This window comes from Bradyrhizobium sp. Leo170 (assembly GCF_004296405.1).
In the GTDB taxonomy this organism is placed as follows: Bacteria; Pseudomonadota; Alphaproteobacteria; order Rhizobiales; family Xanthobacteraceae; genus Bradyrhizobium.
Window position 1 is genome coordinate 1 of the sequence record NZ_PSRR01000026.1, and the last position, 42,869, is coordinate 42,869.

Sequence of the window (42,869 nt, forward strand, 5' to 3'; positions counted from 1 at the left end):
CTCCGCGGCGCGGGCCGAGCCGAAATGGCCGCCCTCGAGACTGTCGAAGGCGCGCTCGGAGGAGAAGAACCTGAAGCCACGCTCGTCACTCACGACGATGCCGGCGGTCCGGTTGGAAACTTCGATGACATAGGCTTTGGACATGCGTGCTCATTCGCCGCTGCTGCGGCGCTCCCGTCTGATGCATGGTTGAGGTCGGTAATTAGGCGGGAATCAGCAACAGGCTCCGGTCGCCGCCGAGACGCAGCGACGGGTCATGCGCTTGCGCATATCGCCCACCACTTTCCTGTCTCTTGCTCTCATGCGGCAACCCCGAGCAGCACAACCTGCTACATCGAATATCCGGCGAAAGCCCGTGTTGGTCAATGAAATGGCTGTCCAAATTTGCGGCCGTGACGCCGCTGCTCTTCCATGCGCAGGACCGGAAACGAGCAGAACGGTCTCGTCGGCAGACCGGATCGCAACGTCATCGGTCCCCGCCAGGAGAGCAAGAGTGGAAACCAAGCGTTTCGGCGCATGGCCTTGCCAGCCACTGGCCAGTCACTATGTCGCAGTGAAGCCAACTGCCTGCCCGTCCGGGCCGGCCCTCCCCTTTTCTAAAGATTGGAAGCTCGCGGCGCGCTGCGCCAGGCCGTGCCAAACCGGAATATGACAATGACCACATCGCTGGAATTTGGGCTCGATACCTTTGGCGACGTCACCCGTGATGCCGCCGGCGCACCGCTGTCGCATGCGCAGGTGATCCGCAATGTCATTGACGAGGCGGTCCTGGCCGACGAGCTCGGGATCGATTTCATCGGCCTTGGCGAGCACCATCGCGCTGATTTCGCGATCTCCGCGCCCGAAGTGGTGCTGGCGGCGATCGCGGCGCGCACCAGGCGAATCCGGCTCGGCTCCGCCGTGACGGTGCTGAGCTCGGATGATCCGATCCGCGTCTTCCAGCGCTTCGCGACCGTCGATGCGGCCTCGAACGGCCGCGCCGAGGTGATCCTTGGCCGCGGCTCGTTCACCGAGTCCTTTCCCCTGTTCGGCTTCGATCTCAACCAGTACGAGGCACTGTTCGAGGAGAAGCTCGACCTGTTCGTCGAATTGTTGAAGCAGGAGCCGGTGACCTGGCAGGGCAAGCTGCGCGCCCCGCTGAACAACCAGCTCGTGTTTCCACCGATCGAGCATGGCCGGCTGAAAACCTGGATCGGCGTCGGCGGCAGCCCGGAGTCCGTTGTGCGCGCCGCGCGTTACGACCTGCCGCTGATGCTCGCGATCATCGGCGGCGATCCCAAGCGGTTCGCGCCCTATGTCGAACTCTACCACCGCGCCTTCAAGCAGCTCGGCCGCCCGGTCAAGCCGATCGGGGTGCATTCGCCGGGCTATGTCGCCGACAGCGATGAGCAGGCGCGCGAGGAGCTGTTCGCCGACTACAAGGCCATGCGCGACCGCATCGGCAGGGAACGCGGCTGGCCGCCGATGGGCCGCGACGAGTTCGTGCGCGAGGCCGACCACGGATCGCTTTATGTCGGTTCGCCGGAGACGGTCGCACGCAAGATCGCCGCCACCGTCAAGGCGCTCGGCATCGCGCGCTTCCAGCTCAAATACTCGGCCGGCCCGTTGCCGCACGAAAGGCTGATGCGCAGCATCGAGCTCTACGGTCGCAAGGTGGTGCCGCTGGTCCGCGATATGGTGGCTTAAAGCGGGATGATTATTCTTCGAATCATCATCCCGCTCTATCTTTTTGTTTGAGCATGATCTTCTCGGAAAACCGGTATCCACTTTTCCGGATCATGCTCTAGGGATTAAGACTTGGCATAAGGCTGCCGCCGCGGGCCGATCGGACGCCGTAGCCGCGACGACAGCGATGGCGAGCCCGTGCCCGCGTCCGTGGGTTCGGGACGCGACGCACGCAATGAGCGGACCTGCGGTTTTGCTTCCGGCTCCCTGCGTGCCGCGCAATTGCTGAGCGCAGCCGCGACTTCCGAAGTGACAAGCGGCCAATGCACGACGTCGCTGATGCCGGCGGCCACCAAAGTGTCGGCGCCGATCTCCTCGGTCGATCTCGCCGCCAACACGATTGGAAGCTGTGGCGCCGCCGCATGCAGCGCCGCCGCCGCTTCCAGCGACGCCGCCGCCGATCCGAAATAGCCGACGATCGCCGCATCGAACCGGTCGGGCTTGGCGCTGCATGCGGCGCACGCCGCGGCAGCCGTGCCGAATCCAACCGGCTCGTAGCCGATCGCCGCCAGCGTTTCCTCGTCCCGCAGCAATCGCGCCTGATCGCTGGTGACCATCATCACGGTCTCGCCCTTTCCCACCGGCAGCATCGCCGGCTTGATGTCCGAAATCGGCGCGGCCATCGCCACGCAAGGCAGCCAAACCTCGAAGCGGCTGCCCTTGCCGGGAACGCTCTGCACGTTCATCGCCCCGCCATGCTCATGTACGATCTCGCGCACCGTCGCCAGTCCCAATCCGTTTCCGGAGGAACGGGTGGTGAAAAACGGCTCGAAGATCCGCGCCAGTGTCGCATCGTCCATGCCGCGGCCGGCATCCGTGACCACGATACAGACATAGCGGCCCGGCTGAAGCGTGTCGTGACTGAGCGAGCGAAGCTCGGTGATTTCGCGGATATCCATCGCTATTTCGACACGGCCGTGATCGCCGATCGCCTGCGCGGCGTTGTTGCAGAGATTGAGAATCACCTGCTGCAACTGCGCAGGCTCGCCGGACACGATGGCGGTCGCCAGCGGCTCGCGGATCGCGAGATCGACGTTGCCGGGCAGCGAGACATTCAGCAGCGAAACCGCTTCCGTCACGAGGCTATGCGCGCTGAGCGGCCTGCGCCGCGCGTCGCGGTGCCGTCCGAACAGCAGGATCTGCTCGACCAGGTCGCGCGCCCGCTCTGCGCCGCGGCGGATCGCACGGAGATTCTGCGCGAAGCGGTTGTTCTGGCCGAGCTGTTCCTCGATCACTTCGGAATGGCCGAGGATCCCGCCCAGGATGTTGTTGAAGTTATGGGCGATGCCGCTGGTGAACGTACCGATCCGCTCCATGCGGCGGGCCTGCTGTAGGCGCTCCTCGAGGCGCCATCGTTCCCGTTCCATCGCGTGCCGCCCAACGGCGTACATGATGATATCGAGCGCCATGCGCAAAAGACTGAGTTCGACCGTATCCGTGACCCGGCAGGGGCGACCGATCGTATCGAACCCCAGCGCAACGCTGGTGCCCTCCTGGTCGACGCCCGTCACGCAGGCCCATGCACCGAGGCCAACATCCATCAACGCCCTTCTGTCTGCGCCGACCGGCAACGCATTGACGTTTGGGATGTGGACCACGCCATCCACGGTGGGCGCGAACCGAGCCGCAAGTGCCGGCGCGCCTTCCGGCCAGCCGGGTGGAAAGTCCCTGCCCGCCCTCGACCAGCCGTACAGCCGGGGGGTCGCCCCGGACCACACCACATACGTACGGTCGCAGCCGGTGCACAGCATCAAGTCGGCGAGCGCCCGTTCGATCTCGCCATCCAGGTTCTCCGGCAGCACGTCGATGAAGCGCATCGAAATGCCCGCGATCACGTGCTCAAACGTGGCGCGGCGTTCAAGCGCCCTGGCATGCGAACGCACGCGAAGGCCGAGGTGCACCAGGAACGCGACAAGGACCAGCGATGTCACGTAGAGCAGCCAGCGAAACTCCCGCGCCGTGGTTCTCGACTCGTTTTGCCGCACAAGGAGCAGGTTGCGGAGCTGATCCTGCTCGAACCTCGGCTGGATCGCCCGCATCTCCTTCAGCACGCCATCGACCGCGGGCAGCAGGCCCTGGAGCAGCCGTCCATGCGCCAGCAATGGGCCGATGACATCGCCGTCGAACGGGCGTGCCTGATCAGCGAGGCTGTCCAGTCGATCCTTGACCTCGCGCACCGCGCTGTCCGACGTGTCGAGGGTGAGCTGCAGCATCGCCGCCGCGGCGGCGCTGATCGAAGGCCCGAGATCGGCCGCCGTCGCGTGAAGGCTGAAGCGTTCGAAGAACGTCAGCGAATTGTGCAGGAGCGCATTGTCGCTCTTGAATCGTTCGACGAGTTCCTCCTGCCGCGCAAGCGACGCCTCGAGGAGGCCCACCGCCTCGCTCGTATCGGCATCGATCGCCGCTGACTGTCGCAAACGGTCGAGCGATTTGTGCAGCGCATTGATCTCACGGACCAGCGGATCGTAATTGCGCAAGGTGCCGGCACGTGCGGTGAAGACGTCGCGATAGAGCGAGCTGTCCAGCGCCGCAAAACGATCAAGCTCGGCGAGCGCGCGATCGAACTGCTCGGCCTCCGGATTGATCGCGCGCAGCGACAGCCAGGTCAGCAGCAGGACGAGCGCGAATACGATCGCCAGGGCGCGAAGCGGCGTCACGGCGGCGTTCCCTTGACGGGTATGCCACGATAGTTTCCGGTCAGCGTCTGCAGGAACGCGACGAGCGCGGTTACCTGGTCATCCGTCAAGCTGCGGTCGAGCTGCGCTGCCGCCATCTTGCGCACCGCCTCCTCGAGCGTGGCCGCGCTGCCGTCATGAAAATAGGGCGCCGTCGTCGCCACATTGCGCAGGCTCGGCACGCGGACGACATCGGGCTTCGCGTGGACCAGCGGACGGAATATGCCCTGGCGCTGGAACAGATTGCCGCCGACATTGACTCCCTGGTGGCAGGAGATGCAGCCAAACGACTTGAATATCTCGTAACCGCCGAGCTCCGCGGCCGACAATGCGGACGTATCTCCGGCAAGCCAGCGATCAAAACGGCTTCCCGGCGTAATCAGCGATTTCTCAAAGGTCGCCAATGCGTCGAGGACGCACGCGCGGTCCGGCGCGCGGCCATAGGCGGCGCGAAATTGCCGTACGATGTTGGGATCGGCATTCAGCCTGGCGACGACGTCCTCCAGGCTGGTGGCCATATTGGCCGGATTCTCCAGGGACGATTCGGCCTGCGACTCGAGCGTGCGGTAATTGCCTTCCCAGTTCAGGCGGAAGCTGAGCGCCGCGTTGAAGATCGTCAATGTATCAAATGGAGCATTTGAACCGTCATGTCTCACCCTCGCGGAATCGCGGCTGGCGCCATTGGTATTGATGTCATGGCAAGAGGAGCACGCCAGCTTCCCGTCTTTCGACAGACGGGTGTCCGCAAACAACCGCTCTCCGAGGGCAAGCTTGAGCGGATCGGTCGCGGTAGGCTCTGGAATGGGCGTGATCGGTTCCTGATCGGCGATGGGAATTGGGCGCGAGGCGGGAGCGGTCGGAATGGTTTGCGTAGCTGCGCCGGTGGCGATCAGCAGGAGCGCTGCGCAAGCCCATGGCGGCCAGCGGCGCGCGCGCAGCATTTCCGGCATGGCGGACGCCTGCGCAGCCCCAAGATTCGCTCGGCTTCGCCGATATCCGGCCAGCGACCATAACCGCATCATTGCCGACGATTCCCGCGGCTTTCCAGATATGCGATGTTGCTATTCTCGGCGTCGCCGCGGCTCTCGAGGCTTCGCAACTCGATGACGGCAGGCGGATGGTGGCCGCGCAGCTCGTCGGGCTCCAGCACGTAAGGATACATACCTTGCGCATAGGCGGCGCAGCCCTCCAACACCTGGGCAACCGTCCAGGACATCACCGAGAGAATGACGCTGTGGAATGCAACGTCGCTGCAGACGGCGAACGTCCCGACGACTTTCAGCATCAGCCTTGAGGGCCACCACAAGGCATCAGTCGCGGACGGCCTCTCGCTGGCGGGACCTGCGTGCGTCGTCACCGCGCGCATCGGATACCGGCGGACGGCGCTCGTGCGCCGGTCGGCCCGCCATCGGCTGGCGGGCAGTCTCTTCCTGTCCAATTTCATTGACATCTCCCGAGGATTTTTCACCCTCGAGAGACTGCCGCTTGCATGTTGCGACAGCATTCCAGCCCCGGAATTAAGGGCTACCATTGTAATGGAACCCGCTGCGCCTGCGGCCCTGACTGTGAGACGCGTCGAAGCAGGACTTGCGACCATCCGCCGCACGGCGCAATTGGCCATCGTCAGAGCCGCTCGACCGACAGCGCGAACACATAGCCGACGCCGCGCTCGGTCAGGATGACCTTCGGTGTGCTCGGATCGCCTTCCAGCTTTCGGCGCAGACGCAACACCTGCACGTCGATGCTGCGGTCGAAGACATCCTCATGCACGCGGGTGGCCTGCAAAAGCTGCTCGCGCGAGAGCGGCCGTTGCGGCGCGTCTAGGAAGGCAACCAGCAGCGCGTATTCGCCCTTCGTCAGCGCGACCTGCGTGCCGCTCGGATCGGAAAGACGCCGGCTGCGCCGATCGAGTTGCCAGCCGCCGAATCGATAACGGCCTTTCTCCGGATCGCGCGGCGCGGTCTGTCCGGTTTCGCGCCGGCGCAGCACCGCGCGGATCCGCGCCAAGAGCTCCCTCAGGCCAAATGGCTTCGTGATGTAATCGTCGGCGCCGAGCTCCAGGCCGACCAGCGATCGATCTCGTCGCGGCGATGGCCGGTAGTGATGATCACGGGCACGTCGGAGTGTGAACGGATTTCGCGCAGCAGATCGAGACCGTCTTCCTGGCCAAGCCGCAGGTCGAGGATGACGAGATTAGGTTCGCGCGTAACCAAGAGGCCAGTGACCTCGTCCCGCCCCGACGCGGACAGCGCACGAATGTCGTGCTCCTCGAGATAGTTCATCACGAGGTGTCGCATGGTGCGATCGTCCTCAACCACGAGGCAGGTCGGCTGGCCGCGCTCCGCACTCGGGTTCTGATCGGACCGCACGTTCGGATCGGATCCGTTTCCGCCGGCTCCGTTTGCTTCACTACGTTCGGGCCGACCATTACGGTTAGCCGCGGCAATTGCGGCATTCAAATTCATTTGCGTCACTCCCGACGCCCCCTGGCCGCGGGGTATAGAGCACAGTATTGCACGCTACAGCACACATTTCAGCGAGCGCATCCGGCATCAAATATCGTTGAACGCGTCGGTGCCGACGCGGTCCTTCACGATGTTGTGGCCGCATTGAACCGGAGCATGATTCGGCGACACTCAACGCATCGACGCTCTTCGGGCCGTTCTATCTTACAGTCTTAGAATCGTTCAAATCAGCCAAGCCCCATGGTGTGGTTCGCTCCGATTGAGCGAAGCATGTTTCTCTGAAGCCCAGCTTTCCGCTGTCCCACAACTCGAACGGTCCGCGGGCGATTGCGTCGTTCGTCGACGAGCGTTTTAGCCAAAATGCTTCCGCACGAAATCACCGCTCGAATTTTCCAATGACCGTATAATTGACTGTTGCGGCCCGGGCACCCGTAGGTCTTCATGAAAACCTCGCCGGCAATCGAGCATTCGTGAGCGCCACGCTGGCTTGCCGTTTGAATCCGCTTCCTCCTCTCCCTACATGAACGTTTCGGCTCTCTCCAAGAGTAAGCCCCGGTGCCTTGTTTTCGAGGCTTCGGGAGGCTCGGCCGCGCCGTGAAAATGTCGTGAGCACCTTCGGATCCTCGATTGATCGGTGGTGGCGCACGTGGTTGCAGCGACCATCGAGCAGGCGACCTCGCGGGCATCGGCGCTCGCCGAGGCTTCTCTAGTAACGTGGTGATCGCGGTGCACCGCGCGCTTCCGCCTTTGCACCTCTCAGCAGCCGGCCTCCACTGCCATAGTGCGACCTCGGCGCTTCGACCGCATGTGACAGGCTTAGGGGACATTGGGTTTGACGGGGATGCTGAGACGTGTCGGCAGCGCAAACGGTGCGATCAATACCAAAACCGGCAGCGACGTCGACGCCCTGATCGGTACATACAGCGGCAGGCTGATGCCCCGCGATCACCTGCAGACCTTCCAGAACTTCGGCACCACCTTCGACACCCGGATCATTCGCGCCGGCGCACCGGTGCGGTCGTTGATCCATGCCCGTACGACGCTGCCGGAATTCCCCATCATCTCGGGCGGCGTGACCTACGACATCTACGACTATGTCGCGCGCAACCGCATCGCCGGCCTGCTGGTGATGCAGAACGATGAGGTGCTGCTCGAGCATTACGATCTCGGCATCGGTGCAGGCACCAAATGGCTGTCGATGTCGGTCGCGAAATCCGTCAGCACCACGCTGGTCGGCGCCGCGATCCAGGACGGCTACATCGCCGGCGTCGAAGATCCCGTCACCAAATATCTGCCGGAACTCGCCGGCAGCGCCTATGAGGGCGTGACGATCAGGATGCTGATGCAGATGACTTCGGGCCTGCGCTGGGACGACACCCAGACCAATCCAGCCTCCGAGCGGCGTCACATGCTCGAGCTGCAGATCGCCCAGCAACCCGGCGCGATCATGCGCTATATGGCGGAGCGCCCGCGCGTCGCCGCGCCCGGCACGGTCTGGACCTACAGCACCGGCGACACCCATGTGGTCGGCGCGTTGGTGCGTGCCGCCACCGGCAGGTGGCTCAGCGACTATCTCTCCGAAAAGATCTGGTCGAAACTCGGCATGGAAGCCGACGGCGCATGGTGGCTGGAATCGAGGGATGGCCTCGAAATCGCCGGCAGCGGCCTGTTCGCGACCATGCGCGACTATGCGCGCTTCGGCCGCTTCATCCTCGATGACGGCGTCATCGACGGCGTGCGCGTGCTGCCGGAAGGCTGGGTGCGCGAAGCCGGTGCATCACGGCAGATCGGCGGCCAGCGCGTCGACTACGGATACATGTGGTGGCCGACGCCGGCGATCGATGGCTCGCTTGCGGACGGCGCGTTCAGTGCGCGCGGCATCTTCGGCCAGTTCATTTACATCAATCCGAAGCACCGCATCATCTGCGTGGTGCTGAGCGCGCGGCCCAAACCGACCGGTTCCGCCACCGTGCTCGACAATGATTTCTGGAATGCGATGGTCAAGGCCCTGCGCTAGCAGCCTGATGGGTTGATTGGATCAGAACCGGGCTCCAGCTTTTTTCGATGCGTTTTCTTCGCGCCAACCGCTGTCCACTTCGCCCGAAAACGCTATGAACGCCGCGCGTCGCAGCGCCCGCCTAGCCCGCCCTGCTTCGCTGCTTCTGTGCCGCGACACCGAGCTCCGGCCAGTCGGCCGCAATGGCGTTGATCAGCCAGTTGCGATAGCGGCGGATCAGCGGCGAATCCCAACGGTCGGCGCGGGTGATGAAATAATAGATGCCATCGGAATAGGGCTGGAAGCTCGTATCGCCCTTGCCGATCTCCACCAGCCGGCCGGACGCCAATTCATGGGAAACGACCATGTGATTGGAGAGCGTCACGCCACGTCCGTGGATCGCGGCGTCGAGCGTCATATGGCCTTGCCAGAGCCGCGGCCCCCCGAGATCGAGCTCGTCATAGATGCCGTGAGCGGCGAGCCAATGCGCCCAGCCGTCGAAATCCTCTTCGTGCAGCAGACGCTGGCCCAACAGGTCGCGCGGCGTCTCGATCGGCGGCATCGAGGCCAGATAGGCCGGGCTTGCGACCGCGACGATCGGCACGCGCGCGAGCTCGGTGCAGCGCAACCCGGGCGCAAGCTGCAGCGGATTGCCATAGACCGACTCGAAGCGGATATCGATATCGGTCTCGTGCGAGGCGAAATCCGGCCGGCGATCGGTCGGGCGCAATTCGATCTCGAGGTCGCGATTTGCCTTCTCGAACAGCCCGATCTTGCTCGACATCCAGTGCAGTGCAAAACCCGGCGCGCACCAGATCAGGAGCCGGCGGTTGTCGCCACGGCGCATCACGTCGATGGTGGCATTGGCGATGGCATCCATCGCGGCGGCGATCTGTTTGTGATAGCGGACGCCCTCCTCGGTGAGCGAAATGCTCGATGACGTTCGATCGATCAGCTTGATCCCGGTCCAGGCTTCGAGCGTGCGCAAGTGGCGGCTGATCACGGCATGATCGCGCCCGAGGCTCTGTGCCGCGCGCCGCACGCCGCGCAATCGCGCCACCGCATCGAAGGCGCGCAGCGCTTCGAACGGCGGGATCGATTTGCGGGAGGGCGGATTGAGCGCCGGTGCGGGCGCCGATCCCTTGTCGTCATGCATGAATATCGGATTAGTCATCTATTATCTGCATTCGGTTAAGTGGCCGCCCGCCGGGCGGACCTGACGGCACAGGAAAAGAAACGTTTCGCGAAGCAAGACCCATGCCGCAGTTGTACGACCTGCAGGTTCGCGCGGCTGCGGCAATATGACAGCCTATCACGGTGCGCGCTGTGCACCACCATGCCCCTCATTGGCATCTTCCGGCACCTCTCGATCGCGGTACGCTCGGGCTGTCTTACGATGGCACAGCGCCCGCGGCCTGCGCGGCCGGGAGCATGTTGCCGCCTTACGAGGATCACGCCCTGCCCGACCTGTTCCAACGGCCGAGATACCGCGACCCGCTCAATCCCGGAGCCCCGCTGCTGCCGCGCAGCGGCTGGAGCCGGCCGCCGATGCATCGCTGGACCTTCCAGCATATCCGCGAGATGACCCCGACCGCGCAGGTGTGGCGCGGGCCCGGCCCGGTGATGCCCTTGAGCGAAAACAGGCAGGAACTCGGGTCTGTCGCGTTCACCTTCGACGGGCGCGCGCTGACCTTCGACGGCTTCCTCGCCGACACCGCGACCGACGGCATGCTTGTGCTGCATCGCGGCGCGATCGTCTATGAGCGCTACTTCAACGATATGAAGCCGCACAGCCAGCACCTCTCGATGTCGATGGCTAAATCGATGGTCGGGATGGTGGCCGGCATCCTCGTCAGAAGAGGCGTGCTCGATCCGGCCGCGCCGGTTACGCGATATCTTCCGGAACTCGCGCGCACGGCCTATAGCGGCGCCACGCTGCAGCATGTGCTCGACATGACCACCGGCGTGGTGTTCGACGAATCCTACACGACACCAGGCTCGCACATGGTGAAGCTCGGCTATGCCTGCGGCTGGCGCGTGAACGACAATCCCGACTGGCCGCGCACCCTATGGGAATTGATCCTCACGTTGACCGAGCAGGAGCGTCCGCACGGCTCCCTGTTTCAATATCGCTCGATCGAAACCGATGTGCTCGGCTTCGTCCTCGAGCGCGTCACGGCGACACCGCTGTCGGAACTGGTGAGCCGCGAATTGTGGGGCCCGATGGGCGCGCAGGAAGACGGCTACTTCACGGTCGATCACGGCGGCTTCGCGCTCGCCGACGGTGGCTTCTGCGCCAGCTTGCGCGACTATGGCCGCTTCGCCCAGCTCATCATCAATGGCGGGCGCCACGGAGATCGTCAGGTGATCCCGTCCTCCTGGATCGAAGAGACCCGCAACAACGGCAATACCGAACTGTTCCAGGGCTTCTTCCGCGAGACGCTGCCGGTCGGCGCCTATCACAACAAGTGGTGGATCGAGGATCCGAAGGGACGGGCAATGCTGGCACGCGGCATCTTCGGACAGTTGATTTACATCGATCCGGAATCCGAATACGCCTTCGTCAAACTGTCGACCTGGCCCGAAGTCACCAGCGTGCCGCGCGCCCGCGAGGCGATCGCCGCCGCGCATGCGATCCGCCGTGCACTTTGCGGGTAAGCCAGACGTGACACGGGCGCCGCAGATCGGCCGAGGGGCCCTTTCATGATTCGCTTCCTGCTCGGACGACTGCTGCAGGCAGTGCCGACGATGATCATCGTCTCCGTCGCCATCTTCTTCCTGATGCGCCTGATCCCCGGCGATCCCGCCGCGGTGATGCTGGGCGATCTCGCGACGTCAGAGCAAGTCGAGGCGCTGCGCCGCGAGATGGGCCTGTCGGGATCGCTGCCGACACAATACGTCACCTGGCTCAGCCATATCCTGGCCGGCGATTTCGGGAAGTCGATCACCTCGGGCGATCCCGTGCTTCCGTTGATGCTCGACCGCTTCGCGGTCTCTGCCACGATCGTCGTCGCCGCGGTGCTGCTCGCCACGTTGATCGCGGTGCCGGCCGGCATGTTCGCCGCCTGGCGGCAAGGCAGCCTCGCCGACTACGGCCTCGTGGCGGCATCAACGCTATTGCTGTCGATCCCGAGCTTCTGGCTTGGCCTGATGATCCTCCTGGTGTTCGGCATGTGGCTCGAATGGTTCCCGGTGATCGGCTACGTGTCGCTGCATGACGACTTCCGCCAAGGCCTGATGTTCATCTTCATGCCTGCGCTTACGCTGATCCTGGTTGAGATCGGACCGATCGTTCGCATGGCGCGCGCCAGCACCATCGAGGTTTCGCGGCTGGAATACATCACCCATGCCCGCGCCAAGGGGCTGTCCGAGGCGGAGGTGATGTGGCGCCACGCGTTCCGAAATGCCTTCGCGCCGACCTGGACGCTGATCGGCCTGATCCTCGGCGGCCTGCTCGGCGGCATCGCCGTCACCGAGACGGTCTTCACCATTCCCGGCCTCGGCCGGCTGCTGGTCGAGGCGATCTATGCGCGCGACTATCCTGTCGTGCAAGGCTGCATCCTGTTCATCAGCGTGATCTACGTCGTGGTCAATCTGATCGTCGATATGCTGTACCCGCTATTCGATCCCAAGATCGCGCAATGACACGATTCCTTCCCCGGCTCGCGCGCGGACGCGCCAACTTGCTGATCGGTGGCGGCATCGTTGCCGTTCTGATGTTGCTGGCGGTGTTCGGTCCGTCGCTGGCGCCTTACGATCCGCTCAAGCTGCATCTGCGCTCGGTATTGAAGGCGCCATCGGCTGCGCATCTGCTCGGCGCCGACGAGTTCGGCCGCGACGTGCTGAGCCGGCTGATGTACGGCGCCCGCACCACGGGCTGGATTGCGCTGGCGACGGTCGCGCTCGCGATCTTCTTCGGGCTATTGTTCGGCATCATCGCCGGCTTCCTGCGCGGCTGGACCGATCGCGTTCTCATGATCCTCAACGACTCGCTGCTGGCCTTCCCCGGCCTGCTGCTGGCGCTGTTCATCATGGCGATTGCCGGCGCCAGCCGCGAGGCGCTGATCGTCGCGCTGAGCATCGCCTATATGCCCGCCGTGGTGCGTGTCGCCCGCGGCACCGTTCTGTCGGTGCGCGAGCGCGAATATATCGAGGCGTCGCGGGTGATGGGCAACTCGGAACTGGTGACGGTGGTCCGTCACGTGCTGCCGAACTGCATGGCGCCGATCACTGTGCTCGCCACCACGATGTTCGGCTGGGTGATCCTGTCGGAGAGCGCGCTGAGCTTCCTCGGCCTCGGCGTCCCGCCGCCGGCGCCGAGCTGGGGCAACATGCTGGCCTCCGGCCGTCCGTTCATCACGCAGGCGCCGTACCTGATCGTGCTGCCGGGCCTGTGCATCTCGCTGACGCTGCTGGGCATCAACATGCTGGGCGATGCGCTGCGCGACTGGCTCGATCCGAAGATGCAGGCCTGAAATCGATGACGTCACAGTCGAATCCGGAGCAAGCCGTCGTCGCAGCCGACCATCTGACGGTCACCGTCGGGCCTGGCGGCACCAGGATCGTCGACGATGCGAGCTTTGCGATCATGCCGGGGAGCATGCTGGCGCTGGTCGGCGAATCCGGCTCCGGCAAGACCATGGCCGCGCGCGCCGTGCTCGGGCTATTGCCGACACCGCTGATCGCAGCACCCGGCAGCAGCATCAAGTTCCGTCATACCGAACTGGTCGGCATTTCGCCTCCTGCATTGCGCAAGATCCGCGGCGAACATATCGGCATGGTGTTTCAGGAACCGATGGTTTCGCTCAATCCGTCGATGACGATCGGCCGGCAGATGGCCGAAGGGCTCGCGCTGCACCACCGTCGTCTCGGCCGCAACGAGATCCGCGAGCGCTGCCTGGAGATGCTGAAGCGCGTCAGCATTCCGAATCCGGTGCATTGCCTCGGCGCCTATCCGCACGAATTCTCCGGCGGCATGCGCCAGCGCATCATGCTGGCGTCGGTGATGCTGCTGAAGCCGGATCTTTTGATCGCCGACGAGCCGACAACCGCACTGGATACGCTGGTTCAGCGCGACGTGCTCGACCTCATGGTGGAGCTGACGCAAGAAAACGGCACCGCGGTGCTTCTGATCAGCCATGATCTCGGCATGGTCTCGCATTACGTGCGCGATGTGGCTGTCATGCTCAAGGGCAGGATCGTTGAACAGGGCCGCAGCGCGGACGTGCTGTCCACGCCGAAGCACGAGTATACGCAGCGGCTGGTCGACGCACTGCCGCGGCGGAGCGCCGGCGGCATCCGCCTTGCACGCGACGCCAAACCGTTGGTGGAGCTGCGCGACGTCGTGATCGACTATCCCGGCCGCGCGCGACTGTTCGGCCGCGGTGAGGCGAAGCGCGCCGTTGACGGCGTCAATCTCACAATCGGACATGGCGAGACGCTGGCACTGGTCGGCGGTTCCGGCTCCGGCAAGACCACGCTCGGCCGCGCCACCGTTGGCCTCATCGACCCGACGGCCGGTAGCATCTCGTTCCGCGGCGGACAGATCGTGACCTGGCGCGGCCGCGCCGCGCGGCTGCAGCGCGAGGAGATGCAGATCATCTTCCAGGATCCGTATTCCTCGCTCGATCCGCGGCAGCGCGTCGGCGATATCGTGGCCGAACCGCTGCGGCTCGACACCACGATGGACCGCAAGGCTCGCTACATCAGGGTGCGCGAGGTGCTTGACGAGGTCGGCCTGTCCGCGGATTTTCTGCGGCGCCTGCCGCACCAGCTCTCGGGCGGCCAGCGTCAGCGCGTGGCCATCGCCCGCGCCATTGCCAGACGTCCCGCCTTCGTCGTCGCCGATGAGCCGGTGTCCGCGCTCGACATGACCGTGCAGAAGCAAATCCTGACGCTGATCCGAGCGCTGCAGGACCGCTACGGATTCGCCTGCCTGTTCGTCTCGCACGATCTCGGCGCGGTCGAGCAGGTCGCGGATCGCGTCGCGGTGATGCAGAACGGCAAGATCGTCGAAGTCGGCAGCCGGGACGACATCTTCGATCGCCCTCAGCACGACTACACGAAGCGCCTGCTCAATGCGGCCATGCTGCTGGACCGCAGGTTCGACGGCGTGGCTGCGGCATCAGCAATCTAACCGACACCCAATCGCAAAAGAAAAGCCCGGCGCCGCCGCAAGGCACCGGGCTTTCGGCCCGCCGTATCGGGGAGACGTTACGGCTTCTTCCACACGCCCCAGGCGCGCGGCTTCTCGAGCGGCCAGGACTCGTAGTTGACGAGCTTGGGCGAGACCGCCTCGATCACGGGATAGTAGTAGAGCCCGAGCATCGGCACGTCGTCCGCCATCCTGGCATGGAGCTGCTTCAACAGGCTCTTGCGCTCATCGAAATCCGCCGTCGCCAACGCCTTGAAGTAGAGCGCCTGCGCGTCCGGACTGTCCCACTGCGACGTAGCCGTGACCGATTTCCTGCCGATCAGCGAGCCATAGATGATCATCGGGTCGGCGCGCGAGGAATAGCCGAACGACTGCAACTGGAACTTGCCGCTCATGTAATTGTCGAGCTGGGCCGCCCAGTCGATGACGTCGAGCTGCACGTTGAAGCCCGCCGCCACCAGCATCGCCTGCACCATGACGGCGTTGTCATACATGCCGATATAGCGCTTGTTGGCCTGCAGCTTGATCGGCTCGCCCTTGTAGCCGGCCTCGGCCAGCAGCTTCTTGGCCTTGGCGGGATCGTAGGCAGGCCAGGTCTGGAAGGACTTGTCGAAATAGGCGCTCGACTCCGGCACGCCGGAAGGATTGAACTCGGTGAGACCTGCGAGCTTGGTCTCGGCCATCTCCTTGAAGTCGATCGCGTGGGCCAGAGCGCGGCGGATCTTCACATTGGAGAGCAGCGGATCGTTGGTCTGGACCAGGATGGCCGAGAGCGAAAGTCCGGGCGCCGTCTTGACGACCGCACCGCGCTTCTTCATGTCCTCCATGTGCGAGACCTGCAGATAGGTCACGACATCGACCTGCCCCGCGATCAACGCGGTTTCGGCAGCCGTCTTGTCCGGGATGACGACGAAGCGCACCTCATCAAGGTAGGTGGTGCGGTCACCGCTATAGCCGTCGCGCTTTGCTTTGAGCGGCACGTAATTGGCGAAGCGCTCGAGCGAGACATACTGCTCCTTGCGCCACTCCTTGAGCTGGAACGGACCGCTGCCGATCGCCGAACCGGCAATCCAGTTGCCGTCGGCATCGACATTTTTCGGGCTCGCAATCCAGAAGTTGCAGACGATGTCGGCGAGGCGGATAAGGAACAGGGTGTTGGGCTTGTCGAGATTGAACACCACGGTGCGGTCATCCGGCGCCTCGACCGAGTCCACCTTCAGCCCGCGCGAACCGTCGAAACTGGCATTGCAGAGCCATGGCGTGCCGGTCTTGGCCGCGCCCATGCGGCGTTCCCACAGCCATTTGACGTCGGAGGCCAGCACCTTGTCACCGTTGTGATAGGTCGCGCCTTCCTTGAGCTTGAACGTGTACGACTTGCCGTCCGGCGACACCTGCCAGCTTTCGGCGGCCGCAGGTCCGATCGTCATGTCGTCCTTGTGCGCGACCAGTTGCTCATAGATGTGGTTCAGGACCAGATCCGTGATGTTGTCGCTGCGGCTGGCGTCGAGGCTGCGGATATCGGCCGTCAGGACCACGCGCATGGTGCCGCCGCGGATCGGCTCCTCGGCAGCGGCCGCCCCACCAAAAGTGAACGCTGCAAGCAGGGCGGCAAGGGCAGTTCTCTTCCTCATGCGGTTCTCCAAATCACGTTGCAACAATCATAACAGGCGGAAATGACGCACCATCTCCTCGAGTGCGTCAGCCAGCTTCTCGGCAAGCTCGTCGATTTCGGCATGGGTGATGACCAGCGATGGGCTCAGCACGATGGATTGGCCAACGGCGCGGACGATGAGGCCGCGGGCATAGCAGGCCTCGCGGCAGAAGATGCCGGCGCCTTCTTCGACCGTGAATGGTTCCCGTGTCGCCTTGTTCTTGATCAGTTGCAAGGCCGCCAGCGCGCCGATACCGCGTTTCTCGCCGACGATCGGGCTGTCGGTGAGCCTCGCCAAGGTCTCGTGAAGATAGGGGCCGATGTCCTCGCGGACCCGATCGACCAGGCCTTCGCGGGCGATGATGTCGATATTCGCAAGCGCCACCGCGCTGGCGACGGGATGGCCGGAATAGGTGTAGCCGTGCGCGAGATGCCCGCCGCCGCTGATGGTCTCGAACACGCGACGGTTCATCGCGACCGCGGCGATCGGCAGATAGCCCGACGACAGTCCCTTGGCCATCGTCATCACGTCCGGCGTGATGCCGAAGGTCTGCGCTCCGAACCAGGAGCCGGTGCGCCCGAAGCCGCAGATCACCTCATCGGCGACCAGCAGCACATCGTATTTGCGGCAAATCCACTGGATTTCCGGCCAATAGGTCGATGGCGGGTCGATCACGCCACCTGCACCCTGCACCGGCTCTCCGATGAAGGCCGCGACATTCTCTGGGCCGAGCTCGAGGATGCGCTGCTCCAGGGCCTGCGCCGCCTGCAAACCGAATTCGTCCTTTCCCAGGGTGCCGCCGAGGCCGTACCAGTGCGGATGCACGATATGCGCGAAATCCGGCAGCGTGCCACCATCCATGGCGTGCATATGCGGCAGTCCGCACAGGCTGGCGGCGGCCAGCGTGCTGCCATGATAGGCCATCGTCCGGCTGATGAAGATGCGCTTGCGGGGAGCGCCCTGCAGCTTCCAGAAATAGCGCACCATGCGGACGACGGTATCGTTGGCTTCGGAGCCGGAGCTGGTGAAGAGAAAATGATCGAGCCCCTCAGGGGTCAGCGTCGACAGCCGATGCGCGAGCGCCGTCATGGCCGGCGTCGTGCTCTGGAAATGGTTGCTGTAGAATGGCAGCTCGGCCATCTGCCGGGTTACGGCATCGATCAGCTCCTGCCGGCCGTAACCGACATTCACGCACCACAGGCCGGCCATGCCGTCCAGGAAGCGGCGGCCGTCGCTGTCCCAGATCTGACAGCCTTCGCCACGCACCACGACACGGGTCTTGCCGCTGGCGATCAGCGCGGGATCGGTGAAGGAATGGACGTGATGCGCCCCATCGAGGGCCTGCCAATCGTCGGTCGTTCCTGTATCCAGCATTTTTCTCTCCGACGCCGCCGGCGGAGCCAAACTGGGCGGCATCATCGGGCTCGATCATTCAACCGCTGATGCAGATGCGGGAGATGCCAAAATGAGTGGCGCTGGTGACCAACAGGCACCAGACGGCAAAGCCGCGGGGTGCACGGCCGCGATCGATGCCGCAACGATCGCGGCGTTTGCGATATCTCGGAAGTAGCGTTCAACGTCCCGATAGGTCGAACGATGCGCTCGTGATTGCGGCGGCGGCGTCGCGCGTTTTGCTAAAATGCTTCCGTATGACATCGCCGCTCGAATTTTCGAATTGCCGTATTGCAATTGATGACCGGGACGATGACGTCCGTCAGATCTTCGTGAAGACCCTGCCGATTACGTACTCGTTACTTCTGATGATCCATACCAATGTATGACACCATCAACAGGCAAAGCGGTCCATATTGTTAGCCATCCGATAGTCGACGCCAGTCGAGCTTGAGATTTCAGGAGGCCAGATATGTCGTGCCATCCCGCCCTGCTCCTCCGAGAGCGATCCGTATCGATGTCTGCTGCCGAACTTCTGGATAACCGTTCGCCAAGTGCAGCACGGCCGGATACTCCGGTCATTGGCATCGATCTCAAGCATCTCGGCGTTTCTGTACGCGTTGTGCCGAATGCAGGAGCGCCTGAGACCGAGCGCGCTCTGCATATCGCGGCAGTGGGAGGGGATGTGGAGGCGTCACCGAGCTTCGACAGTCTCCTTGGCAAGGCAATCCGGGAGATCCCGGAAGCGCAAATGGACCAGGATCCCGTGGTGCGCAGGCTCTCCGAGGCGCTCGCCGCGGCGGAGCGGGATCAGTCAGAGTTCGGAGGAATCTACGCGGACGCCATCAGGCTCGTCACGGTGGCGAGGATGATCAGCGCCGATACGAAACCGGCCTCGCCTGCGCAGACCCATCAGGACGGCGGGTTGTCAAAGTGGCGCCTCAAGCGCGTCGTCGAGTACGTGGCCGCGCATCTCGATGAGAAAGTGACGTTGGCAGACATGGCCGGGGCAGCCCGGCTGAGCCGGATGCATTTTGCCGCGCTGTTCTTCCGCGCAACCGGACTGACGCCGCATCAATATCTGCTGAAGCAGCGTGTCTCGGCTGCGCAGGACATGCTGCGAACGACCGACAAGTCGATCGTCGACATCGCACTGAGCGTCGGGTTCAGCACCCAGGCGCACTTCACCACCGTCTTCAAGCGTATCGTAGGACAAACACCCTTGAAGTGGAGGGAAGGCAGGCCGGCAGAGCCGCTGCTGCCGTCATACAGGAGAATCGGCGCGGACGAGCGAACCGTCGAGGGACCTCGGCCGATCTGACGAGCCCGTGGCGATGGTGCCGACCTGTAGGGTGGGCAAAGCGAAGCGTGCCCACCGTCTAGTGCTTTGCTCGTGGTGGTGGGCACGCTTCGCTTTGCCCACCCTACGCATTTTCGGTGCCGGCCTCTCGATTGCATGACGCCATGGCCAAGCAGCCGCATCGTGCACGAAAAAATCCATAGCCACGACAGCGCCGCGCAATCTTGGCCGCGCGTCGCTGCTGACCTGCCCTTTCATCGCATCTCTGGAATAGAAATAGCCAAGCCGCGGCGCCTGGACATTAAACCTTGGTGTTAACTGGGTACGACCTGCGCATGTCGCGAGCACCGCACGACTTAACCAACCAGTATAATCGACGATATCCCGCGCCCTTCGTAAAACACTGCATCGAAGCATTGCAGTGACCCGGTGATCGGGAGCGTGGAAGCCATGAACCGTCGATTGAAAAACTTCATTATCAGGCGCCTCGTGGTTATCCTGGTCTCGTGGCTGCCCGCATCGTCTCACTCGTTTGGAATCGAAAGGACGGATGACGCTGCCCTGCGCCACATCCGTCAAGCTCCCCTGAATTCACTGGCAAGCCGAAGCAGTTTGGTTTCCCTGGAATCAGGGCGCTGCTCGAAGGCGATCCTGCAACGGCAATATGATCGCGTCGTCAGCAGAAGACCGGATGCGGCACAGGTTCGCATCGCTTAGACTAGAGCAGTGAAAGATGCCCGCTGATCGAAGACGACGATGGGGCGATATCTCAGGTACCTACTTCAAGGCCAAAGTCGTGCGATAGAATACGCGTTTTCTTCACGCGAACCGGTGTCCACCCTCGGATCAAGTCCGAGGGCATGCTTTGCTCGAAAACGCTCTAGCTAATCCCGGGCGGGCTGCTGACCCGCCAACGCCTGCCGAACGCCAAGCAAATCGGCCATGCGCACGAGCTCGGCGAGCGATTTGGCCTGCATCTTGCGCATCATGTTGCCGCGGTGAATTTTCACCGTGATCTCGCTCAGCGACAGACGCCAGGCGACCTGCTTGTTCATCAGTCCTGCCGTGACAAGACCCATGACTTCCCGTTCCCGGGGCGTAAGAGAATCGTAACGCAGCCGGATGTCTTCGTCCCGCCGCGCTTCCGCGCGCCGCCGCTGATCGCGGGAGACGGCCTCTTCGACGGCCGCGAGAAGCGCCTCCTCTTCGAACGGCTTGGGAAGGAAATTGACCGCGCCGGCCTTCATGGCGCGGACGGTCATTGGTATGTCGCCGTATCCGCTGATCAGGATCACCGGAATGGAGGCATCGCTCTCAACCAGTTCCTCCTGAAACTCGAGCCCGTCGGCTTCTCCCAACCGGATATCCAGGATCAGGCAGGACGCGGAGTTGATGGCATCGGATGCCAGGAACTCGCTGGGCCCCGCGAACGTCTCGACGGAGTAGCCAACGGCACGCAGCAGGCTGCTGAGCGAATTGCGCACGTCGGTGTCGTCGTCGACGACGCAAATGAGGGCGGTGCTGATCGAGCTCTGTGATGCACTCATGCTGTCCAGGACCGGGTCATTGGAATGTCGGGGGAGGTCCTTGCGAAGGGTCGCCCAGGATTGCTTCCACATCGTGGAGCAGAATCTCGGGATCGACGGGCTTGTCAACGAAAGCCGCGGCTCCGAGGCTCTTTGCCTCGGCGCGCGCTTCCGGCGTCGAATAGGCCGTCATGACGATCACGGGGACGCCTACTCCCCGGCGCCGCAGTTCCCGGTGCAGGCCGAGACCATCCATCCCCGGCATGTGCAAATCGGTGATGACGCAATCGACGTTCGCGACCGAGGACGACTCCAGGAAGTTCTCGGCCGCGCCAAAACTCTCCACGCGCAGGCCTACCGAGCGAAAAAAGCTCGATATGCTTTCCCGCACGTCGTCGTCATCGTCAACGATGCAGATCGTGGATCCTTGTGGCACTAGACAGCTCCTCCCGGGCAATTCGCCCGGTGTTTCCGTCGGTATGACCGGATTCTGTCCATTTTCCCATCATATCAAGATATTAGGTTTCGACCAACGCGCCTCCGCCGGGATGTTCAATGGGAGCGTGAACCCCACGGTTGCCCCCCATCCGTCATTGTTGGAGGCCGAAACGCGCCCTCCCTGCCCTTCTATGATCGTCCTGCAAATGGATAGCCCAAGGCCCATTCCATCGGACTTGGTGGTGAAAAACGGCTCAAAGATACGCTCAGGGTTGCCCTCGATCCCGGTGCCGCTGTCCTCGACGGCCACTTTGATGAAATTCTCGGCAGTGCCGTCGATCTTGACACGGATCTCGTGCGGGCGGTCGGCGATTCCCCTGGTAGCATGGAGCGCGTTCATCAAGAGGTTCACGATAACCTGCTGCACCTGCACCCGGTCACAGACGATCGGGCCCCCGATATTGGCTTCCTCGACGCGGATGGTCGCCGCCGCGGCGCGCGTTTCCCGCGCCAGCAGGGAAACCGCATCCTGGACAAGGGCGCCCATATCGACGGAGCTGACCTGTGGCGCGGTCTTCTTGGCGAGCGCGCGCACCCTTCCAACCACCTCCGCGGCGCGGTTGCCGTTCGAGACGATCTTGTCCAGGCAGTCGCTCACCTCCGTGAGGTTGGGATCGGGCCGGGTAAGCCAACGCTTGCCCGATTTGCCGTAGTTGATGATGGCCGCAAGGGGCTGGTTGACCTCATGCACGATCGAACCCGCAAGCTGGCCCAGCAGGGCCACGCGCCCGGAGTGAGCGAGTTCGACGGAGGTCTGCTCGATCTTCGCCCGAGCTTCGTTTCGCTCGGTGACATCGAAGGCCATGAGCAGCACCCTGGACCAGTCCTGTCCGTCCGGCAGGACGGATACGCGCAGTACCGCATCGATGATGCGCCCGTGCAGGGTGGCGCACCGCGTCTCGATCTCCGCAAGCGAAGAACCGGCGGCCAGCAAAGCAAAGATGTGCGCGAGGGCCGGTTCGGAATCCGGCAATTGTCCAAGCATGACATTGCTATCGGCCAGATCGGCCACCGTATCGGCTTCAAACATTGCGAGCGCGGCGCTATTGGCGTTGTAAATCCCGATTTCGTTGGCCGCCGCGCGCGAAATCTGCGGATTCGACAATAACCACGATTTGCAGTCTTGGTCCGGCGCTTTGCTGTCCAAAATCAGCCGCATGGCCTTGCTCAAGTCGCATTCCAGGGCGGCAAAACCCGCCGAGTTGAAGATGGTGCTGTAACGCTGCTCGGAGCTCCGTCTTTCCGCCAGGGCACGGCGGCTCTCGGTCAGATCGGCGCTGGTCTCGATGATGCCGACGGGTCGACCGTCCGGATCTCGTCGCTCGAGCCAGCGGCTGGCCAGAATGAGCCGCGTGCCATCTCGCCGCGTTCGGATGATTTCGCCCGACCAGGTTCCATTCTGCTCAAGAGAGGCATTTACTTCCTCTGCCGAAACGATCGGCTCGAGGAGGTCGCTGCAGCGCCTGCCCAGCGCCTCGCCACGCGTCCAGCCATAGAGCCTCTCTGCGCCTTCATTCCAGTACCGGATGATGTCTGATCGGTCCCGAACGACGACGGTGTCGTGCGAGAGTTCGAGAATCCTTGCCTGCTCAGCCAAGGTGGTTCTCGCGGACCTGTCCCTGAGCGACAGCAGCACCGTGATCGCGATAGCGACGAGACTGACGGCGTAGCGCAGGTGCGCCCCTCCGAGGGGATCGTCCGCATGCCCGATAAGGAACGCGATCGTCGTGAGCACGGCCGTGACACAGCCGCTGCCGATCACGAACCTGCGGCCGAGCGGCGCTAGCGTCAGCACCACGCCCGTGTACAGGACCGCGACGGCGCCATCGATCGGGCTCAACGCATCCGCCAGGAAAATCAGCGCCGACGCAACGACAGCCGCGGCAAGTGCGAACTGCCCTCTCCGGCTGCGGATCGCCTTGAAACTACCCTGCTTTGGACCAGTGTTGGCCGCCATGTCATCCCTCATCAGGCCGCGTTCCAGAGCCGACTTTTATCGTGTCTGGCCGCAAGAATGATCATACCTAGGTTTGAATTCTCGTTCCCCTGTTTTGTCTGTACCTGGGAGCTCGAGCCGCATCCGCGGGCACCGTGCGAATTTGAAACGCTCATGCGAACCTCGGAAGACAGGATTTCAGTTGGCCGCGCAACCTTCAGTACACGCTTCGCCCGAAGCCGCACCATTTCACGAACGAGTTTCTGCCAAAGATCAATCCAGCATTGACGCGTAGTTCGTGACCGAGGGCGATACGCGCGTTGGGAAAGCCGATTCATCATGTTGAAATCAGCAATCGTCGGAGTCGTGGATTTTTGTGCGCAGCGGCGCTGGTGGGTTCTCATCATCGGAATCCTGCTCGCGGTCGCAGCTCTCGCCTATGACGTCACGCGCTTCGCGATCACGACAGACACGGACAACCTGATCTCGAACAACCTTGCCTGGCGTCAGCGTCAGTCGGCATTTTCCGAGGCATTTCCGGACAAGGGAATCCTGGTGGTGGTCTCGGCACCGACGCCGGAAAACGCTGAAGCGGCGACAAGCGCGCTGACGCAGGAACTCGCCAAGCATCCGGATTTGTTCCGCGCGGTTGTCCAGCCGGACGGAGGCGAGTTCTTTCAGCGCAACGGGCTCCTGTTCGAACCGCTGCCCAGCGTCAAGAAGTCGATCACGGGATTGTCGAGCGCCGACTTTCTGATCGGCTCGCTGGCGGCCGATCCGACCCTGCGCGGCGTGGCGAAAGCGCTCGGCTATGCGCTCGACGGCGTCGAGGGCGGAGACATCAAGCTTGACCAGCTCACGTGGCCGCTCTCGCTTGCCGACAAGACCCTGAGTGACGTGCTGGCCGGCGAGCCGGCGACATTTTCGTGGCGGGCGCTGGTGCAGGGCTCTGAGCCGCAGGCGGACCAATTGCGCCACTTCATCGAGGTCGAGCCGATCCTGGATTTCTCCGCGTTGCAGCCGGGCCGCAAGGCGACGGACGGAATCCGTCGTGCCGCAGCCGATTTGAAACTGGGCGAGAAGTTCGGCGCCAACGTGCAGCTCACCGGCACGGTGCCCATGAACGACGACCAGTTCTCGGTGATCCGGCAAAGCGCGCTGCGCGACACGTTGACGGCCTTGTTCGGAACGCTGATCATATTGTGGCTGGCGCTGCGTTCGTGGAAGATCGTCACCGCGGTGTTTTTCAGCGTGATCGTTGGCCTCGCCGTCACCGCTGCACTTGGCATCGTCATGGTCGGGGCGTTCAACCTGATCTCGATTGCATTCTTCGTCCTGTTTGTCGGGCTGGGCGTGGACTTTGGCATCCAGTTCAGCGTCCGTTACCGCTCCGCACGGCATGAGTGCGGCGATCTGCGGGAATCGCTGCGACGGGCCGCGCGCAAGGTGGGAGCCCCTCTCTCGCTGGCTGCTGCGGCCACCGCGGTGGCGTTCTTCTCGTTCCTGCCGACCAGCTATCGCGGCCTGTTCGAACTGGGTCTCATTGCCGGATGCGGAATGTTGATTGCCTTCCTCTGCAGCATCACGCTTGTCCCGGCGATGCTGGCGCTGCTGAAACCGCCAGGAGAACTGGCGCCGGTCGGTTTCAGCAGCCTCGCGCCGCTGGATGATTTCCTGCAGCGGCATCGCATCGCGGTGATCGCCGGCACCATCCTTGTGGTCCTCGCCGGAACGCCGCTGCTCCGTCACCTTCCGTTTGATTTCAACCCGATCAACCTGCAAAACCCGCACGCCGCATCGGTCGTGACCTATCGCGAGTTGCAGGGCAATCCGCTGACCTCTGGCGACGATGCCGAAGTGCTGGCATCATCGCTGAGCGAAGCTGACGGCATCGCCAAGCGGCTGGCGGCGCTCCCCGAGGTCTCGCGCACCATGACGCTCAACAGCTTTGTTCCTGATGATCAGGATCAGAAGATTGCCGTCATCAAGGCCGCCGCCCCACGCCTCCATGGCGCGCTCAATCCGCCGCGCGATCCGGCGCCGACGGACAAGGACACCGTGGATGCCATCCGCTCGACCGCGCAACATCTCTCGAAAGTCGCGGGCACCGCGACCGGCCCGGGCGCTGAGGCGGCGCGACACGTTTCCGATTTGCTGACGCGCCTGGCGCAAGCCGACACCGCAACGCGAGCAAGCGCCGAATTGGCGTTCGTCCAGCCGTTGAACCACGATCTCAACCAGTTGCGGAACAGCCTCGATCCGCAAACGGTGACCATCCAGAACCTTCCGGCCAGTCTTGTTCGCGACTGGCTGTTGCCCGACGGCAGGGCCCGCGTTGAGGCGCTGCCGAAAGGCAATGCCCAGGATAACAGCGTCATGCGTGGCTTCGCGACGGCGGTCATGGCCGCGGAGCCTTCGGCCACCGGCCCCGCGATCAGCCTCTATCAATCGGGCAGGATAGTCATCGACGCTTTCATCGAAGCGGGCGCGCTAGCGCTTGGCGCCATCGCGATCCTGCTGCTGATCGCGTTGCGCCGTGTCACGGATGTGCTGTTGACGCTGATACCGTTGCTGCTGGCCGGCGCAGTCACGCTGGAGATCTGCACGCTGACCGGCACGGCGATGAACTTTGCAAACATCATCGCCTTGCCCTTGCTACTAGGGGTCGGCGTCGCGTTCAAGATCTACTACATCATGGCCTGGCGCGAAGGGCAGACAGGCCTGCTACAATCCAGCCTGACGCGCGCGGTGATCTTCAGCGCCATGACCACCGGGGTGGCGTTCGGAAGCATGTGGGCATCGAGCTATCCGGGCATGTCGAGCATGGGCAAGATGATGGCGCTCGCGCTGCTATGCACAATGGCCGCCGCCGTGCTGTTCCAGCCGGTCCTGATGGGACCGCCGCGCCAGGTCAGAGCGGCTTCGGCGCAGCCGTCGGCCGATTCATTACCTCGCCCGGCGGAATAAATCTTCCCCTGGTCCGATCCAGGGATCAGTTGCGACGGTTTTTCTGAAAGCTCGGTTGCATTATAGCGAACTGGTTCACATTCAACGTCGGCTCTGTCATGCTACGTTCATATATCGCAGCCGGACGGAGGATCGGGCGACTGCTGCTTGAAGGGGCGAAGCTGCATCTGGCCATCGTGACCGAGCGAAAATGGTGACGTGCTCGCCTGCAACATTGCTGGAGGTTGACCATGCATTCCGTTTCAGCCGAATGGCAATCCGCTTCAACAGCTCCCTCTGACGAGGATCTGGAAATCTGTACATTGAATTATGATGGCATGGTCCGTGCGCTTCCTTTTCCTTGCCGCAGGGACGGAGCCAACTGGGTCGATCGTTCGGGCGGAATGCACGCCGACATTCATCCGACCCAATGGCGCAAATGGACTGGGCCAAACTAGCGCCCGTGGGGCGAGCGCGGCCTGGCCTTGGACTGCGCTACCGAAGTTGCGTGCTGACAGAGCCCGATCTGCAGCCAACCGAATTCGGTCTGGAAACATCGACCACAAGTTTGTCTCGCATGTTCCCGCTACCTAAGACATAGTGAGCCTCCCGTACGCCGCGGAAGTGAGGGCTCATGAACCGAAGCCCGGTGCTGATAGACCTGGCCCTCCAGGGCGGAGGCTCGCATGGTGCGTTCACCTGGGGTGTCCTCGACCGGCTGCTTGAAGAGCCCTGGATTGAGATTGCGGGCATATCCGGGACATCCGCCGGGGCGATGAACGCCGCTGTCCTGGCGGATGGCTGGACGGAGGGCGGCGCTGCCGGGGCACGCGACGCCTTGGACAAATATTGGCGGAGCGTCTCGCGAGCCGCTGCATTCAGTCCGCTGCAACGCTCGCCGCTCGACCATCTCATGGGACGATGGTCGCTCGACACCTCTCCCGCCTATCTCTTCACCGATTTGATGTCCCGGGTGCTGTCGCCCTACGACCTCAATCCGCTCGGCTTCAATCCACTGCGAGAGATACTGGCCGGGGCCATCGATTTCGAGCGTCTTGCTCGCGCGCCCATAAAGCTCTTCGTCACCGCCACGCGGGTGCGGACCGGTCGCGGACGGATCTTCCGCAATGCGGAGATAAATGCGGATGTCCTGCTGGCGTCGGCCTGCCTGCCAACGATGTTCCGCGCCATCGAGATCGACGGCGAGCCCTATTGGGACGGCGGTTACGCAGGCAACCCTACGATCACGCCGCTTGTTCGCGAGACCGATGCGCGCGACACCATCCTCGTGCAGATCAACCCGACCGAGCGACCGGAGCAGCCACGCACCGCCGCTGAGATCCTCAACCGCCTCAACGAGATTTCGTTCAATTCGCCGCTGGCGAAGGAACTGCGGATGATCGCGCTTCTTCGTCAGGTCGCCGACCCCGGTACTGGCGAGGGCGCCCGTTGGGCACAGATGAAGACGCACCGGATCAAGAGCGACATGCTTGCGGCGTTCGGCGCGTCATCAAAGCTCAACGCCGAATGGGCGTTCACATCCAAGCTGCGTGAGGAAGGGCGGCGAGCCGCCAATGAATTCCTCGACACGCACGGCGCCGATCTCGGCGTGCGTTCGACTGCCGATCTCGACATCTTGCTGACGGAGTGCTGAGGCCATGGGGCTTCTCGGCATTCTTGTCGGGCTTGGTCTGCTGATCTGGCTTGCTTTCCGCGGCTGGAGTGTCCTCCTGCTCGCGCCGATCGCCGCGCTGATCGCCGCAGCCTTCGATCGTCAGCCGCTGCTCGCCAACTGGACGCAGACGTTCATGAGCAGCGCGGCGGAATTTCTCGCACAATTCTTCCCGATCTTTCTGCTTGGCGCCGTCTTCGGGAAGCTGATGGACGACAGCGGTGCGGTCGTCGCGGTCGCGAACTTCATTACCCGCGCTCTCGGCGAGCGCCGGGTCATCCTTGCCGTCGTGCTCGCGGGCGCATTGGTCACTTACGGCGGCGTCAGCCTCTTCGTCGCGTTCTTCGTGATCGTTCCGATGGCCCAGTCGCTTTTTCGCAAGGCGGCGATTCCGCATCGCCTCGTGCCTGCCGCGGTCATTCTCGGCACCTCGACTTTCACCATGTCGGCGATGCCTGGCACACCGTCGATTCAGAACGCCATCCCCATGCCCTTCTTCGGCACGACGCCCTTCGCCGCTCCGGGCCTCGGAATTATCGCGTCGATGATCATGCTCGGCATCGGGCTATGGTGGCTTCATCGCGCCGAGAAAGCAGCGCGACGCGCAAATGAGGGCTACGGCGACACCCCATCGCCACCTCCCGAATCTGCAGCCGAGGATGAACGATTGCGCGGGCGGGCTGCGACCGCGCGGGAATTCGATCCGGCGGAGATCCGCCACGGGCACCACAGCGAAGAGGCGGCGCCGGTTTTCAACGCCATGCTTCCCTTGATCGTTGTTGTCGTCGTCAATCTCGTGATGTCGCTCCTCGTCCTGCCGCGGCTCGACTTTTCTTTCCTGGCCGAGCAGCGCTGGGGGAACACCTCGCTATCAGCCGTTGCCGGCGTCTGGTCAGTCATCGTCGCGTTGGCGGCCGCAATTGCGACAGTCATCCTCTGCAACTGGACGCGACTGCCCGCACTGCGGCAAACCATGGATGCCGGGGCCAATGCGTCCGTCCTGCCCGCATTGAGCGTCGCTAGTCTCGTGGGCTTCGGCGCCGTCGTTGCCTCCCTCCCCGCCTTCGACATGGTGCGGGATTGGGTGTTGGGCATAGAGGGCGGCCCGCTGGTGTCGCTTGCGGTCGCCACAAATATGCTTGCGGCGTTGACAGGGTCGGCTTCCGGCGGCTTGACGATCGCTCTCGATGCGCTCGGTCAAACCTACATGGGCATTGCCGCGCAGGCGGGGATTGATCCCGGAATTCTACATCGCGTCGCAGTGATCGGTGCCGGAACGCTGGACATTCTGCCCCACAACGGCGCCGTCGTGAGCCTGCTCGCGATCTGCGGCCTGACGCATCGCAAAAGCTACCTCGACATTGTGATGGTCGGCATCGTGAGCTCCGTTATCGCTCTCGCCGCTGTGATCGCAATCGGCACCGCGTTCGGGTCGTTTTGACGCCGCAAAGCGACGGCACTGCTTGATCCTGTCGAAGAAGCGTTCGAGGCGGCTGCAGGCTCCATAGAGGTGAAATCATGGAAGACATGAAAGTCACAGCCACCGGGTACGACTTTCGGACTGCCCACGCTGCCATGCAGCGGTACGTTGACGAGAATCTTCTTGCTGGATTCTCTTCCGCAGTGCTCGTCGGCAGAGATTTGGTAGACGTGCAATGCATTGGCTGGGCCGACAAGGAAGCTCAGATACCATTGCGGGTCGACCACATATTCCGCGTCTTCTCCAACACAAAGCTGATCACATCCTGCGCCGCGCTTCTCTTGTTCGAAGAAGGCCGCTTCCAACTGGATGATCCGATCGAGCGGTTCATTCCGCAGCTCGCGGACCGTCGCGTGCTGCGCCCCGGCGCGACGTCATTGGACCAGACCGAGCCTGCTGTCAGGCCGATCACCATTCGCCATCTGTTGAGTCACAGTTCGGGGCTGAGCTACGGTCTTCTTGACCCGGGCACCTTGATTTTTAATGCGTACAAGGAGCGAAAAGTACTCAATCCGGCGACCACGCTTGCGGAAATGATGGACGTATTGGCCGAGCTGCCGCTGGTTTTTCATCCCGGAACGTCATGGGAATACTCGGTGGCCACCGACGTCCTGGCACGTCTTGTCGAAGTGATCAGCGGCCAGCGCTTCGATGCGTTCATTCAATCGCGTATTCTGGGCCCGCTTGGCATGGCGGACACCGGATTTGTGGTGTCGGATCGCGATCGCCTCGTCGCCTATTATGCCGGTGCCGACCTGGTCGACCCCAGGAAGCCGGGACTTACTCGCGCAGATGACGCGCCATATCCGGGGGCTTATCTGCGTGCTTTCCCGAGGCAGAGCGGCGGCAGTGGGTTGGTCTCGATCTTGCCGGACATGGTAAAGCTCATTCGAAGCCTGCTGCCGGGTGGTCCGACTTTGCTGAAGCCGGACACGATCAAGCTGATGATGAGCAACCAGCTACCTGAGGGTGTGTGGCTACGCTTTGCTGGTTATGGAGAACTTCAAGGCAAGGGGCACGGGCTCGCGGGAGCGCTGATCCTGGAGCCTTCCGCGTTCGACCATCCGGACGCGGGAGGCGAGCTCTTTTGGGGCGGGCGTGGTGGCACCCAATGGTGGATTTCGCCTAAAACGAATACCGCAGGCTTGATCATGGCACAGCGTGAGATGGGGCATCCATTTGTCGTCGAGTTCAAACGGCTCGCGTACGAAGCGGTGACGCGCAAGGGCTGATACGAATGGCCTCACAGTCGCGCTGCCCGATGCTTACGACTAGGGGCGTGTACTCATAAATCGGGAAGCTGCGGATCAGGGCACGCTTGAGGTCTGCTATGCCACCAAGAGCGGCGCGAAAGCGGACATCGCCGGAGGTCCGAGTCGGGCCAGAAGCGGACCGTCGTGCCTGGTATGAATGCTGGGCGCTGGCATAACGCCTCAGCGTCGAGTACCTCTGGACGCGCCGATCCCAAAACCAGGAATCACCGTCGTGCGCACACTATCCCCCTCAACCATCCATCCCCCTTTGGCGCGATATAGCCACGGGTATTCCGTGCCAGCGGGCCACCGGCTTACCATCACAGCGGGCCAGCTTGGCATCGAGCTTGATGGTAAGATTCCCGCGGATAGCGAGGGACAGGCTGAAATCTGCTTCAAGAACATTGAGGCCATCTTGGCGGAAGACGGAATGACAATGGCTAACGTCGTCCGCCTGAGCGTGTACGTTACAGCACGCGAGCATATGGAGGGCTACCGACGGGCGCGCGACCGGCGATTTCCGGGTGCGCCGCCAACGACCACGCTGATCATGGTGGCCGGATTGGTCCGGCCGGAGTTCGTGATCGAGATTGAGGCGATTGCAGCAGCCGCTCCTTAGCGGAGTAACCCACCATACGGAGCGGGAGCTCTGGGCGCCATTCTATTAAAGTGACATGGTACGTTCGCTCTGAGTCATCGAGCCGTCAGCTTCGGGTCCGGAAGCAGTCAGCAAGCCGAGCAAAGTCATCTGCGAAGCTGTAAGGCGGACCAGTTCATTGTGCCGTAAGCTCGATTATGCCGAATCCTTGAAAGGGTCGATTGAAATTGCTCATGATTGTCCTGTTAGTAGTCGGCATAATCGGCAAGGCCTGAAAGCGAGCGAGCAGCTGACTTGTGGACATGGCGGCGTCAGTATTTTAGGCCGGTATCGCACAGCACAGTGGCAACGGTCGCATCGACCTTCAATCGACCAGATCTAAGTAGCTTCGCTGCGGCGCAGACATTGACGGCAGCAGAGTAGCCGACGTAAAGTCCCTCCATGACCGCAAGCTGACGGTGCCAATACTCGACCTCGGCGTCCGTTACCGTCAGGCTCAGGTCCATAAGTCCGGTGTCCCAATGCGGTGGAACTAGGCCGTAGCCGGTGCCCTGCACGATATGTCGCGCTTTTTCGACCTTCTTCCCCGCTAAGGGTTCGCTCCCTTCCGGTTCGACCGCCGCACACAAGGTTGCTGGATTGGCAGCCTTCAGCGCCCGAGCAACGCCGATGAAGGTGCAGCCAGTGCCAACGGCCGCGACCCAGCCGTCCACGGGTCCGCCGAACTGTTCCAGTATCTCGGGACCGGTGGTGGTCTCGTGCGCGACGATACCTTCAGATGCATTGAATTGGTCGACATAGTACCCGCCGCCATCACGGGCGATTTGTGCTGCCACATCGGCGGCGGCGGCGACATCAGCTCCCGTCACCTGTCCCGGTGTCCCATCGACCTGGGGGACGAGTACAACCCTTGCCCCCAATCCCTCCATCATCCGCGCGCGTGCGGTGCTATTCCCGGCTGACATAGTTGCAATGAAAGGATGCCCGAGCGCGGCGCACACCACGGCGAGGCCCGCACCCATGTTGCCGCTGGTCATCTCGACTACGGGCATGCCGGGCTTAAGTCTCCCATCTTCCCGCGCTGCCAGCACGATTGCCTTGGCGGCGCGGTCCTTCACGCTTCCACCAGGTTGCAGGAACTCCGCCTTGGCAACTATCCGACCTGGTCCGGAATGCACCCGATCCAGCGCAACCAATGGCGTACGCCCGATAAGATCGAGGGCCGAAGCGAGCATTGTGGTATCTCCCGATTATGCTGCGGATATCATTGCCAGCGCATTCTCTCAATGCCGCACAAGCGTTACGTGAAGCGGAGCCTGACGTTCCTTGACGCTGAGGAGATAGCGGCGCTGCTGGTTGCACCGGATCGAACGACGTGGGTAGGGCGGCGTGACCACGTCCTGCTGGTGCTTGCACTTCGATAGCCCAGATTGTCCGCAAAGAGTCAAAACCGGCAATGCGCCCATCGAGCCGAAGATGTCTGCTTAGCCGTCAAAAGCCGACATCTGCGCCGTTATGAGTACACCCTAGCGGCCCAAGCGAGATACCCGCTCACGGTCAGAACCGATGCAGCAGTGGAAACAAGGATGACATTGGAAGTGATATCAGCCTCGCGCTGGTAGAACTCCGCCAGCATGAAAGGGCCTGTCCCGGTCGGGAGAGCGGCCAGCAGAACCGCAACATGGGTGAGCAGCGGTGACAGGCCGAACACGGCGGTCGCCATGACCCAGGTGACGGCCGGCTGCAGGACAAGCTTGAAGCTGACGAGGAGAGCTGCCGATCCGATGTCCTGCTCCGTGGTCTCGCGCTTGGCTGCAAGGAACAGTCCGAGCGCAACAAGCGCACAGGGCGAGGCTGCGCCACCCAACAGTTTCAGGAAACTTTCTGCTGGGGCGGGAACACTGAGCCCGGCGAGCGGAACGATCGCCCCCAGCGCAGGCGCGACAAGCAAGGGATTGCGAAGCAGCGAGCCGCCCACCTTGATGAGAAGGTGCTTGCGTCGCTTTTCGGTTTGCAGGCCGGCCTCAATCAGCACGATGGCGATCGCAAACAGGATGCAGACCGTGATGATCGTGGCGATGAGGGTCGGGGCCAATGCGTCGCGGCCAAGCGCCACCAGCGCCAGCGGAAAACCGACAAAGCCAACATTCGCGTAGCCTGCATTCAGGCCGTCGATCGCGGCATCGGCCAGGTGTCGCGGGCGGCGCAGACGAACGGCAATTGTCAGGCAGAAAACCAGCGCCGCGCCGATGCCGAATGCCGCGATGAAGCCCGGCTGCCAGACGTCGGTCCATTGCGCGTGCGCGATGACGTCAAAGAGCAGGGCCGGGAGCGCAAGATACACCACGAAGCGGTTCAGTTCCGCCGACGCGTGGGAGCCGAGGACGCCGAGCCGGCGAGTGAGCCAGCCTGCGAAGATGAGCGCAAAAATGGGGAGGACGGTGGTGAGGGTCGAGAGCATCGGAGAGCCTGACTTCAAAATTGCCGGTTAGCTCTATCCGGCCGTTCTGATATCATCCAATACCGATTGACGCCCCCATCCATACCTTTTCGGCATCATGATCGATATCAGGCAGATGCGTTACTTCGTGGCCTTGGCCGAGACGCTCCACTTCGGGCGCGCAGCCGAGCGCCTCCACATCAGCCAACCGCCGCTGAGCCGGCAGATCGCAGCCCTGGAAAAGGAACTCGGGGTCCGCCTGTTCGAGCGTCACTCACGGCGCGCGACGCTGACCCATGCCGGCCGGCGCTTCCTGGAAGACGCACGCGCGGTGCTGATCAGCTTCGACCAGGCCTGTCGTAACGCGCGTCTGGCCGAGCGCGGCGAATTGGGCGAGCTTTCCATCGGCTTCATGATGCACGCGGCCTACACCGTCCTGCCGGGGCTGGCGCGGCGTTACATGGCCAATCACCCGGGAGTGCGCGTCGAATTGCGGGAGGTCGTTCCCGCCACTTTGGTCGATGCTGTGCTGGCCGGGCAGTTCGATGCAGCCATCATGTTCAACCCGGGCCCCATTCGCGGCCTCGAGACGCAGACGATTTATCGCGAGCGGCTGTGCTTGGCGGTGCACGTCAGCCACCCTCTCGCCGACCATGAGGTCGTCCGGGCCAAGCAACTCAATGGCGAGCCCCTGATAGCTGTCCCCACCGACGTCGCACCGAAGCTGCGCGAGGCGATCGCCGCCTATTGTCGTTCCGGCGGGTTTGAGCCCACGTTCAGGCTCGAAGTCGCACTTCAGCAGACAATCGTGAATCTCGTAGCGGAGAACCTTGGCATTGCCCTGGTGCCGCAATCCATGGGGCAGTTCGGCATTGCGAATTTGGTCCACCGCAAGCTTGAAAAAGCACCGACCATCGAGCACGTAGTCGCCTGGCGGCCAAGCAATCTCAATCCGGCACTCCAGCCATTCCTTGCGGAAGCGCGGGCCGTTGCCCCGTAACAGGTGAGTGCGTTGCTGCCGTTTCCCGCGCTTCGATTAACTACAATCCAATTTGTATTTGTCTGAAAGCGGGGCGTTCTGCCGCCTGCCAACCTGACGAAATCGCTTGCCGCGTCGGCAGCGCGTTGCATCCGGGCAACAGTTCCAGGAAAAAGTGTCAACCTGCACTTTCCGCCATTGTGCGTCCACAACTTGATCCGAAAGATCAACACCGTCGCATGCTTGGCTGTGTAACTCGGCTCAAGTGGAGCCCTTTGGAGGCTACGGGATGAACCCGCGGCAATTTGCGACAGTGGCGCCGGCGCTGTGCGGAACGATCGTTCTCGCAGGTTGGGTCGTTGCATCGCTCGGCGGCTTAGGTTCGGCCAGCATCGAGAACGCCGGCGCGCTGCCGATCGAGGATCATCCCGCACCATCTCTTTCCACCAACGCCGATCTTTCGACCAACGCCGAGCTCGCGGATGCAGCGCAGGAAGCCGCAGCGGGAGCCGCCGCTGTCGTCGCTTCCGCAGATGTGGCCGCGGCCGTCGAGTCGGTGAAGGGGATCGTTACCGATGCGCCGGCGGCCTCGGTTGAGGCGGAACCGATCGTCGAAGCTGCGCCGCCCGATGCGTCGCAGATGGTGCCGCCCGAAACACCGCCCATGCAGATGGCGACAGCGAACACGCCTGACCCGATCCTGAACGACGACGGCAGGGAGGCCGCAAACCGCATCGAAATTCTCGACGAATGCCTGGTCGTGGACATCTGCGTCGACCGATACCTGTGGGCGCTCTACCAACGTACGCCCAAGGAAGACACCAACAAGGTGTATGAGCAGAGGAAAGTGACAGTCCGGAAGAAGCGCAAAATGGTGACTGTCACCAGGACCTTTACCCGGCTCGTCGATGCAGACTTTACCTGGAAGGATCCGAAGGCGGCGGAAAGAGCCGGCATGCCGATGATGGACTACGTGATCGGAGGCATGGACCGGGGCTTCAAGCTGAAACTGTTCCATGCGCTTTACGCAGCCGAGCAAGCCGGGCTGTCGCCCGGCATCACCAGCGCGTTCCGCGATGACTACCGTCAATCGATCGCAAGCGGCCTGAAGGCGGCAAGCAACAGGTCGTACCATGGCGGAAGCTTGCGCGGCGGCTATGGCCACGGGCTTGCGGCCGATATCGTGAGCGTCAAAGGCGCGACACGGGCGCAGCGATGGATTTCCACTGAAACCCTCTGGAAATGGGTCGACGCCCACGGGAAGGAGTTCGGCATCGGGCGACCGTATCTCGATCGAGATCCGCCGCATGTGGCGCCGATCGACGGCAAAGAATATGCTTCTCACCACGGCGGAACGAAAGTTCGCCACGCGCAAGCGGATGTGAAAAAGCGCACCCGGCTGGTTATGCGGTACGATCGCGGCGCGGCGAAACGCACAAAAAACGCGAGAGCGTCGAAGGGGAGAACGATCTAACCATATTTCAAGCATGCGCTCCCGCGACGCGGGCAAGCTCTGCCAAATTCCTTAATTGCGCCGCTCGAATGTCCCAAGAACCATACGGGTTCGGATCGGGCCGGCTGGTGCTGCAGATGGAATGCGCATGATTCCCTGTTTTGTGAAACGGAAGCGCAACCAGACACGGCGGCAGCCAGCGTATCTTGTCATCGCCGCTCTCGCCGCGCTGATCGCGGCCGGAGACCCCGCGGACGCCAGGGGCGGCCGGAGTGAGCGCTCGGTCGAATCCATCCAGTCGCGCATCGCCGGCGAACCGATCATGGCCATCGTTGCGCTCCAGGACCAGCGGATCACCGTTTACGACGCCAATGGCTGGATCCTGCGCGCGCCGGTGTCGAGCGGCCAGAGAGGACGCGAAACGCCCGCCGGGATCTTCAGCGTTATCCAGAAGGAAGCGGAGCACTACTCCAACCTGTATGACGACGCCTACATGCCGCACATGCAACGCATCACCTGGTCGGGCATCGCACTCCATGGCGGCCCGTTGCCCGGCTATGCCGCATCCCATGGCTGCGTGCGGATGCCTTTTGATTTCGCAGCGCGTCTGTTCGACGACACGCGGATCGGCTTGCGCGTGATCGTGGCACCCACGGATGTGGCGCCGATCGAGATTGCCCATCCGGCTCTGCTCCAGCCGAAGCCGGGCGTCGTTGCTTTGGCCGCCACCCGTCGCGCAGAAGCCGATGAGGCGGCCAGAAAGGCGGATCAGGCGAGGCTCGCCTCCGCGAAGGCTTACCGGGAATCAACACAGGCATCGATGCCGGTGCGCGTTGCGGACAATCTGAAGCGCAGGGCCGAGATGCAATTGGCCAGCGCCGAGGCTGCGCTTGGCTCCGCCACTTCGCCTGAGGCAAAAGAACAGGCCGAGCGCACCAAGGCGCAGGCGGTCACCCGCATTGCCGAGTTGCAGGAACAATGGACTGCGGCAAAGGCGGAGCTGCAACCGAAGCTCGATGCCGTCACGGCGGCGCGCGAAGCCGCCGTCGCCGCGGAGAATGCGCGGATTGCGGCAGCCGAGGCCGCACGCCAGGCGGCGCGCGAGCTCGAGCCGGTATCGGTGCTGATCAGCCGCAAGACCCAGCGGCTTTACGTCCGGCGAGCATTTGAGCCCGTCCTGGACAGCCCGGTCACCATCCAGGACCCCGATCGTTCGATCGGCACACATGTCTTCACTGCCATGGAGCCGACCGACGGCGGCACCGGCGTGCGATGGAGTGTTGTTTCACTGGAGAGCAGCCGTCCGCACGACGGCACAGCTGAACCTCACGATCCGGCACGCGGCCGCAAAGCTCGCGAGGTTGAGCCAAAGAAGACGGAACCAGCCGGCGCAACGGCCGCGCTCGACCGGATTGTCATTCCGCAGGACGTACTGGATCGCATCGCCGGGATAACGCCGCGTTCGTCTTTGATCATCACCGACGAGGGGCCGAGCTCCGAAACCGGCAAAGGAACGGAATTCGTGGTCCTCATGAGCGGCGAGCCGCAGGGAGGAATCAAGATGCGACGACGCGCTCCGGCGAGCGAGTATCCCTCCGCGCGCGTACGCGATCGCCAGCTTTTCTGGGGCCGGCCGTTCGCGGGACCGTTTTCCACGTGGTGAGGCGGTGCTTCTCGCACTGGTAACGACACACATGCGCAGCGCCAAACCGGACGTATCGCGGCGAAATCTGATGATGCGACAGCAGGCCGCGCCGCGCTGGCGTTCTTGATATCCGGAGCGTATAGTTGAGGGTCACTTGGCGGTAGTGCGGAATGTCAGTTTTCTCAGGCAGATTGGGTCTCGCGGTCACTTTAGCAGCGCTCTGTCTGGGCGGACAAACGGCCCACGGCCAAGTTGCCCCCATGACATATTGGACTCCAGGCTGGCCACTCGGCTTTGACAATGTGACGGTCGACCAGAGTTCGAACGCATACGGCAACTTTCCGAGCTTTGACGCCAGTGACGCTCGCGGCGGCCGCTTTTCCTATGCGCGCTACAATTTCCCGAACGGGTGGTTCGTCGGCAGCGAACGCGGCACCATGGACTTGAGCGGCATCAACCAGTATGCGGCCTTTGGCAATTTCGGCTCGCTCTATACTGAGGGCGTGCAGTTCGGCTACAGCTTCAAGAACGCTGGCGGGTTGCCCCTCACGGTCTATGCCGGCTTCGACACCTTGAAATACAATACCGGCATCGGCAGCCCCTTCGCTCCCTTCGACTCCGTGTCCGGCACGTTGCCGGGCTATAGCGCGCATGCAGGCATCGAAATCCAGCCGGCGTCGAATCTCAGCCTGTCGTTTGGCGTGGGCTACACCCAACAGTCGGGGCGCATCGACAGCGACATCAATTCGTCCTTGCTGCCCGGCGCTTCTCCGTTTGCCTTCGGCGCTCGTCGCTAACGCGCACGCTTCAAGGGCGTCGGGACAACCGGGACGCAGTCTCACAGCGTCGGCTCGAGCGAGATCATGCTTGAGCTGGCCGCTCAAATCGCGCATCAATGCTTTACATTGCGCACCATAAAAACAAAAGGGAGGCAATCATGAGGACGCTCACAGCCGCGCTGTGCGCCCTGGCGCTGTTCGCAACCGGCGCGCAGGCGCAAACCGTCAAGGATTTCCTGGCGCAGGTTACCAAGAAATGGACCACGCCGTTCGAGCCGTTTCAACTGATCGGCAACATCTACTACGTCGGCACCGACGGCATCGCCGTCTACATTATCAAGACGTCGCAGGGCCTGATCCTCATGGACACCGCACTTCCGCAGTCCACCGGCATGATCAAGGACAACATCGCCAAACTCGGGTTCAAGCTCGGCGACATCAAGTACATCCTGAACACGCACGCGCATTTCGATCACACCGGCGGCTTTGCCGAGATCAAGAAGGAGACTGGCGCGCAGCTCATTGCGGGCGAACGCGACAAGCCCTTGCTGGAAGGCGGATACTATCCCGGCGATGAGAAGAACACCGACATCGGCTTCCCGCCTGTGAAGGTGGACCGCGCCGTCAAGGAAGGCGACAAGGTCACGCTCGGCGACACCACGCTGACGGCGCACGCGACGCCCGGCCACTCACCCGGCTGCACGAGCTGGGAAATGACAGTCAAGGACGGCGATCAGGACCGCGATGTGCTGTTCTTCTGCAGCGGGACCGTCGCGCTCAACAGGCTGGTCGGCAACCCGACGCATCCCGGTATCGTCGACGACTACCGGTCGACATTCGCCAGGGCCAAGGCGATGAAGATCGACGTGCTGCTCGGCCCGCATCCGGAAGTCTACGGCATGCAACAGAAGCGCGCGCAAATGAAGGACGGCGCGCCGAACCCGTTCGTCAAGCCCGGCGAGCTCGCAACCTACGCGGCGGGCCTCGAACAGGATTTCGACAAACAGCTCGCCAAGCAGACGGCCGCGCTCCAGAAGAGCAACTAGACGCCGTGAACCAGTGGCTATTTATAGCGCCGTGCCGCCGCCAAACTTGGACGGATCGTTGTAGCTCGGCGTGTCGTCGTAGTAGTGCACTGGCGGCCGAGGCGCTTCATAAGCCCAACCCGGAACGGCGTAGAACGGGCCAGGCGGAACCATGATATGTCGCGGTTCGAAGTGGTGATGCATCGTCGCCGCACTGGCCGATGCAGACAGGCTGATCAACAGGCCCAAGGCCAAGAAAGCACGCATCGCGTTTACTCCAATTAACCTGTCGCCCTCTTTCATCTGATGAAGTGCGTTCGAGCCGCCATCGTCCCAAGGCATAGCGGCTTCACGATCTGTCACATCAGCGGGATTATCGGGCACGCCGGCTGTGCGCGGCGCCGGCCCGGCTCATTGAAGCCTCCGACGGCTCACGCATCGGCCATCTTCTTGAAGGCCTCCCGGTCAACGACCTTGACGTGGTGTCGACCTCGCGTGGTTATGATCTTCTTCACGACGAGCGCACGGAATGCGCGGCTGAGCGCCGGAAGGGTAATCCCGAGATAGTCGGCGATGCTCGAACGATCCATCGGCAGATATATTTCCGAAATCGGCTCGTTCCGCGCAATCTGCAGGTGCTCCTGGAGCTCCAGGAACATGGCGAGCCTCCTCACCGCTCTTTTCTGGACAAGGAGAACCGCATGATGCTGCGCCTGACGCAATTCGTCGCAGAGCTTCACAATGACCTGCACGTCGAGATTGGCGCTGCTGCTCAGAATCCGCTGCACCGACTGCAGCGGCATCTTGTAGGCGATGACCGGGGTCGTGGCCCTGGCCGTGTTGGTGTACCGCGCCTCCTCGGTCAAACCGAAGAGGTCGCCGGGATAGAGAAAGGACATGACGGGCGGTCCGTCCGCAAGCATCCGATATGCGGTGACGACCCCGCTTATGATGTTGAACACCGCATCGGCGCGGTCGCCTTGATTGTAGATCCGCTCGCCTTTCTCGAAGCGAACGATCGCAGCGATCTTTGCAAGCTGTGCGCGCTCGTCGTTGCTCAACAATTGATGCCGGACACGCTTCTTCGGATTACCCGGCGTCCAGGGATCGGTCGCATGAATCGCGGGTCCCGCCATGCGAGTTGCGTTAGTCGGCATATGTCGTCCACCTCTTTCCATTGCTGATGATTAACCGATCTGCCGGGTTTCTTTTTTGATCGCCGTCAAAGAATACCTACGTTCGCCGGCGTTGGCGCAACCGGAACTGGCCGCGAACACGCGCCGCGCAAATTTGATCCTGATCAAACTTTCGCCCACCAAGGAGGCTGCCTTTTTTCAGTTGGTACGCGATAATTTTGGCGGTAATGGCGGAATGGGGAAAGCGGTCGATGTCGTCGGATTCAAGCGATCCCCGCCTGACCTATACGCAGAATATCGAACGATACCGCCGGCTCCTGAAGACCCAGTTGAGCGATGCCGAGCGAGAATTCATCGAGCGACGGATTTCCGAGGCGCATCGCGCTTACGAGACACCGACCGACAGATTCGTGGTCCGCGCCAATATCGATCACTTCCTGAAGGCTTTGTCGGACGACGACCTGACGCCGGAGAAGCGGTCCACCATCACCAAATTGCTGATCGAGGAGGCGAACAAGCTGAGCCATGACCTGGAGCAGCTTCAGTTCACGGAGGATCGAGTACTGGCCGGCCGGAAACGTCTCGAGCAGCTCAGAAGCAAATTGAACGACCCACGATTCGATCCGGCCAATCGATCGCAGGCGAGCCGGCTGCTTGCGACAATGGAAGAAACCCAGCGGTTGCTGGAAGAGTTTTGCGAACAATTGCGCCGCAAGGTCATTGGCAGGGATGGCATCTAGAGCATGATGAGATGAGGTCGGATCGTATCCGCGATGAACGCTGTGCTCCCTCTCCCACTTGCGGGAGAGGGCCGGGTTGAGGGTGTCTCCGCGATGGGACTATCCGTGGGGAGAGAGCCCTCACCCGCTGCGCCAAGAGCGCGGCGACCTCTCCCGCAAGCGGGAGAGGTGAAACCAAATCGCATCACGCCATAGCCCGCGATGGCTCGCGGGTCGGCGACCTCGCGCCTCAATAAGGCTGATCGCGTATGTGCAGCATGTACAGCACGCGGGAGATCATCAGCTCCCCTACCAGAAAAATGCCGGCACAAATGATGATGTCGACCCATGTCAGCGATAGCGCGTTCTGACAGACCACCAACGGCAGAAGCGATTCCGGAATCTGGTCCAGCCCAACCGCCTGGGCGCTGGACGGCAATTTGAGACGACGTTTGATGAAGCTGGAGATGATGTCGCCGAGCATGGCAAGGCATCCCACCAGAGCACCCGTGGCAACGCTCACGCCAAGCACCGGCGCAGCCGCCGCGGTGACAGCGACGGAAAGGACGACACCCCTGATCGTCTTCGATTGGCCCAGCAAGGGGCGTCCATCAACGAAAAGCACCCCGGCATCCAAAGGGAATGCCAAACGAGACCCGAATATTTTCTTTGCGATGACCGGCGTGCCGTTCGCGAAGGTCAAGAGCGCGAGCGATTGCAGGATTGGCCAAAGGTCCATCTGAGTATCCTGCGCCGGCGCACGGCAGGTCGGGTACAAAGGATAGACGCGCCGCCCCTGCCAATTCAACCTTCAGCGCCTCCACGATAGGACGCGATCGCCTTGCGAACAAGCACCGCGACATCGAAGCGGCGGTCGACATACTGACGGCCTCTCGCGACATTGCGCCGCGCTTCGTCGCCGAGTTTGACCCGCATCAATGGAGTACCATCACAGAACGGCTAGGTTGGCGGTCTCAGCGAGGAGGTCTGCCATGAACGAAATTCCCCAAATTACCATTTCCTCGGCGAAGGTCGCGGCGATCCTCGCGAAGGCACGGCAGTTCGACGTCAAGGACGCGGTGACCGACCCGGAGCCCGCCTCCAACGCGAGCGACGATGCCATGCTTTCGGTGCTCGAGGATCATCGCGACGATCCCGTCAGCGGCGAACTGACGGCGATCATCCGTGGCCTGAACGAGGACGAACAGGTCGACCTGGTGACGCTTACGTGGCTCGGTCGCGGCGACGGCGAACTCGACGAGTGGGACGACCTTCGCGCGGAGGCCGCCCACGCGCACAACAGGCGCACGGCGGAATATCTTCTGGGAATGCCGTTGCTCGGCGACTATCTGGAAGAAGCCTTGTCGCAGTTCGGGCATTCCGTGGAGGAGTTTGAGCAGCCGCTCTAGGGTCTGTTGGGATTCA

35 protein-coding genes and 1 pseudogene are annotated in these 42,869 nt (G+C 62.7%); 20 read left to right on the forward strand and 16 right to left on the reverse strand.

Annotated features, from left to right (window positions below):
* The first annotated feature begins 654 nt into the window (after positions 1-654).
* Positions 655-1,686, forward strand: a complete 1,032-nt coding sequence (locus CWO89_RS07410) for an LLM class flavin-dependent oxidoreductase (RefSeq protein WP_130577978.1) — start codon at positions 655-657, stop codon at positions 1,684-1,686.
* 104 nt (positions 1,687-1,790) lie between these two features.
* On the opposite strand, the gene CWO89_RS07415 is transcribed toward CWO89_RS07410, so the two are convergent.
* The 4 genes and pseudogenes from CWO89_RS07415 to CWO89_RS07430 form a co-directional block, all read right to left on the reverse strand.
* Entirely contained in the window at positions 1,791-4,382 is a 2,592-nt protein-coding gene (locus tag CWO89_RS07415; RefSeq protein ID WP_130577979.1) for a two-component system VirA-like sensor kinase, read from the reverse strand.
* Positions 4,379-5,350 carry a cytochrome-c peroxidase gene (locus CWO89_RS07420; RefSeq protein ID WP_130577980.1) on the reverse strand — a complete coding sequence of 324 codons (972 nt, stop codon included), beginning with the start codon at positions 5,348-5,350 and terminating at the stop codon, positions 4,379-4,381. The genes CWO89_RS07415 and CWO89_RS07420 overlap by 4 nt, the downstream gene beginning before the upstream one ends.
* A 68-nt stretch (positions 5,351-5,418) precedes the next feature.
* A complete protein-coding gene (locus CWO89_RS07425; RefSeq protein ID WP_130577981.1) occupies positions 5,419-5,844 on the reverse strand; it encodes a hypothetical protein in 426 nt (141 codons plus the stop codon).
* 179 nt (positions 5,845-6,023) lie between these two features.
* Positions 6,024-6,697, reverse strand: a pseudogene (locus CWO89_RS07430) (winged helix-turn-helix domain-containing protein).
* Positions 6,698-7,706: 1,009 nt separating this feature from the next.
* Between CWO89_RS07430 and CWO89_RS07435 the strand changes: the two are divergent.
* Positions 7,707-8,882 (forward strand): serine hydrolase domain-containing protein, encoded by a 1,176-nt coding sequence (locus tag CWO89_RS07435; protein WP_130577982.1) that lies wholly within the window; start codon positions 7,707-7,709, stop codon positions 8,880-8,882.
* 121 nt (positions 8,883-9,003) lie between these two features.
* On the opposite strand, the gene CWO89_RS07440 is transcribed toward CWO89_RS07435, so the two are convergent.
* Entirely contained in the window at positions 9,004-10,035 is a 1,032-nt protein-coding gene (locus CWO89_RS07440; protein ID WP_207234421.1) for a LysR substrate-binding domain-containing protein, read from the reverse strand.
* Positions 10,036-10,292: 257 nt separating this feature from the next.
* Here CWO89_RS07440 and CWO89_RS07445 point away from each other — a divergent pair, with 257 nt between their 5' ends.
* Genes CWO89_RS07445 through CWO89_RS07460 form a run of 4 tightly spaced genes read left to right on the forward strand, consistent with a single transcriptional unit; the run spans position 10,293 to position 14,997 of the window.
* The gene (locus CWO89_RS07445; RefSeq protein ID WP_130577983.1) at positions 10,293-11,519 is read left to right on the forward strand and encodes a serine hydrolase domain-containing protein; all 1,227 of its coding nucleotides are present in this window, start codon (positions 10,293-10,295) and stop codon (positions 11,517-11,519) included.
* A gap of 45 nt (positions 11,520-11,564) precedes the next feature.
* Complete coding sequence (locus CWO89_RS07450; protein ID WP_130577984.1) at positions 11,565-12,506, forward strand: ABC transporter permease; 942 nt, start codon at positions 11,565-11,567, stop codon at positions 12,504-12,506.
* Positions 12,503-13,336, forward strand: a complete 834-nt coding sequence (locus CWO89_RS07455) for an ABC transporter permease (RefSeq protein WP_130577985.1) — start codon at positions 12,503-12,505, stop codon at positions 13,334-13,336. Before CWO89_RS07450 ends, CWO89_RS07455 begins: the two co-directional genes overlap by 4 nt.
* 5 nt (positions 13,337-13,341) lie before the next feature.
* The gene (locus CWO89_RS07460; protein WP_130577986.1) at positions 13,342-14,997 is read left to right on the forward strand and encodes a dipeptide ABC transporter ATP-binding protein; all 1,656 of its coding nucleotides are present in this window, start codon (positions 13,342-13,344) and stop codon (positions 14,995-14,997) included.
* Between the two features lie 77 nt (positions 14,998-15,074).
* Here the strand turns inward: CWO89_RS07460 and CWO89_RS07465 are convergent, their stop codons facing one another.
* Positions 15,075-16,646 carry an ABC transporter substrate-binding protein gene (locus CWO89_RS07465; RefSeq protein ID WP_130577987.1) on the reverse strand — a complete coding sequence of 524 codons (1,572 nt, stop codon included), beginning with the start codon at positions 16,644-16,646 and terminating at the stop codon, positions 15,075-15,077.
* Between the two features lie 27 nt (positions 16,647-16,673).
* On the reverse strand, positions 16,674-18,041 hold the full coding sequence (locus tag CWO89_RS07470) for an aminotransferase (protein WP_130577988.1): 1,368 nt from the start codon (positions 18,039-18,041) through the stop codon (positions 16,674-16,676).
* 535 nt (positions 18,042-18,576) lie between these two features.
* On the opposite strand from CWO89_RS07470, the gene CWO89_RS07475 reads away from it, so the two are divergent.
* Positions 18,577-19,380, forward strand: coding sequence for a helix-turn-helix domain-containing protein (locus CWO89_RS07475; RefSeq protein ID WP_245475800.1), 804 nt, complete (start codon positions 18,577-18,579; stop codon positions 19,378-19,380).
* Between the two features lie 420 nt (positions 19,381-19,800).
* The gene (locus CWO89_RS46860; protein ID WP_130577990.1) at positions 19,801-20,076 is read left to right on the forward strand and encodes a hypothetical protein; all 276 of its coding nucleotides are present in this window, start codon (positions 19,801-19,803) and stop codon (positions 20,074-20,076) included.
* 167 nt (positions 20,077-20,243) lie between these two features.
* Here the strand turns inward: CWO89_RS46860 and CWO89_RS07485 are convergent, their stop codons facing one another.
* The 3 genes from CWO89_RS07485 to CWO89_RS07495 all read right to left on the reverse strand — a co-directional run bounded on the left by CWO89_RS07485 (position 20,244) and on the right by CWO89_RS07495 (position 23,340).
* On the reverse strand, positions 20,244-20,906 hold the full coding sequence (locus CWO89_RS07485) for a response regulator transcription factor (protein ID WP_130577991.1): 663 nt from the start codon (positions 20,904-20,906) through the stop codon (positions 20,244-20,246).
* Positions 20,907-20,922: 16 nt separating this feature from the next.
* Complete coding sequence (locus CWO89_RS07490; RefSeq protein ID WP_207234422.1) at positions 20,923-21,321, reverse strand: response regulator transcription factor; 399 nt, start codon at positions 21,319-21,321, stop codon at positions 20,923-20,925.
* Positions 21,322-21,390: 69 nt separating this feature from the next.
* Positions 21,391-23,340 carry a PAS domain-containing sensor histidine kinase gene (locus CWO89_RS07495; protein ID WP_130577993.1) on the reverse strand — a complete coding sequence of 650 codons (1,950 nt, stop codon included), beginning with the start codon at positions 23,338-23,340 and terminating at the stop codon, positions 21,391-21,393.
* Positions 23,341-23,658: 318 nt separating this feature from the next.
* Between CWO89_RS07495 and hpnN the strand changes: the two genes are divergently transcribed.
* From hpnN to CWO89_RS07520, 5 genes are all read left to right on the forward strand, one after another.
* Positions 23,659-26,286: a hopanoid transporter HpnN gene (gene hpnN, locus CWO89_RS07500; RefSeq protein WP_130577994.1), complete on the forward strand. Its 2,628-nt coding sequence runs from the start codon at positions 23,659-23,661 to the stop codon at positions 26,284-26,286.
* A 613-nt stretch (positions 26,287-26,899) separates the two neighbouring features.
* Entirely contained in the window at positions 26,900-27,919 is a 1,020-nt protein-coding gene (locus CWO89_RS07505; RefSeq protein ID WP_130577995.1) for a patatin-like phospholipase family protein, read from the forward strand.
* Between the two features lie 4 nt (positions 27,920-27,923).
* Entirely contained in the window at positions 27,924-29,378 is a 1,455-nt protein-coding gene (locus CWO89_RS07510) for a GntP family permease (RefSeq protein WP_130577996.1), read from the forward strand.
* Positions 29,379-29,455: 77 nt separating this feature from the next.
* The gene (locus CWO89_RS07515; RefSeq protein WP_245475801.1) at positions 29,456-30,649 is read left to right on the forward strand and encodes a serine hydrolase domain-containing protein; all 1,194 of its coding nucleotides are present in this window, start codon (positions 29,456-29,458) and stop codon (positions 30,647-30,649) included.
* Positions 30,650-30,902: 253 nt separating this feature from the next.
* A complete protein-coding gene (locus CWO89_RS07520) occupies positions 30,903-31,289 on the forward strand; it encodes a RidA family protein (protein WP_245475802.1) in 387 nt (128 codons plus the stop codon).
* Between the two features lie 290 nt (positions 31,290-31,579).
* Here the strand turns inward: CWO89_RS07520 and CWO89_RS07525 are convergent, their stop codons facing one another.
* Positions 31,580-32,503, reverse strand: a complete 924-nt coding sequence (locus tag CWO89_RS07525) for a PLP-dependent cysteine synthase family protein (RefSeq protein WP_130577998.1) — start codon at positions 32,501-32,503, stop codon at positions 31,580-31,582.
* Between the two features lie 278 nt (positions 32,504-32,781).
* Positions 32,782-33,729 carry an AEC family transporter gene (locus tag CWO89_RS07535; protein ID WP_130577999.1) on the reverse strand — a complete coding sequence of 316 codons (948 nt, stop codon included), beginning with the start codon at positions 33,727-33,729 and terminating at the stop codon, positions 32,782-32,784.
* A gap of 97 nt (positions 33,730-33,826) precedes the next feature.
* Between CWO89_RS07535 and CWO89_RS07540 the strand changes: the two genes are divergently transcribed.
* The 5 genes from CWO89_RS07540 (at position 33,827) to blaBJP (ending at position 39,610) form a co-directional block, all read left to right on the forward strand.
* On the forward strand, positions 33,827-34,708 hold the full coding sequence (locus CWO89_RS07540; protein WP_130578000.1) for a LysR substrate-binding domain-containing protein: 882 nt from the start codon (positions 33,827-33,829) through the stop codon (positions 34,706-34,708).
* 268 nt (positions 34,709-34,976) lie between these two features.
* Positions 34,977-36,161 (forward strand): M15 family metallopeptidase domain-containing protein, encoded by a 1,185-nt coding sequence (locus tag CWO89_RS47665; protein WP_245475803.1) that lies wholly within the window; start codon positions 34,977-34,979, stop codon positions 36,159-36,161.
* A 127-nt stretch (positions 36,162-36,288) separates the two neighbouring features.
* On the forward strand, positions 36,289-37,803 hold the full coding sequence (locus CWO89_RS07550; RefSeq protein ID WP_165421044.1) for a L,D-transpeptidase family protein: 1,515 nt from the start codon (positions 36,289-36,291) through the stop codon (positions 37,801-37,803).
* Between the two features lie 242 nt (positions 37,804-38,045).
* Positions 38,046-38,582 (forward strand): hypothetical protein, encoded by a 537-nt coding sequence (locus tag CWO89_RS07555; RefSeq protein WP_394565646.1) that lies wholly within the window; start codon positions 38,046-38,048, stop codon positions 38,580-38,582.
* Positions 38,583-38,722: 140 nt separating this feature from the next.
* Positions 38,723-39,610, forward strand: a complete 888-nt coding sequence (blaBJP, locus tag CWO89_RS07560) for a BJP family subclass B3 metallo-beta-lactamase (protein WP_130578003.1) — start codon at positions 38,723-38,725, stop codon at positions 39,608-39,610.
* 21 nt (positions 39,611-39,631) lie between these two features.
* Here the strand turns inward: blaBJP and CWO89_RS07565 are convergent, their stop codons facing one another.
* Positions 39,632-39,973 carry a hypothetical protein gene (locus CWO89_RS07565; protein WP_130578004.1) on the reverse strand — a complete coding sequence of 114 codons (342 nt, stop codon included), beginning with the start codon at positions 39,971-39,973 and terminating at the stop codon, positions 39,632-39,634.
* A gap of 47 nt (positions 39,974-40,020) precedes the next feature.
* Positions 40,021-40,725 carry a Crp/Fnr family transcriptional regulator gene (locus CWO89_RS07570; RefSeq protein WP_165421045.1) on the reverse strand — a complete coding sequence of 235 codons (705 nt, stop codon included), beginning with the start codon at positions 40,723-40,725 and terminating at the stop codon, positions 40,021-40,023.
* A gap of 251 nt (positions 40,726-40,976) precedes the next feature.
* Between CWO89_RS07570 and CWO89_RS07575 the strand changes: the two genes are divergently transcribed.
* On the forward strand, positions 40,977-41,465 hold the full coding sequence (locus CWO89_RS07575; protein ID WP_130578006.1) for a hypothetical protein: 489 nt from the start codon (positions 40,977-40,979) through the stop codon (positions 41,463-41,465).
* Positions 41,466-41,694: 229 nt separating this feature from the next.
* Here CWO89_RS07575 and CWO89_RS07580 read toward each other — a convergent pair whose 3' ends face one another.
* Both CWO89_RS07580 and CWO89_RS48795 read right to left on the reverse strand, forming a co-directional pair.
* On the reverse strand, positions 41,695-42,183 hold the full coding sequence (locus CWO89_RS07580) for a CDP-archaeol synthase (RefSeq protein ID WP_130578007.1): 489 nt from the start codon (positions 42,181-42,183) through the stop codon (positions 41,695-41,697).
* 65 nt (positions 42,184-42,248) lie between these two features.
* Complete coding sequence (locus CWO89_RS48795) at positions 42,249-42,380, reverse strand: hypothetical protein (RefSeq protein ID WP_283813516.1); 132 nt, start codon at positions 42,378-42,380, stop codon at positions 42,249-42,251.
* Positions 42,381-42,436: 56 nt separating this feature from the next.
* Here CWO89_RS48795 and CWO89_RS07585 point away from each other — a divergent pair, with 56 nt between their 5' ends.
* Positions 42,437-42,853, forward strand: a complete 417-nt coding sequence (locus tag CWO89_RS07585) for a DUF3775 domain-containing protein (protein WP_130578008.1) — start codon at positions 42,437-42,439, stop codon at positions 42,851-42,853.
* Positions 42,854-42,869 lie beyond the last annotated feature (16 nt).

Coding starts and splice junctions, on each gene's coding strand:
- CWO89_RS07410 (WP_130577978.1), top strand. CDS start 655: ATGACCACATCGCTGGAATTTGGGCTCGATACCTTTGGCGACGTCACC.
- CWO89_RS07420 (WP_130577980.1), bottom strand. CDS start 5,350: ATGCCGGAAATGCTGCGCGCGCGCCGCTGGCCGCCATGGGCTTGCGCA.
- CWO89_RS07425 (WP_130577981.1), bottom strand. CDS start 5,844: ATGAAATTGGACAGGAAGAGACTGCCCGCCAGCCGATGGCGGGCCGAC.
- CWO89_RS07435 (WP_130577982.1), top strand. CDS start 7,707: ATGCTGAGACGTGTCGGCAGCGCAAACGGTGCGATCAATACCAAAACC.
- CWO89_RS07440 (WP_207234421.1), bottom strand. CDS start 10,035: ATGACTAATCCGATATTCATGCATGACGACAAGGGATCGGCGCCCGCA.
- CWO89_RS07445 (WP_130577983.1), top strand. CDS start 10,293: ATGTTGCCGCCTTACGAGGATCACGCCCTGCCCGACCTGTTCCAACGG.
- CWO89_RS07450 (WP_130577984.1), top strand. CDS start 11,565: ATGATTCGCTTCCTGCTCGGACGACTGCTGCAGGCAGTGCCGACGATG.
- CWO89_RS07455 (WP_130577985.1), top strand. CDS start 12,503: ATGACACGATTCCTTCCCCGGCTCGCGCGCGGACGCGCCAACTTGCTG.
- CWO89_RS07460 (WP_130577986.1), top strand. CDS start 13,342: ATGACGTCACAGTCGAATCCGGAGCAAGCCGTCGTCGCAGCCGACCAT.
- CWO89_RS07465 (WP_130577987.1), bottom strand. CDS start 16,646: ATGAGGAAGAGAACTGCCCTTGCCGCCCTGCTTGCAGCGTTCACTTTT.
- CWO89_RS07470 (WP_130577988.1), bottom strand. CDS start 18,041: ATGCTGGATACAGGAACGACCGACGATTGGCAGGCCCTCGATGGGGCG.
- CWO89_RS07475 (WP_245475800.1), top strand. CDS start 18,577: ATGTCTGCTGCCGAACTTCTGGATAACCGTTCGCCAAGTGCAGCACGG.
- CWO89_RS07485 (WP_130577991.1), bottom strand. CDS start 20,906: ATGAGTGCATCACAGAGCTCGATCAGCACCGCCCTCATTTGCGTCGTC.
- CWO89_RS07495 (WP_130577993.1), bottom strand. CDS start 23,340: ATGGCGGCCAACACTGGTCCAAAGCAGGGTAGTTTCAAGGCGATCCGC.
- hpnN (WP_130577994.1), top strand. CDS start 23,659: ATGTTGAAATCAGCAATCGTCGGAGTCGTGGATTTTTGTGCGCAGCGG.
- CWO89_RS07505 (WP_130577995.1), top strand. CDS start 26,900: ATGAACCGAAGCCCGGTGCTGATAGACCTGGCCCTCCAGGGCGGAGGC.
- CWO89_RS07510 (WP_130577996.1), top strand. CDS start 27,924: ATGGGGCTTCTCGGCATTCTTGTCGGGCTTGGTCTGCTGATCTGGCTT.
- CWO89_RS07515 (WP_245475801.1), top strand. CDS start 29,456: ATGGAAGACATGAAAGTCACAGCCACCGGGTACGACTTTCGGACTGCC.
- CWO89_RS07525 (WP_130577998.1), bottom strand. CDS start 32,503: ATGCTCGCTTCGGCCCTCGATCTTATCGGGCGTACGCCATTGGTTGCG.
- CWO89_RS07535 (WP_130577999.1), bottom strand. CDS start 33,729: ATGCTCTCGACCCTCACCACCGTCCTCCCCATTTTTGCGCTCATCTTC.
- CWO89_RS07540 (WP_130578000.1), top strand. CDS start 33,827: ATGATCGATATCAGGCAGATGCGTTACTTCGTGGCCTTGGCCGAGACG.
- CWO89_RS47665 (WP_245475803.1), top strand. CDS start 34,977: ATGAACCCGCGGCAATTTGCGACAGTGGCGCCGGCGCTGTGCGGAACG.
- CWO89_RS07550 (WP_165421044.1), top strand. CDS start 36,289: ATGATTCCCTGTTTTGTGAAACGGAAGCGCAACCAGACACGGCGGCAG.
- CWO89_RS07555 (WP_394565646.1), top strand. CDS start 38,046: ATGACATATTGGACTCCAGGCTGGCCACTCGGCTTTGACAATGTGACG.
- blaBJP (WP_130578003.1), top strand. CDS start 38,723: ATGAGGACGCTCACAGCCGCGCTGTGCGCCCTGGCGCTGTTCGCAACC.
- CWO89_RS07570 (WP_165421045.1), bottom strand. CDS start 40,725: ATGGCGGGACCCGCGATTCATGCGACCGATCCCTGGACGCCGGGTAAT.
- CWO89_RS07575 (WP_130578006.1), top strand. CDS start 40,977: ATGTCGTCGGATTCAAGCGATCCCCGCCTGACCTATACGCAGAATATC.
- CWO89_RS07580 (WP_130578007.1), bottom strand. CDS start 42,183: ATGGACCTTTGGCCAATCCTGCAATCGCTCGCGCTCTTGACCTTCGCG.
- CWO89_RS48795 (WP_283813516.1), bottom strand. CDS start 42,380: ATGCGGGTCAAACTCGGCGACGAAGCGCGGCGCAATGTCGCGAGAGGC.
- CWO89_RS07585 (WP_130578008.1), top strand. CDS start 42,437: ATGAACGAAATTCCCCAAATTACCATTTCCTCGGCGAAGGTCGCGGCG.